This is a genomic window from Enterobacter sp. C3_dUdeg (assembly GCF_057536195.1).
The window spans coordinates 54,327-111,324 of sequence record NZ_BAAKFX010000004.1 but is presented as its reverse complement, the minus strand read 5'-3'; the positions used below and the strand labels follow the sequence as shown (position 1 = coordinate 111,324).

General features: G+C 55.2%; 54 protein-coding genes and 1 tRNA gene (2 of these 55 only partly in view). 24 read left to right on the top strand and 31 right to left on the bottom strand.

Features of this window, described 5'->3' with window-relative positions; translation table 11 throughout:
• The 3 genes from ldtD to AC27FC_RS12630 form a co-directional block, all read left to right on the top strand.
• Nucleotides 1-1,648, top strand: the 3' portion of a protein-coding gene (gene ldtD / locus AC27FC_RS12640; protein ID WP_196354651.1) for a L,D-transpeptidase. The gene continues 176 nt to the left of window position 1, outside the view; 1,648 of the gene's 1,824 nt are visible here — the last part of the coding sequence; its start codon lies beyond the left edge, outside the window; it ends in the stop codon at nt 1,646-1,648.
• Between the two features lie 174 nt (nt 1,649-1,822).
• Nucleotides 1,823-2,374 (top strand): peptidoglycan L,D-endopeptidase MepK, encoded by a 552-nt coding sequence (gene mepK / locus AC27FC_RS12635; RefSeq protein WP_033145104.1) that lies wholly within the window; start codon nt 1,823-1,825, stop codon nt 2,372-2,374.
• A 20-nt stretch (nt 2,375-2,394) separates the two neighbouring features.
• Complete coding sequence (locus AC27FC_RS12630) at nt 2,395-3,042, top strand: MBL fold metallo-hydrolase (RefSeq protein WP_033145105.1); 648 nt, start codon at nt 2,395-2,397, stop codon at nt 3,040-3,042.
• 48 nt (nt 3,043-3,090) lie between these two features.
• Here the strand turns inward: AC27FC_RS12630 and aspC are convergent, their stop codons facing one another.
• The 4 genes from aspC to pncB all read right to left on the bottom strand — a co-directional run bounded on the left by aspC (nt 3,091) and on the right by pncB (nt 8,945).
• Entirely contained in the window at nt 3,091-4,281 is a 1,191-nt protein-coding gene (gene aspC, locus AC27FC_RS12625; RefSeq protein ID WP_033145106.1) for an aspartate transaminase, read from the bottom strand.
• 184 nt (nt 4,282-4,465) lie between these two features.
• Nucleotides 4,466-5,569, bottom strand: coding sequence for a porin (locus AC27FC_RS12620; protein WP_047651295.1), 1,104 nt, complete (start codon nt 5,567-5,569; stop codon nt 4,466-4,468).
• A gap of 606 nt (nt 5,570-6,175) precedes the next feature.
• The gene (gene asnS, locus AC27FC_RS12615) at nt 6,176-7,576 is read right to left on the bottom strand and encodes an asparagine--tRNA ligase (protein ID WP_033145107.1); all 1,401 of its coding nucleotides are present in this window, start codon (nt 7,574-7,576) and stop codon (nt 6,176-6,178) included.
• Between the two features lie 166 nt (nt 7,577-7,742).
• Entirely contained in the window at nt 7,743-8,945 is a 1,203-nt protein-coding gene (pncB, locus tag AC27FC_RS12610) for a nicotinate phosphoribosyltransferase (RefSeq protein WP_196354649.1), read from the bottom strand.
• A gap of 255 nt (nt 8,946-9,200) precedes the next feature.
• Here pncB and pepN point away from each other — a divergent pair, with 255 nt between their 5' ends.
• The gene (pepN, locus tag AC27FC_RS12605; RefSeq protein ID WP_196354646.1) at nt 9,201-11,813 is read left to right on the top strand and encodes an aminopeptidase N; all 2,613 of its coding nucleotides are present in this window, start codon (nt 9,201-9,203) and stop codon (nt 11,811-11,813) included.
• Nucleotides 11,814-11,909: 96 nt separating this feature from the next.
• Here pepN and ssuB read toward each other — a convergent pair whose 3' ends face one another.
• From ssuB to ssuE, 5 genes are read right to left on the bottom strand one after another with little or no spacing between them, the layout of a single operon-like run.
• Nucleotides 11,910-12,680 (bottom strand): aliphatic sulfonates ABC transporter ATP-binding protein, encoded by a 771-nt coding sequence (ssuB, locus tag AC27FC_RS12600; RefSeq protein ID WP_032658179.1) that lies wholly within the window; start codon nt 12,678-12,680, stop codon nt 11,910-11,912.
• Nucleotides 12,677-13,468, bottom strand: coding sequence for an aliphatic sulfonate ABC transporter permease SsuC (gene ssuC, locus AC27FC_RS12595; protein WP_023311016.1), 792 nt, complete (start codon nt 13,466-13,468; stop codon nt 12,677-12,679). Before ssuC ends, ssuB begins: the two co-directional genes overlap by 4 nt.
• Nucleotides 13,469-13,477: 9 nt before the next feature.
• A complete protein-coding gene (ssuD, locus tag AC27FC_RS12590; protein ID WP_039261601.1) occupies nt 13,478-14,623 on the bottom strand; it encodes an FMNH2-dependent alkanesulfonate monooxygenase in 1,146 nt (381 codons plus the stop codon).
• Nucleotides 14,620-15,582 (bottom strand): sulfonate ABC transporter substrate-binding protein, encoded by a 963-nt coding sequence (locus AC27FC_RS12585; RefSeq protein ID WP_039261603.1) that lies wholly within the window; start codon nt 15,580-15,582, stop codon nt 14,620-14,622. The genes ssuD and AC27FC_RS12585 overlap by 4 nt, the downstream gene beginning before the upstream one ends.
• The gene (ssuE, locus tag AC27FC_RS12580; protein ID WP_023335146.1) at nt 15,575-16,150 is read right to left on the bottom strand and encodes an NADPH-dependent FMN reductase; all 576 of its coding nucleotides are present in this window, start codon (nt 16,148-16,150) and stop codon (nt 15,575-15,577) included. Before ssuE ends, AC27FC_RS12585 begins: the two co-directional genes overlap by 8 nt.
• Before the next feature lie 248 nt (nt 16,151-16,398).
• Between ssuE and pyrD the strand changes: the two genes are divergently transcribed.
• Nucleotides 16,399-17,409 (top strand): quinone-dependent dihydroorotate dehydrogenase, encoded by a 1,011-nt coding sequence (gene pyrD, locus AC27FC_RS12575; protein ID WP_023311019.1) that lies wholly within the window; start codon nt 16,399-16,401, stop codon nt 17,407-17,409.
• Between the two features lie 165 nt (nt 17,410-17,574).
• Nucleotides 17,575-18,117 (top strand): cell division protein ZapC, encoded by a 543-nt coding sequence (zapC, locus tag AC27FC_RS12570; protein WP_023311020.1) that lies wholly within the window; start codon nt 17,575-17,577, stop codon nt 18,115-18,117.
• Here zapC and AC27FC_RS12565 read toward each other — a convergent pair.
• Complete coding sequence (locus AC27FC_RS12565; protein ID WP_094934906.1) at nt 18,114-19,223, bottom strand: YcbX family protein; 1,110 nt, start codon at nt 19,221-19,223, stop codon at nt 18,114-18,116. The two genes, zapC and AC27FC_RS12565, sit on opposite strands and share 4 nt — an antisense overlap.
• A 98-nt stretch (nt 19,224-19,321) precedes the next feature.
• On the opposite strand from AC27FC_RS12565, the gene rlmKL reads away from it, so the two are divergent.
• The 6 genes from rlmKL to rmf all read left to right on the top strand — a co-directional run bounded on the left by rlmKL (nt 19,322) and on the right by rmf (nt 27,248).
• Entirely contained in the window at nt 19,322-21,430 is a 2,109-nt protein-coding gene (gene rlmKL / locus AC27FC_RS12560) for a bifunctional 23S rRNA (guanine(2069)-N(7))-methyltransferase RlmK/23S rRNA (guanine(2445)-N(2))-methyltransferase RlmL (RefSeq protein ID WP_094934907.1), read from the top strand.
• 12 nt (nt 21,431-21,442) lie between these two features.
• On the top strand, nt 21,443-23,350 hold the full coding sequence (locus AC27FC_RS12555; RefSeq protein WP_033145115.1) for an ABC transporter ATP-binding protein: 1,908 nt from the start codon (nt 21,443-21,445) through the stop codon (nt 23,348-23,350).
• A 13-nt stretch (nt 23,351-23,363) separates the two neighbouring features.
• Nucleotides 23,364-24,617, top strand: a complete 1,254-nt coding sequence (pqiA, locus tag AC27FC_RS12550) for a membrane integrity-associated transporter subunit PqiA (RefSeq protein WP_487160225.1) — start codon at nt 23,364-23,366, stop codon at nt 24,615-24,617.
• 4 nt (nt 24,618-24,621) lie between these two features.
• Nucleotides 24,622-26,262, top strand: coding sequence for an intermembrane transport protein PqiB (gene pqiB / locus AC27FC_RS12545; protein ID WP_033145117.1), 1,641 nt, complete (start codon nt 24,622-24,624; stop codon nt 26,260-26,262).
• Nucleotides 26,259-26,825 carry a membrane integrity-associated transporter subunit PqiC gene (gene pqiC / locus AC27FC_RS12540; protein WP_033145118.1) on the top strand — a complete coding sequence of 189 codons (567 nt, stop codon included), beginning with the start codon at nt 26,259-26,261 and terminating at the stop codon, nt 26,823-26,825. The genes pqiB and pqiC overlap by 4 nt, the downstream gene beginning before the upstream one ends.
• 255 nt (nt 26,826-27,080) lie before the next feature.
• Nucleotides 27,081-27,248 carry a ribosome modulation factor gene (rmf, locus tag AC27FC_RS12535; protein ID WP_013097261.1) on the top strand — a complete coding sequence of 56 codons (168 nt, stop codon included), beginning with the start codon at nt 27,081-27,083 and terminating at the stop codon, nt 27,246-27,248.
• A gap of 71 nt (nt 27,249-27,319) precedes the next feature.
• Here the strand turns inward: rmf and fabA are convergent, their stop codons facing one another.
• On the bottom strand, nt 27,320-27,838 hold the full coding sequence (fabA, locus tag AC27FC_RS12530; protein ID WP_008499931.1) for a 3-hydroxyacyl-[acyl-carrier-protein] dehydratase FabA: 519 nt from the start codon (nt 27,836-27,838) through the stop codon (nt 27,320-27,322).
• Nucleotides 27,839-27,906: 68 nt separating this feature from the next.
• Complete coding sequence (locus AC27FC_RS12525) at nt 27,907-29,667, bottom strand: AAA family ATPase (protein WP_094934908.1); 1,761 nt, start codon at nt 29,665-29,667, stop codon at nt 27,907-27,909.
• 186 nt (nt 29,668-29,853) lie between these two features.
• Between AC27FC_RS12525 and matP the strand changes: the two genes are divergently transcribed.
• Complete coding sequence (gene matP / locus AC27FC_RS12520) at nt 29,854-30,306, top strand: macrodomain Ter protein MatP (RefSeq protein ID WP_032658161.1); 453 nt, start codon at nt 29,854-29,856, stop codon at nt 30,304-30,306.
• 63 nt (nt 30,307-30,369) lie between these two features.
• Here matP and ompA read toward each other — a convergent pair whose 3' ends face one another.
• Together ompA and sulA are read right to left on the bottom strand one after the other, a co-directional pair.
• Complete coding sequence (gene ompA / locus AC27FC_RS12515) at nt 30,370-31,425, bottom strand: porin OmpA (RefSeq protein WP_023311028.1); 1,056 nt, start codon at nt 31,423-31,425, stop codon at nt 30,370-30,372.
• A 354-nt stretch (nt 31,426-31,779) separates the two neighbouring features.
• Nucleotides 31,780-32,289, bottom strand: a complete 510-nt coding sequence (gene sulA, locus AC27FC_RS12510) for an SOS-induced cell division inhibitor SulA (RefSeq protein WP_033145120.1) — start codon at nt 32,287-32,289, stop codon at nt 31,780-31,782.
• 217 nt (nt 32,290-32,506) lie between these two features.
• Between sulA and AC27FC_RS12505 the strand changes: the two genes are divergently transcribed.
• Nucleotides 32,507-33,133, top strand: coding sequence for a TfoX/Sxy family DNA transformation protein (locus tag AC27FC_RS12505; protein WP_033145121.1), 627 nt, complete (start codon nt 32,507-32,509; stop codon nt 33,131-33,133).
• On the opposite strand, the gene yccS is transcribed toward AC27FC_RS12505, so the two are convergent.
• Entirely contained in the window at nt 33,090-35,252 is a 2,163-nt protein-coding gene (gene yccS / locus AC27FC_RS12500; RefSeq protein ID WP_094934909.1) for a YccS family putative transporter, read from the bottom strand. The genes AC27FC_RS12505 and yccS overlap by 44 nt on opposite strands.
• Before the next feature lie 19 nt (nt 35,253-35,271).
• Nucleotides 35,272-35,718, bottom strand: coding sequence for a YccF domain-containing protein (locus AC27FC_RS12495; RefSeq protein ID WP_023311032.1), 447 nt, complete (start codon nt 35,716-35,718; stop codon nt 35,272-35,274).
• 123 nt (nt 35,719-35,841) lie between these two features.
• Between AC27FC_RS12495 and helD the strand changes: the two genes are divergently transcribed.
• Nucleotides 35,842-37,896, top strand: a complete 2,055-nt coding sequence (helD, locus tag AC27FC_RS12490; protein WP_094934910.1) for a DNA helicase IV — start codon at nt 35,842-35,844, stop codon at nt 37,894-37,896.
• Nucleotides 37,897-37,954: 58 nt separating this feature from the next.
• Here helD and mgsA read toward each other — a convergent pair whose 3' ends face one another.
• The gene (gene mgsA, locus AC27FC_RS12485; RefSeq protein WP_094934911.1) at nt 37,955-38,413 is read right to left on the bottom strand and encodes a methylglyoxal synthase; all 459 of its coding nucleotides are present in this window, start codon (nt 38,411-38,413) and stop codon (nt 37,955-37,957) included.
• An 80-nt stretch (nt 38,414-38,493) separates the two neighbouring features.
• Nucleotides 38,494-39,156 (bottom strand): curli synthesis inhibitor, encoded by a 663-nt coding sequence (gene csgI, locus AC27FC_RS12480; RefSeq protein WP_033145125.1) that lies wholly within the window; start codon nt 39,154-39,156, stop codon nt 38,494-38,496.
• Between the two features lie 173 nt (nt 39,157-39,329).
• On the opposite strand from csgI, the gene AC27FC_RS12475 reads away from it, so the two are divergent.
• Nucleotides 39,330-39,743 carry a CoA-binding protein gene (locus tag AC27FC_RS12475; RefSeq protein ID WP_023311036.1) on the top strand — a complete coding sequence of 138 codons (414 nt, stop codon included), beginning with the start codon at nt 39,330-39,332 and terminating at the stop codon, nt 39,741-39,743.
• Between the two features lie 36 nt (nt 39,744-39,779).
• Here the strand turns inward: AC27FC_RS12475 and hspQ are convergent, their stop codons facing one another.
• Nucleotides 39,780-40,097 carry a heat shock protein HspQ gene (hspQ, locus tag AC27FC_RS12470; protein ID WP_008499919.1) on the bottom strand — a complete coding sequence of 106 codons (318 nt, stop codon included), beginning with the start codon at nt 40,095-40,097 and terminating at the stop codon, nt 39,780-39,782.
• Nucleotides 40,098-40,157: 60 nt separating this feature from the next.
• Nucleotides 40,158-41,348, bottom strand: coding sequence for a 23S rRNA (cytosine(1962)-C(5))-methyltransferase RlmI (gene rlmI / locus AC27FC_RS12465; protein WP_094934913.1), 1,191 nt, complete (start codon nt 41,346-41,348; stop codon nt 40,158-40,160).
• A gap of 173 nt (nt 41,349-41,521) precedes the next feature.
• Between rlmI and AC27FC_RS12460 the strand changes: the two genes are divergently transcribed.
• Genes AC27FC_RS12460 through yccX form a run of 3 tightly spaced genes read left to right on the top strand, consistent with a single transcriptional unit; the run spans nt 41,522 to nt 43,171 of the window.
• Complete coding sequence (locus AC27FC_RS12460) at nt 41,522-42,079, top strand: kinase inhibitor (RefSeq protein WP_094934914.1); 558 nt, start codon at nt 41,522-41,524, stop codon at nt 42,077-42,079.
• A gap of 10 nt (nt 42,080-42,089) precedes the next feature.
• On the top strand, nt 42,090-42,878 hold the full coding sequence (locus AC27FC_RS12455) for an AraC family transcriptional regulator (RefSeq protein ID WP_094934915.1): 789 nt from the start codon (nt 42,090-42,092) through the stop codon (nt 42,876-42,878).
• Nucleotides 42,879-42,889: 11 nt separating this feature from the next.
• Nucleotides 42,890-43,171 carry an acylphosphatase gene (gene yccX, locus AC27FC_RS12450; RefSeq protein WP_032658146.1) on the top strand — a complete coding sequence of 94 codons (282 nt, stop codon included), beginning with the start codon at nt 42,890-42,892 and terminating at the stop codon, nt 43,169-43,171.
• Here yccX and tusE read toward each other — a convergent pair.
• The 6 genes from tusE to AC27FC_RS12420 all read right to left on the bottom strand — a co-directional run bounded on the left by tusE (nt 43,168) and on the right by AC27FC_RS12420 (nt 49,403).
• On the bottom strand, nt 43,168-43,497 hold the full coding sequence (gene tusE / locus AC27FC_RS12445; RefSeq protein WP_008499913.1) for a sulfurtransferase TusE: 330 nt from the start codon (nt 43,495-43,497) through the stop codon (nt 43,168-43,170). The two genes, yccX and tusE, sit on opposite strands and share 4 nt — an antisense overlap.
• 69 nt (nt 43,498-43,566) lie before the next feature.
• On the bottom strand, nt 43,567-44,118 hold the full coding sequence (locus tag AC27FC_RS12440) for a LuxR C-terminal-related transcriptional regulator (RefSeq protein WP_047061513.1): 552 nt from the start codon (nt 44,116-44,118) through the stop codon (nt 43,567-43,569).
• A 10-nt stretch (nt 44,119-44,128) separates the two neighbouring features.
• Nucleotides 44,129-45,286 carry a CblD like pilus biogenesis initiator family protein gene (locus AC27FC_RS12435; RefSeq protein ID WP_196354644.1) on the bottom strand — a complete coding sequence of 386 codons (1,158 nt, stop codon included), beginning with the start codon at nt 45,284-45,286 and terminating at the stop codon, nt 44,129-44,131.
• Between the two features lies 1 nt (nt 45,287).
• On the bottom strand, nt 45,288-48,005 hold the full coding sequence (locus AC27FC_RS12430) for a TcfC E-set like domain-containing protein (RefSeq protein ID WP_487160224.1): 2,718 nt from the start codon (nt 48,003-48,005) through the stop codon (nt 45,288-45,290).
• A gap of 72 nt (nt 48,006-48,077) precedes the next feature.
• A complete protein-coding gene (locus tag AC27FC_RS12425) occupies nt 48,078-48,584 on the bottom strand; it encodes a CS1 type fimbrial major subunit (RefSeq protein WP_021240847.1) in 507 nt (168 codons plus the stop codon).
• Between the two features lie 75 nt (nt 48,585-48,659).
• Nucleotides 48,660-49,403, bottom strand: coding sequence for a fimbrial protein (locus AC27FC_RS12420; protein ID WP_045142968.1), 744 nt, complete (start codon nt 49,401-49,403; stop codon nt 48,660-48,662).
• A 309-nt stretch (nt 49,404-49,712) separates the two neighbouring features.
• Here AC27FC_RS12420 and AC27FC_RS12415 point away from each other — a divergent pair, with 309 nt between their 5' ends.
• Nucleotides 49,713-50,468, top strand: coding sequence for a winged helix-turn-helix domain-containing protein (locus AC27FC_RS12415; RefSeq protein WP_182931776.1), 756 nt, complete (start codon nt 49,713-49,715; stop codon nt 50,466-50,468).
• Nucleotides 50,465-50,941 (top strand): hypothetical protein, encoded by a 477-nt coding sequence (locus AC27FC_RS12410; protein WP_033145135.1) that lies wholly within the window; start codon nt 50,465-50,467, stop codon nt 50,939-50,941. Before AC27FC_RS12415 ends, AC27FC_RS12410 begins: the two co-directional genes overlap by 4 nt.
• 54 nt (nt 50,942-50,995) lie before the next feature.
• Here the strand turns inward: AC27FC_RS12410 and yccA are convergent, their stop codons facing one another.
• Nucleotides 50,996-51,655, bottom strand: coding sequence for an FtsH protease modulator YccA (gene yccA / locus AC27FC_RS12405; RefSeq protein ID WP_023335168.1), 660 nt, complete (start codon nt 51,653-51,655; stop codon nt 50,996-50,998).
• 269 nt (nt 51,656-51,924) lie between these two features.
• On the opposite strand from yccA, the gene AC27FC_RS12400 reads away from it, so the two are divergent.
• Both AC27FC_RS12400 and AC27FC_RS12395 read left to right on the top strand, forming a co-directional pair.
• Nucleotides 51,925-53,553, top strand: a complete 1,629-nt coding sequence (locus AC27FC_RS12400) for an ABC transporter substrate-binding protein (RefSeq protein WP_196354640.1) — start codon at nt 51,925-51,927, stop codon at nt 53,551-53,553.
• Between the two features lie 130 nt (nt 53,554-53,683).
• Nucleotides 53,684-53,771, top strand: a tRNA-Ser gene (locus AC27FC_RS12395).
• Between the two features lie 64 nt (nt 53,772-53,835).
• Here AC27FC_RS12395 and AC27FC_RS12390 read toward each other — a convergent pair.
• Nucleotides 53,836-54,240 (bottom strand): GNAT family N-acetyltransferase, encoded by a 405-nt coding sequence (locus AC27FC_RS12390; protein WP_033146518.1) that lies wholly within the window; start codon nt 54,238-54,240, stop codon nt 53,836-53,838.
• Nucleotides 54,241-54,553: 313 nt separating this feature from the next.
• On the opposite strand from AC27FC_RS12390, the gene AC27FC_RS12385 reads away from it, so the two are divergent.
• Entirely contained in the window at nt 54,554-54,811 is a 258-nt protein-coding gene (locus AC27FC_RS12385) for a YjhX family toxin (protein WP_232959933.1), read from the top strand.
• A gap of 125 nt (nt 54,812-54,936) precedes the next feature.
• Here the strand turns inward: AC27FC_RS12385 and AC27FC_RS12380 are convergent, their stop codons facing one another.
• The 3 genes from AC27FC_RS12380 to AC27FC_RS12370 form a co-directional block, all read right to left on the bottom strand.
• Complete coding sequence (locus AC27FC_RS12380) at nt 54,937-55,773, bottom strand: alpha/beta fold hydrolase (RefSeq protein ID WP_032658141.1); 837 nt, start codon at nt 55,771-55,773, stop codon at nt 54,937-54,939.
• Between the two features lie 251 nt (nt 55,774-56,024).
• Nucleotides 56,025-56,243: an acyl carrier protein gene (locus AC27FC_RS12375; protein ID WP_047061519.1), complete on the bottom strand. Its 219-nt coding sequence runs from the start codon at nt 56,241-56,243 to the stop codon at nt 56,025-56,027.
• Nucleotides 56,244-56,260: 17 nt separating this feature from the next.
• Nucleotides 56,261-56,998: the 3' portion of an AMP-binding protein gene (locus AC27FC_RS12370; RefSeq protein WP_196354637.1), read on the bottom strand. The gene runs 696 nt beyond the window's last position; 738 of the gene's 1,434 nt are visible here — the last part of the coding sequence; its start codon lies beyond the right edge, outside the window — the gene reads right to left on this strand; its stop codon occupies nt 56,261-56,263.

Sequence of the window (56,998 nt, the reverse complement as noted above, 5' to 3'; positions counted from 1 at the left end):
GGCGACGGCTATCATGGCCGGTATTAAACCGCTGCCGGAAGGCATCGATGCAGAATCGCTCAGTCAGCAGCTGCAGTCGGGGCTGCCGTCAGGCTATACGCCTGTCTATATCAATCAGCTCACGCTCCTCTATACCGCCCGCGATATGAAACCGATGTGGGAAAACCGCGATGCCGTGCGCGCCTTCCAGCAGCAGCTGGCGGAAGTCGCGATTGCAGGGTTTCAGCCGCAGTTTACAAAGTGGGTTGAGCTGTTAACCGATCCTGCCGTCACCGGGCAGGCGCGTGATGTGGTGCTTTCCGATGCCATGATGGGCTACCTGCAGTTCGTGGCGGGTATTCCGGTCAACGGCAACCGCTGGCTATACAGCGATAAGCCGTACAAGCTGGCGACGCCGGCGCTGTCGGTGATTAACCAGTGGCAGCTCGCGCTGGACAATGGCGAACTGCCGCGCTTTATTGCCAGCCTGGCACCGGCGCATCCACACTATGCCACTCTGCACCAGTCGCTCCTCGCGCTGGTGGGGGACACGCGTCCATGGCCGCAAATGCGCGGTACCGCGACGCTGCGTCCGGGGCAGTGGAGCAGCGATGTTCCTGCCCTGCGCGAGATCCTGATGCGTTCCGGTATTCTGGAAGGAGGGCCAAAGATTGCTCTTCCGGGTGACGATCCACAAAGCGTCGCCGTCAGCCCGTCAGCTCCCGTGAAAGAGAAGAAAGCCGTTGTTCTGAGCAACAAACCCGCGGCTTACGATCGCGAGCTGGTAGCGGCCGTTAAGCAATTCCAGGCCGCTCAGGGGCTGGGGGCCGATGGCGTCATTGGCCAGACGACGCGCGACTGGCTGAACGTATCGCCTGCGCAGCGGGCAGGGGTGCTGGCGCTCAATATCCAGCGTTTGCGCTTGCTGCCGGGAACGCTCTCTACCGGGATTATGGTAAACATCCCGGCGTATTCCCTGGTCTATTATCAGGATGGTAGCGAAAAACTGGCGTCGCGCGTAATTGTCGGGCGTCCGGATCGTAAAACACCGATGATGAGCAGCGCGCTGAATAACGTGGTGGTTAACCCGCCGTGGAACGTACCGCCGACCCTGGCGCGAAAAGACATTCTGCCGAAAGTCTGGAACGATCCGGGTTATCTGGAACGTCATGGCTACACGGTGATGCGTGGATGGAACAGTAAAGAGGCCATCGATCCTTATATGGTCGACTGGTCGACGATCACAGCGTCGAATCTGCCGTTCCGCTTCCAGCAGGCTCCCGGAGCGCATAACTCTTTAGGGCGCTACAAATTCAACATGCCGAGTTCAGAAGCTATTTATCTGCACGATACGCCGAACCACAACCTGTTCCAGAAAGATACGCGCGCGCTGAGTTCTGGCTGCGTGCGCGTGAACAAAGCCTCGGAGCTGGCCAATATGCTGTTGCAGGATGCGGGCTGGAACGACACGCGTATCTCGGATGCCCTGAAGCAGGGGGATACGCGTTACGTGAATATTCGCCACAATATTCCGGTCAATCTTTACTATCTGACGGCATTTGTGGGTGAGGACGGGCGTACCCAGTATCGTACAGATATTTACAATTATGATCTCACCGCGCGATCCGGCGCACAAATATTGCCAAAAGCGGAACAATTAATCAGGTAAATGAAGCAGTTCGGGAAAAATGATTGTCGTAAGTTAGGGTGAATAGGGGGCAATATCGCTGTAAGCCGCGTATTCACTGGGGTTGGGCGCCTTGACGTACCTGGTTTTGCCAGTTAAGGTGCCCTTCGTGCGCTAAGCATATTACGATTTCTTTTACCTGTAGACCTGATTATCATGGACAAATTTGACGCTAATCGCCGTAAACTGCTGGCGTTAGGTGGTGTTGCGCTTGGCGCAGCGGCCATCCTGCCGACGCCAGCATTTGCCACCCTCTCGACACCTCGTCCGCGAGTTTTAACGCTCAACAACCTGCATACCGGTGAGTCGCTAAAAGCGGAGTTTTTCGATGGCAGAGGCTATATTCAGGATGAATTAGCAAGACTTAACCATTTTTTCCGTGATTTCCGCGCGAATAAAATAAAAGCCATCGATCCAGGACTGTTTGATCAGATTTTCCGCCTTCAGGGCCTGCTGGGCACCAGCAGGCCAGTGCAGCTCATATCTGGCTATCGCTCGATTGATACCAATAATGAACTGCGCGCCCACAGTCGCGGGGTAGCCAAAAAAAGCTATCACACGAAGGGACAGGCAATGGATTTCCATATTGAAGGCGTTTCGTTAGCCAATATTCGCAAAGCCGCGTTATCTATGCGCGCAGGTGGTGTAGGATATTACCCCAGCAGCAACTTTGTGCATATTGATACCGGTCCGGTTCGGCACTGGTAATAACGAAACACAGGAGCAGTATGAACTATCGTATTATTCCGGTTACCGCGTTCTCCCAGAATTGTTCATTGATCTGGTGCGAACAGACTAAACTGGCCGCGCTTGTCGATCCCGGCGGTGACGCTGAGAAAATCAAGCAGGAAGTCGCCGACAGCGGCGTGACGCTCATGCAGATTTTACTGACGCACGGTCACCTCGACCATGTGGGTGCAGCGGCTGAACTCGCTAAACACTACGGTGTGCCGATCGTCGGTCCGGAAAAAGAAGATGAGTTCTGGCTGCAGGGGTTACCCGCCCAAAGCCGCATGTTTGGCCTTGATGAGTGTCAGCCCCTGACGCCCGATCGCTGGCTGAACGAAGGAGAGCGCGTTAACGTAGGGAATGTGACTTTACAGGTGTTGCATTGTCCTGGGCATACGCCAGGCCATATCGTCTTCTTTGATGACCAGTCCCGTCTGCTGATTTCCGGCGATGTGATCTTCAAAGGTGGCGTAGGACGCAGCGATTTTCCGCGCGGCGATCACGGGCAGCTGATTCAGTCGATTAAACAAAAGTTATTGCCGCTGGGTGATGACGTTACGTTTATCCCTGGACACGGTCCGATGTCGACGCTGGGCTACGAACGGCTCCATAATCCGTTCCTTCAGGATGAGATGCCTGTCTGGTAACCAGAATAAAAAAAGCCTGCATAACGCAGGCTTTTTTATGGACGCAAATTACAGTACGGCGACAATCGCTTCGCACAGTGGCGCCATGTTGTCAGGCGTCATGCCAGCAACGTTCACGCGGCCAGAGGCCACGGCGTACACGCCAAACTCTTCACGCAGACGCAGAACCTGCTCTTTGGTCAGGCCGCTGAACGAGAACATGCCGTTCTGTTTGATGATAAAGCTGAAGTCGCGGTCCGCGCCTTTCTCAGCCAGGGTGTTCACAAACAGCAGACGCATGCGCTGAATACGCTGACGCATATCGTTCAGCTCTTGTTCCCAGATAGCGCGCAGCGCATCGTTGCTCAGGATAGTGGCAACAACAGACGCACCGTGCGCCGGTGGGTTAGAGTAGTTCGCGCGGATAACAGATTTCATCTGGCTGAACGCACGATCGACGGTCTCTTCGTTAGCGGCAACCAGCGTACAGGCACCCACGCGCTCATTGTACAGACCGAAGTTCTTGGAATACGAGCTTGCGACAATCAGCTCCTGGTGAACGGCTGCGAACGCGCGCAGGCCTTCGGCATCTTCTTCCAGACCACGGGCGAAGCCCTGGTAGGCAAAGTCAAACAGCGGCAGCCAGCCTTTTTCAACGGACAGTTTCGCCAGGTGTTGCCACTGCTCAAGCGTCGGATCGATACCGGTTGGGTTGTGGCAGCAGCCGTGGAACAGAACCACGTCACCTGCCTGCGCTTCGCTCAGGCTCGCCAGCAGGCCGTCAAAGTCGAGAGAGTGGTTTGCCGCGTCGTAGTATGCATATTCACGCACTTCCAGACCCGCAGAGTTAAACACGCTCTTGTGGTTCGGCCAGCTTGGGTTGCTCACCCATACGCGCTTAACAGAGGTGTTTTTCGCAAGGAAATCCGCCGCTACGCGCAGCGCACCGGTACCGCCTGGGGTCTGTGCTGTACGGGCACGTTTGTCACTCACAATTGCGCTGCCTTTACCGAACAGCAGCTCCTGGGTGCAGCGACCAAACTCAGGGATACCATCAATACCGAGGTAGTTTTTGGTGGTTTCGTTTTCCAGCAGATACTGCTCAGCTTTCTTAACGCTGGTCAGTACCGGAGTTTTGCCGGTTTCATCTTTATATACACCAATACCCAGGTTGATTTTGCCAGGGCGGTCGTCGGCACGAAACAGATCGGCCAGGCCCAGAATAGGGTCGGCAGGAGCGGCGGTAATGTTCTCAAACATGACGAAGTTCCATTGTGATTACAGAAGTGAAATCCGCTATCAGGTTAACGGTAGATTTACAAAATGCCAACCGTTTGCGACGAAAAGCGTGCGGCTTTTCAAAAGTCGCCATTATTTTCTGTCACGCATAAAAAAACAGGGCCGAAGCCCTGTTCATTAAGCATATAACAAAGTGGTGTACTGATTAGAACTGGTAGGTTACGCCAACGGTAGCCTGGTTGTCAGAGCCAACCCAGCTGGTGGACGCATCTTTGTCGTCCAGCAGGTTGAAGCGGTAGTCACCGTACACGTTGAAGTTCTTGTTGAAGTAGTAAGTCGCACCAGTGGTGATGTATTTCGCCAGGTCACGGTCGCCGATGCCGTTCAGGTCTTTACCTTTGGACTGAACGTAAGAAACGGAAGGACGCAGGCCGAAGTCGAACTGGTACTGAGCGATAACTTCAAAGTTCTGGGTCTTGTTAGCAATGTTATAAACATTACCATCATCATTCGGAACATAGTTTTCGCCGCTGTTACCCAGGCGGCTCATGTTGCGAGTCTCTGCATAAACGGTCGCCAGGTAGATGTTGTTCGCGTCGTATTTCGCGCCAACAGCCCAGGATTCAGCTTTATCGCCTTTACCATCTTTTTTCTGCTCAAGCGTACGGTTAGCGGTGCTGTAGGCACCGATCAGACCGAAGCCTTCACCGAACTCGTAGCCCAGGGACAGGCCAACACCGTCGCCGTTTGCTTCATTCAGGTTTTTACGATCGTTTTTACCCTGGTATTGAACGCCAAAGTTCAGACCATCAACCAGACCGAAGAAGTTGTTGTTACGGTAGGTCAGCAGGCCAGTAGAACGGCTGGTCATGTAGTTATCAACATAGCCGCCACCCCAGGTTTCGCCAGAGAAGGACGGAGCCATATCGGTGTAGGATTCTACGTCATACACGATACCGTAGTTACGACCGTAGTCCAGAGAACCCGCGTCAGCGATTTTCAGGCCAGCGAAAGCCAGACGAGTTACGTTAGTCTGATCACCTTCAGCTGCACCGGCGCGTGCACGGTATTCCCACTGACCGTAACCGGTCAGCTGGTCGTTGATCTGAGTTTCGCCTTTGAAGCCGATCTGGCCGTAAGAGGAGTCAGCGTTTTTGTGTACGCCAGAAGTGGTGAAGCCGTGTTCGCCCACAACTTTACCGTAGAAGTCCAGTTTGTTGCCGTTCTTGTTATAGATTTCTGCAGCGTTAGCTGCACCGGCTACCAGCAGGGCAGGGATTACCACTGCCAGAATATTGCGCTTCATCATTATTTATTACCCTCATTGGTTTTTTTATGACACTCGCCACTGCCGTCAATAAATTCTGTCAATAAATATTTCCGGAACTATTGATGAGAGTTTGGTGTCTTTATGTATCTGACAGGCATCTTTCCATTCGGCGAAGCGTTTCGCTAGCCTGAAAGTGCTACAATTCTCAAGATTAAGTAACCGAAAGAAAATATGTGTAACCAAATATGTATTTTTCGGAACTTTGTGAACCATCTCAAACTTCAGAACTCCCTGGCGAATTAAACAGCAAGCACTATCCTATATATATGAATTCCTTATGATTAATTGAGATAAAGGCGATTCGTATAAACAGACCTTAAACGGCACGTTTTTTCTTATGACTGCAAAAGGCCTTCCGGATGGCTGTAAGATTGGTTGAAATTTGTGCTATCGCTTGAGGGGGTAATAATCGCAATAAGAATGGGGTTTATTTTTTGTGGCTGGATATTTCGCGGAAACAAAACGTAACAGGTAGTGGTTGTGACGGGGGGAAGGTTTAAAGACGCTGACTTTGCGCTGACGAAAACTGACAATACAGAATAAAATAATGGCCAGCATCTGCTGGCCATTTCAGTCTTTTACCGATTAGAAGCTGGCGTTACGTGGAGTACGTGGGAACGGGATCACGTCGCGTACGTTCTGAACACCGGTAACGTAGGCAATCAGACGCTCGAAGCCCAGACCAAAACCGGCGTGCGGAACGGTACCGTAACGGCGCAGATCGCGGTACCAGCTGTAGTCAGCGGGGTTGAGGCCCATCTCTTCCATACGGGCGTCCAGCACGTCAAGACGCTCTTCACGCTGAGAGCCACCGATGATTTCACCAATGCCCGGCGCCAGTACGTCCATCGCTGCCACGGTTTTACCGTCTTCGTTAAGGCGCATATAGAAGGCCTTAATGTCTTTCGGGTAGTTTTTAACGACAACCGGCGCTTTGAAATGCTTCTCGGCCAGATAGCGTTCGTGCTCAGACGCCAGGTCAACGCCCCAGTAAACCGGGTTCTCGAACGTCTCACCGCATTTCTCGAGGATCGCCACCGCGTCGGTATAGTCCACCTGCGCAAAGTCGGCAGAGACGAAACGCTCCAGACGCGCTACAGCATCGCTGTCTACGCGTTCTGCGAAGAATTTCATGTCGTCAGGACGCTCTTCCAGCACCGCTTTGAACACATACTTCAGCATGGCTTCTGCCAGGCCAGCGACATCGTCGAGGTTGGCGAACGCCACTTCAGGCTCCAGCATCCAGAATTCCGCCAGGTGACGACTGGTGTTGGAGTTTTCGGCGCGGAAGGTTGGGCCAAAGGTGTAGATCTTAGACAGCGCGCAGGCGTACGTTTCGCCGTTGAGCTGACCAGATACCGTCAGGAAAGCTTCTTTACCAAAGAAGTCTTTGTCATAGTCCACTTTACCTTCAGGCGTGCGCGGCAGGTTTTCCATGTCCAGCGTCGAAACGCGGAACATCTCACCGGCACCTTCCGTATCGGACGCGGTGATCAGCGGGGTAGACACCCAGAAGTAACCCTGCTCATCGAAGAAACGATGCAGCGCCTGCGCCAGCGTATGACGCACGCGCGCCACCGCACCAATCAGGTTGGTACGCGGACGCAGGTGGGCGACTTCACGCAGATATTCGATGCTGTGGCGTTTTGCCGCCATCGGATAGGTGTCCGGATCTTCAACCCAGCCGGTGACTTCAATCGCAGTGGCCTGAATTTCGAAGCTCTGGCCCTGACCTGGTGAAGCCACAACCACGCCGGTAACAATGACGGAGCAACCCGTTGTCAGTCGCAGAACGTCATCATTGTAATTGGGCAGAGAATTATTAATGACGGCCTGTACAGGATCAAAGCAGGAACCGTCATAGACGGCGAGGAAGGAGATGCCAGCTTTAGAATCTCGGCGGGTACGCACCCATCCGCGCACGGTGACTTCCTGGTCAACGGCGACACGGCCCTGGAGTACGTCGGCTACAGGCACAACGCTCATAATATTCTCTCTGTTAATAGTCGGAAAAAATAAACACTTGTCCACCCTTATGGGGGGATATCTATGTTACCTGCCATCCGCTATCAGACAAGTAAATTTCGCAGTCAAAAGAGAAGAATTGAGAAATAAATAAGAAGAAGGGAGCCATAAAGGCTCCCGTAAGCGCTTAACTGGCTTTTTTGATCAAGGGGAGATCGAACGCTTTGCGCAATGCGCGGACAAACGCTTTGTCATGGCAGATGGTTTTACCCGGGCTGTCGGAGAGTTTCGCCACCGGCTTGCCGTTACATTCCACCAGTTTGATGACGATATTCAGAGGTTTTACCTGAGGAATATCGCAGGTCAAACGGGTACCAATCCCGAAGCTCAGGTTCACCCGGGTGTTGAAATGGCGATAGAGGCCGACCGCTTTCGCCAGGTCGAGATTATCCGAGAAGACCAGCACCTTGCTCATCGGGTCAATGCCGAGTTTTTCGTAATGGGCAATGGCTTTCTCGCCCCATTCAACCGGATCCCCGGAGTCGTGGCGTAACCCCTGGTAACGTTCAGCGAACTCGGGACCAAAGTCGCGCAGGAAAGCATCCATCGTAATACAGTCGGTGAGGGCAATTCCGAGCTGATTCGGGTACTCTTCAAGCCATGCGGCCAGCGCCGCGCGCTGGCTGTTAGCCAGATCGGGGCTGATCTGCTGATGCGCCTGGAACCACTCGTGTGCCTGGGTGCCCATTGGCGTCAGGCTGAGGCGGCGTGCCAGATCGTAGTTGCTGGTGCCCACGAACCACGGCTCCTGCTGCAGACGTTTAACGATGGCCTCCTGAACGTCACGCGAGAAACGGCGACGCGTGCCAAAGTCCATCAGGCGGAAGCGGGACAAGTCCATCCCTTCGGTCAGCGTGGAGAAGGCTGCGAGTTTATTTTCCAGCGCGGCGACCGCCTGCTCGACGCCTTTTTCCGGCGAACGGTAGCGGTGAGCCAGTTCACTGATCACCGCCAGAAGCGGCACTTCCCACATGATCACTTCCCGCCACGGACCTTCAAGGCGAATATCCAGCTTGCCATTATCGTTAACCACGCTGACCTGCTCCGGCTTATAGCGGAAATCGCGCAGCCAGTTCAGGTAGTCGGCTTTGAAGAAAGGCAGGCCAGAAAGCCACTGATATTCCTCGTCCTGCAGCGTCAGATGCTGCATAGCATCGACCTGTTCACGAATGGCGTCTGCGTAGATACCGAGCAAGTCGTCGCCACGACAGCGGAATTCCGCCGCGACGTGAACGTCATAGTAGTGGTGGAAAACGGCTTGCTGCATATGCAGTTTATACGCGTCGGTATCCAGCAACGTATGCAGAACTGGAGAAGCGAATTGAGTCATAGGTGCGCAGTAGCATCCTCTCACAGGAGCGTTTAGTACAATAAACAACTCCGGAGTATACCTTGTTTAGTGATTTATTGAACCCCGATCACAACATAAGCGCGTTTTATGGTCGAGGGCATTTTGTGCCCCGTGTTATACAAATGTAGCAAAAAAAAGGTTTTGACCCTGAAAAGATGAACATTCTGCATAGCGCGATTTGCGCAACAGGAATATATTGAAACGTTACTCGACAAACGATGCATAAGGTTTTCTATGACACAACAGCCACAAGCCAAATACCGCCACGACTACCGTGCGCCGGATTACCTGATTAGCGAAATCGATCTGACTTTTGACCTGGATGCAACAAAAACCGTTGTCACGGCGGTGAGCCAGGTGACGCGCCATAGCGCAACTGCGGTGCCGCTGCGTCTGGATGGTGAAGACCTGACGCTGGTCTCCCTGCATATTAATGATGAAGCCTGGTCAGACTATAAAGAAGAAAACAACCAGCTGGTCATCGACAACCTGCCGGAACAGTTTACGCTGCGCATCGTGAATGAAATCAGCCCGGCCGCCAACACCGCGCTGGAAGGGCTTTACCAGTCGGGCGTGGCGCTGTGTACCCAGTGTGAAGCGGAAGGGTTCCGCCACATAACCTGGTATCTCGACCGTCCGGACGTCCTGGCGCGCTTCACCACCAAAATCATCGCCGATAAAACCCTGTATCCTTTCCTGCTCTCCAACGGTAACCGCGTAGGCGAAGGCGAGCTGGAGAATGGTCGTCACTGGGTGCAGTGGCAGGATCCCTTCCCGAAACCGTGCTACCTGTTTGCGCTGGTGGCGGGGGACTTCGATGTGCTGCGCGACACCTTCAAAACGCGCTCAGGCCGCGAGGTGGCGCTGGAGCTGTTTGTTGACCGCGGCAACCTTGACCGCGCGCCGTGGGCGATGACCTCCCTCATCAACTCCATGAAGTGGGACGAAGAGCGCTTTGGCCTCGAATATGACCTCGACATCTATATGATCGTCGCCGTCGATTTCTTCAACATGGGCGCAATGGAGAACAAAGGCCTTAACGTCTTTAACTCCAAATACGTGCTGGCGCGTACCGATACCGCAACGGACAAAGACTACCTTGATATCGAACGCGTTATCGGCCACGAATATTTCCACAACTGGACCGGTAACCGCGTCACCTGCCGCGACTGGTTCCAGCTGAGCCTGAAAGAAGGCCTGACCGTCTTCCGCGATCAGGAGTTCAGCTCCGACCTGGGTTCACGCGCGGTGAACCGCATCAACAACGTGCGTACCATGCGTGGTCTGCAGTTTGCGGAAGATGCCAGCCCAATGGCGCACCCGATCCGCCCGGATAAAGTCATCGAGATGAACAACTTCTACACCCTGACGGTGTACGAGAAGGGTGCTGAAATTATCCGCATGATCCACACCCTGCTGGGCGAGGAGAACTTCCAGAAAGGGATGCAGCTGTACTTCGAGCGTCATGACGGCAGCGCGGCCACCTGCGACGATTTTGTGCAGGCGATGGAAGATGCCTCTAATGTCGATCTCTCTCACTTCCGCCGCTGGTACAGCCAGGCCGGTACGCCAATTGTCACCGTCAAAGACGATTACAATCCGGAAACCGAGCAGTACACCCTGACCATCAGCCAGCGCACGCCGCCGACGGCGGAGCAGGAAGAGAAATATCCGCTGCATATTCCGTTCAGCATTGAGCTGTACGATAACGAAGGCAAAGTCATCCCGCTCCAGAAGGGCGGTCACCCGGTACATCACGTGCTGAACGTGACCCAGGCCGAGCAGACCTTTATCTTCGATAACGTCTACTTCCAGCCGGTGCCTGCGCTGCTGTGCGAATTCTCCGCGCCAGTGAAGCTGGAGTATAAGTGGAGCGATCAGCAGCTGACGTTCCTGATGCGTCACGCGCGTAACGACTTCTCCCGCTGGGACGCGGCGCAAAGCCTGCTGGCGACCTACATTAAGCTCAACGTAAACCGTCATCAGCAGGGCCAGCCGCTGTCGCTGCCTGTCCATGTGGCTGACGCGTTCCGCGCGATCCTGCTGGATGAGAAGATTGACCCGGCCCTGGCCGCTGAAATTCTGACCCTGCCGTCAGCGACTGAAATCGCCGAGCTGTTTGACATCATCGACCCGATTGCCATCGTGGCGGTGCGTGAAGCGCTGACCCGTACGCTGGCTGCTGAGCTGGCCGATGAGTTCCTGGCTATATATAACGCCAACAAGCTTGACGCTTATCGCGTTGAGCACGCGGACATTGGCAAACGTTCTCTGCGCAATACCTGCCTGCGCTATCTGGCGTTTGGTGAAACCGAGCTGGCGAACACTCTGGTGAGCAAGCAGTACCACGAAGCGGATAACATGACCGACGCCCTGGCCGCGCTGGGTGCAAGCGTTGCCGCTGAACTGCCGTGCCGTGATGCGTTAATGCAGGAGTACGACGACAAGTGGCATCAGGATGGCCTGGTGATGGACAAATGGTTCATCCTGCAGGCGACCAGCCCGGCGGCCGATGCGCTCAGCAACGTGCGCAGCCTGCTGAAGCATCGCTCCTTTACCCTGAGCAACCCAAACCGCGTGCGTTCTCTGATTGGCGCGTTTGCCAGCAGCAACCCGGCCGCGTTCCACGCCGAAGACGGCAGCGGGTATCAGTTCATGGTGGAAATGCTGACCGAGCTGAACAGCCGTAACCCGCAGGTGGCGTCGCGCCTGATTGAGCCGCTGATCCGTTTGAAACGCTACGATGCGAAGCGTCAGGCGAAGATGCGTGCCGCGCTTGAGCAGCTGAAAGGGCTGGAGAACCTGTCTGGTGATTTGTACGAGAAGATTGCTAAAGCCTTAGCGTAATAAGAAATTGCCCTGTGGGCAGGTAAAAGCAGAACGGCAACCTCGGTTGCCGTTTTTTGTGTTTTCTCCCCGTGGGAGAGGGCCGGGGTGAGGGCATCAGGCATTAGCCTTGGCTCGCTGTAACTCCGTCCCCCCGCGCTTCATCACCCGATCCAATACCTCAGCTTCCAGCTCCGCCAGCCTTGCCGAGCCCACGCGGCGAGGCCGCGGAAGATCCACCGTCAGATCCAGACCTATTTTCCCGTCCTCAATTAGCAGCACCCGGTCAGCCATCGCGACGGCCTCGCTCACGTCATGCGTCACCAGCAGTACCGTAAAGCCGTGCGCCTGCCACAGAGATCCAATCAAATCCTGCATTTCGATCCGCGTCAGGGCGTCGAGCGCGCCGAGCGGTTCATCAAGCAACAGCAGGCCCGGACGGTGAATCAACGCCCGCGCCAGCGCCACGCGCTGCTTCTGCCCGCCCGAGAGGGCGGCAGGCCATTCACCCGCACGATTTTCCAGCCCAACGGCGGCAAGCGCCTGGCGGGCTTCATCCCGCCAGCTGCCCTTAAGACCGAGCCCGACATTGTCGATAACCGTTTTCCACGGCAGCAGGCGTGCATCCTGAAACATCATGCGGGTATCGTCCTGAATATTCGAAAGCGGCGTCGTTCCTGCCAGAATGTCACCGCCGTTGGGGGCTTCCAGCCCGGCCAGAAGTCGTAGCAGGGTACTCTTGCCGCCGCCGCTGCGCCCGACAACGGCCACAAATTGTCCGGCGGGAATATGCAGATCCAGCCCGTTAAGAATGGTGTTTTCGCCGTAGCGTTTGGTCACGCCGTTCAGCAGTAACGGCGTTCCCTGGTTCAGTCGTGCAGTATTCATGCTTTCGCCTCCTGAAGGGTATAGGCCGGGTTCCAGCGCAGCCAGCTGCGCTCCAGCCACTGGGCGCTGACGTCGGCGAGCTTGCCGAGCAGGGCATACAGAATGATGGCAACCACCACCACGTCCGTTTGCAGGAATTCGCGGGCGTTCATCGCCAGATAGCCAATACCTGAGTTGGCCGAGATGGTCTCCGCCACAATCAGCGTCAGCCACATCAGGCCGAGCGCAAAACGCACCCCGACCATAATGGAGGGCAGGGCGCCCGGCAGAATCACGTGAATAAAGAGGGAAAAACCCGATAAGCCATAGCTGCGCGCCATCTCCACCAGACCGCGATCGATATTGCGGATGCCGTGCCAGGTGTTGATGTAAATCGGGAACAGTGTGCCCAGCGCCACGAGGAAGATCTTGGCGCTCTCATCAATACCAAACCACAGGATAACCAGCGGGATCAGCGCCAGATGCGGCACGTTGCGCAGCATCTGAATAGAGGTATCCAGCAGCCGCTCGCCCCAGCGGGAAAGGCCGCTGATCAGGCCCAGAACCAGACCGATGCTGCCGCCGATGGAAAACCCAATCACGGCGCGCCAGGAGCTGATCGCCAGATGCTGCCACAGCTCACCGCTGACGCTCAGCGACCAGAACGCTTCTACGACGCCCTCCGGAGAGGGCAGAATGCGGCTCGACAGCCAGCCGGTGGACGACGCGAGCTGCCAGAGAGCCACAATGCCGACGGGTAAAAACCACGGCGCGGCGCGCAGCAGCCATTTTTGGGAGGTGGCAGACATGATCACTCCTTAGCTCTGTGCGGCTTTGCGTGGAATAAACTCGTTCGCCACGGCTTCGCCCTGAAGCTGAAGCCGCTGCGGCTGCGGAATCTCCGGGATGGCGACATCCAGATGCGGGAATAACAGCTCGCCCACCTTGTACGCCTCTTCGAGATGCGGATAACCGGAGAGAATAAAGCTGTCGATACCCAGGTCTGCGTATTCATTAATCCGGGCGGCTACGGTCGGTCCGTCGCCGACCAGCGCCGTGCCCGCCCCGCCGCGCACCAGGCCAACGCCCGCCCACAGGTTCGGGCTAATCTCCAGGTTCTCGCGCTTGCCGTTGTGCAGGGACGCCATTCGGTGCTGTCCGACGGAGTCGGTTTTCGCAAACGCGGCCTGCGCCCTGGCGATGGTCTCATCGTCCAGGTGGGAGATCAGGCGGTCGGCGGCCTGCCAGGCTTCTTCATTGGTTTCCCGCACAATTACGTGCAGACGAATGCCGAAGCGCACCTTGCGCCCATGGGCGGCCGCTTTAGCGCGTACCTGGGCAATTTTTTCTTTCACCAGCTCAGGCGGTTCGCCCCAGGTCAGATAGAGATCGACCTGTTCTGCCGCCAGATCCTGGGCCACATCCGACGATCCGCCAAAATAGAGCGGCGGTCGCGGCTGCTGCACCGGTGGGAAGTAGAGCTTCGCGTCACGAACGTGAATATGCTTGCCTTCAAAGGTGACGGTTTCACCTTCCAGCAGACGTCGCCAGACGCGGGTGAACTCGGCGGAAGCTTCGTAGCGCTCGGTATGGTCGAGGAACACCCCATCGCCCGCCAGCTCCTGCGGATCGCTGCCCGTCACCAGGTTAAACAGGGCGCGGCCGTTGGACAGCCTGTCCAGCGTTGCCGCCTGACGCGCCGCCACGGTGGGGGAGACAACGCTCGGGCGTAAGGCAACCAGGAACTTCAGACGCTGGGTGACCGGGATCATCGACGCGGCGACCAGCCAGGCATCTTCACATGAACGTCCGGTCGGGATCAGCACCCCGGTGAAACCGATTCGGTCCGCCGCCTGCGCAATCTGCTGCAGGTAGCCGTGGTCAACCGGGCGCGAGCCCTCTTCTGTACCAAGATAGTGTCCATCACCGTGGGTGGGTAAAAACCAGAAAAGATTCAGACTCATGATTTAGCTCCTTCTTTGCCCGCGGGCTGCCAGATGCGTTCGCGAATAGTGACCTGTTTTGGCACCAGGTGGTTTTGATAGAAAAGGTCAGCCGTTTGTTGCTGAAGCGCGGCGACGTGCGCGTCCACGGGCGTAATGGTGGTCGGCGGACGGTGGTTGAGATAGCTCGCGATCACCGGCTCAGGTAAGCCCATGGTTTTCGCCAGCAGTGCAATGCTCTCCTGACGCTGGGTCTGGGTCAGCGCATCGGCCTGGGTAAAGGTATCCAGTACGCCCTGAATAAATGCGCCGTTCTTTTCCGCATAAGGACGCGCGGCCAGATAGAACGAGCCGGTCTGCTTCAGCGTGGTACCGTCTTTCAGCACGCGAACGCCGCCCTGCAGCAATGCGGCGGAGTAGTACGGATCCCAGATGGCCCAGGCATCAACGTTCTTCTGCTGGAACGCGGCGCGCGCGTCGGCAGGCGTCAGGTAAACGGGCTGAATGTCAGTGAACTTCAGCCCGGCTTCCTGCAGGGCACGCAGCAGCAGGTTGTGCGAGCTGGAACCTTTCTGGAAAGCCACTTTATGCCCTTTAAGATCGGCGACGCTTTTAATGTCGCTGTTTTCAGGCACCAGGATCACTTCGGCCTTCGGTTTGGGCGGCTCAACGCCAACATAGACGAGGTCCGCTCCCGCCGCCTGGGCGAATATCGGCGGAATATCACCCGTGCTGCCGAGATCGATACTGCCGACGTTCAGGGCCTCCAGCATCTGCGGGCCAGCCGGGAATTCCACCCACGAGAATTTGGTGTCCGGGAAGCGTTTTTCCAGAAGCTGGTGGCTTTTCGCCAGCACCATGCTGACGCTGCCTTTCTGATAGCCAATGCGCAAACTTTCCGGAGCCGCTTCTGCGGCATGGGCCAGCGAGGTAAGCGCCATCAGACCTGCCAGGCCGATGCGGGTTAACGTTTTAAACATGTGCGACTCCTTGAGGCTGACCAAACGCCGGGGCCTGGATATCCCGGCGGTGCAGGGCATGCCAGAAGGTTTCCAGGGCAGTATCGAGGCGGGTTTGCAGGTTCGGCGTAAAATGAGGTTTATGTTGATAATCGATAACCTGGGAGTCATCTGCGAAAACGCCGTGGAGGATCTCCTGCGCTTTCAGCGCGTTCAGCACCGGCTTCAGGGCATAATCCACGGCCAGTAAATGGGCAACCGTACCGCCCGTTGCCAGCGGCAGCACGACTTTGCCGTCCAGGGCGCGTTCCGGAAGCAGATCGAGCAGGGTTTTCAGCGCCCCGGAAAAAGAGGCTTTATAAATAGGTGTTGCCACAATTAAGCCGTCAGCGCCGTTAAGCTGCTCGATGAGCGTTTTCAGCGCTGGGCTGTCGAAGCGGGCGTAGAGCAGATCTTCAGGTTCGAAGTTATGCAGGTTCCAGTGGCACACTTCCACATCCAGGGCATTGAGTTTTTCGCGGGCATATTCCAGCAGGGCGCTGGAGCGCGAAGGGAATCGTGGACTTCCGGCCAGGGTAATGACGCGCATACTTCCTCCTTATAACCAATTGTTTGCTTTTATCTAACATTCATAACAATTTTCAGGAGTGTGACACCGCGCGGTTATTCCACTAAATGATTTATCTGCAATTAAAATGCGAAAAAGTGCATAAGAAATAGACGGGGAGGTAAACGATTGCGTTTTACGCTGATTTTTTGCCGCAGGTCAATTCCCTTTCGCGCGTGGATCGCCCATAATCCCCTCCCGGTTTGCACACCGGGAATCCAGGAGAGTTCATGTACTACCCCTTCGTTCGTAAAGCCCTTTTCCAGCTCGACCCTGAGCGCGCTCATGAATTTACATTCCAGCAATTACGTCGTATTACCGGAACGCCGCTGGCCGCTCTGGTGCGTCAGAATGTGCCGGAAAAACCTGTGCAGTGCATGGGTCTGACCTTTAAGAATCCGCTGGGTCTGGCGGCCGGTCTGGACAAAAATGGCGAGTGCATTGATGCCCTGGGCGCGATGGGCTTTGGCTCCATTGAAATCGGTACCGTCACGCCGCGCCCGCAGCCGGGAAATGACAAGCCGCGCCTGTTCCGCCTGGTTGAAGCCGAAGGGCTGATCAACCGCATGGGCTTTAATAACCTCGGTGTTGATCACCTGGTTGAGAACGTAAAAAAAGCCCATTTTGACGGAATATTAGGCATCAATATCGGTAAAAATAAAGACACGCCGGTAGAGCAGGGTAAAGATGACTATCTGATTTGTATGGAAAAAGTCTACGCCTATGCCGGTTATATTGCGGTGAATATTTCTTCACCCAATACTCCGGGTCTGCGTTCCTTACAATATGGCGAAGCGCTGGACGATCTTCTGAGTGCCATTAAAAATAAACAAAATGAACTCCAGACGATCCACCATAAATATGTTCCGGTCGCGGTTAAGATCGCCCCGGATCTTTCTCCTGAAGAATTGATCCAGGTTGCCGACAGTTTGGTTCGCCATAATATTGATGGTGTTATTGCGACCAATACCACTCTCGATCGTTCCCTCGTGCAGGGAATGAAAAACTGTGACGAAGCGGGTGGGTTAAGTGGACGTCCGGTGCAATTAAAAAGCACCGAAATTATTCGCGCCCTGTCTGCAGAATTAAAAGGACGTCTGCCGATTATTGGTGTCGGCGGCATTGACTCAGTGATTGCTGCGCGCGAGAAGATGGCGGCAGGTGCGTCACTGGTGCAAATCTATTCCGGCTTTATTTTTAAAGGACCGCCGCTGATTAAAGAAATCGTTACTCATATCTAATCTTTTCTCTTAATCAGACAACCAGGGCTTTATTTCCAGCCCTGGTTGTTTTATATTCCGTCACTGTTGCTTATTTAGTCATTATAGTCTTTTATTAATGGTGTTATAAACGAGGCGGCAAACAGGACATTTTTAGTACAGGACGTTTGGGGACGGGAGAGACACATGCGAATTAAACCTGACGATAACTGGCGCTGGTATTTTTGCGACGAGCATGACCGAATGATGCTCGATTTAGCCAATGGCATGTTGTTTCGTTCTCGTTTTGCCCGCCGAATGTTAACCCCGGATGCATTTTCCCCGTCGGGCTTTTGCGTTGACGATGCGGCGCTTTATTTCTCCTTTGAAGAAAAATGCCGCGATCTGGTGCTCTCTAAAGAGCAGCGTGCCGAGCTGGTATTAAATGCGCTGGTGGCTATCCGCTTCCTGAAACCGCAAATGCCAAAAAGCTGGCATTTTCTTGCGCATGGTATGAGCTGGACCCCGGCAACGGGTGACGCGGCCAGCGTCAATCTGAGCGATACCGCAGAAGAGGTGAGCCTGCTGGTGGTTGAGCCTGGTGAAAATGCTGCGCTCTGCCTGCTGGCACAGCCCGGCGTAACCATTGCCGGGCGGACGATGCAGCTTGGCGATGCCATTAAAGTGATGAATGACCGGCTGAAGCCGCAGCTGCGCGTAGATTCCTTCAGCCTTGAACAGGCGGTTTAAGCTTCCAGCTGTACGGACGTTTTCGGTATGCAGCTACAGCACAGAATTGTGCCGTCATTTCCAATTGCCGATTTTTTCAGCGCACTAACCTCTCCATCCACCAGCCTGATGCGGCAGCATCCGCAAATGCCTGCGCGACAGGAATAGGGTACGCGAATACCTGCCTGCTCCAGTTGCTCAAGCAATACCTGCTGGTTGTTGCCACGGATGACGTTGCCCTGCCAGTGAATATCTACCGCAGAGGCGACATTTGTCACAACGTCGACCATTTCTTCTTCCTGACCCGAGCCGTACGCTTTTGCAAGCCCTCTGGCAAGAATTTCTACCTCATCACCGACGCGGATTGCACCGCTGGAGCGAGGGATCAGGTTCTGGCCGAAATCCACATCGCCGTTGTCCTGCGCGGTGCGGAAAGACTGCAGCGTCTTCAGCGGTTCGCCGGAAGGGTGCTTCTGGCCTTTCTCAGGGCTCACCGTGGTGAAAATGCAGCGGCTGCAGGGTTTTACGACATCAAAGATGACGCTGCCGATGCGGATCACTTTCCAGGTGTCTTCTTCCCAGGCGTCGGCGCCCGTGACCACCAGGTTCGGACGGAACTGTTCCATCTGAACGCTGGCCTTGCAGCGGACTTGTAAATCACGCAGCGAGGCTTCGTTAGTCAGCAGGAACGGGAAACCATCGGCGAAGGAGAGGGGAACGGCGTCGTGGCGCTTCACGCGACGCGTCGGTTCAGGACCTACCCAGCGCAGCTGCACGTCGCGGGAGAAGAAACCGCTCAGCCAGCGGTTAATTTCATCCGGGGCGATTCGCGCGGTAAAATGATTGCCCCACACTTCCGTTGGCGCATCGACAGGCGCAAAATCAGCAAAGCGAATGACCGCGCTGGAACCGTCCGGCGCGGTAAGGTGCAAACCGTCATGAAGCGGGGAAGGGGTAAAGCGAACCATCTGCGGGAACTGGCGTGCGGTGATGAACGTGCCGTCAGGCTCGGTGACCATAAAAATACGATCGAAGGCGAATCCGCTCATGTCGGCCAGCGCGTGAGAGACGCCGATGCCGCGCATGGATTTCACCGGATGAATAAAAAGCCTGGATAACGTCGCCACTGCACACTCCCACAAATGAAAATAAGCCTTCAACTTTATGACATACACGCCATATTAGCTATAATGCGCGACAATTTTCTAAGAGTAAAAGTGACGATATGAATTCTCTGTTTGCCAGTACGGCCCGTGGGCTGGAAGAGCTGTTAAAAACTGAACTGGAAAGCCTGGGCGCGCAAGAGTGCCAGGTGGTTCAGGGTGGTGTCCATTTTGAGGGCGACACGCGGCTTATTTACCAGAGCCTGATGTGGAGCCGTCTGGCGTCGCGCATCATGCTGCCGATGAAGGAGTGCAAGGTCTATAGCGACCTGGACCTCTATACCGGCGTACAGATGATCGACTGGACAGAGATCTTCACGCCTAATGCCACCTTTGCGGTGCATTTCAACGGCGTGAACGACGAGATCCGCAACAGCCAGTACGGTGCCCTGCGCGTCAAAGACGCCATTGTGGACTGCTTCACGCGTAAAAATAAGGAACGTCCGAACGTCGATCGCGAAAATCCGGATCTGCGTATTAACGTCTGGCTCAACGGCGACACGGCGAGTATTTCTCTCGATCTGAGCGGCGCGGGCCTGCACCTGCGCGGCTACCGCGATCGTACCGGTATGGCGCCAATTAAAGAAACCCTGGCTGCCGCTATTGTGATGCGCTCCGGCTGGCAGCCGGGCACGCCGCTGCTCGATCCGATGTGCGGTTCCGGTACGTTGCTGATTGAAGCGGCCATGCTGGCAACCGACCGCGCGCCGGGCCTGCATCGCGGTCACTGGGGCTTTAAAGGCTGGGCCCAGCACGACGAAGCGCTCTGGAAAGAGGTCAAAGACGACGCGCAGACCCGCGCGCGTAAAGGTCTGGCGGAGTATACCTCCCACTTCTACGGTTCGGACAGTGACCCGCGCGTAATCGAACGCGCGCGCAGCAACGCCCGTCGCGCCGGTATCGGCGAGCTGGTCACCTTCGAGGTGAAAGACGTGGCGAACCTGACCAACCCGCTGCCAAAAGGCCCGTACGGTACCGTGATCAGCAACCCGCCATACGGCGAGCGTCTGGACAGCGAGCCGGCGCTGATTGCCCTGCACAGCCTGCTGGGGCGCAATATGAAGGACTACTTCGGCGGCTGGAACCTGTCGCTGTTTAGCGCCTCGCCGGAGCTGCTGAGCTGCCTGCAGCTGCGTGCCGATCGCCAGTTTAAGGCGAAAAACGGCCCGCTGGACTGCGTGCAGAAAAACTACCATCTGGCGGAGAAAGCGGCGGACAGTAAGCCTTCCGGCGTGGCGGAGGATTACGCCAACCGCCTGCGCAAGAACCTGAAAAAATATGAAAAGTGGGCGAAGCAGGAAGGGATTGAATGCTACCGCCTGTACGACGCCGACCTGCCGGAGTACAACGTGGCGGTTGACCGCTACGCGGACTGGGTGGTGATTCAGGAATATGCGCCACCGAAAACCATTGATGCGCAAAAAGCGCGTCAGCGCATGCTGGACGTTATCGCGGCCACCATCGCCGTGCTCGGCATTGCGCCGAACAAGCTGGTGCTGAAAACCCGCGAGCGTCAGAAAGGAAAAAATCAGTATCAGAAGATGGGCGAGAAGGGTGATTTTATCGAAGTGGGCGAATACAACGCTCGCCTGTGGGTCAACCTGACCGACTATCTGGATACCGGCCTGTTCCTCGACCACCGTATCGCGCGTCGCATGCTGGGCCATATGAGCAAGGGCAAAGATTTCCTCAACCTGTTCTCCTATACCGGCAGCGCGAGCGTGCATGCGGGTCTGGGCGGTGCGCGGAGCACCACCACGGTGGATATGTCCCGCACCTATCTGGAGTGGGCGGAGCGCAACCTGCGTCTTAACGGGCTGACCGGACGTCAGCACCGACTGATGCAGGCCGACGTGCTGGGCTGGCTGCGTGATACTGACGAGCAGTTCGACCTGATCTTTATCGATCCGCCGACCTTCTCCAACTCCAAGCGCATGGAGGATAGCTTTGACGTTCAACGTGATCACCTGCGCCTGATGACCGACCTGAAGCGCCTGCTGCGTAAGGGCGGTACCATTATGTTCTCGAACAACAAACGCGGCTTCCGTATGGATCATGACGGCTTAGCAGCCCTGGGACTGAAAGCACAAGAAATCAGCCAAAAAACGCTGTCTCAGGACTTTGCCCGTAACCGTCAAATTCATAACTGCTGGTTGATTACCGCGGCCTGAAAGGAAAAATAAATGTCTTTAATTAGTATGCACGGCGCGTGGCTCTCTTTCAGCGACTCGCCGCTTCTCGATAATGCAGAGCTGCATATCGAAGATAACGAGCGCGTCTGTCTGGTGGGCCGTAACGGCGCGGGTAAATCCACGCTGATGAAAATCCTCAACCGCGAACAGGGGCTGGATGACGGTCGCATCGTTTACGAGCAGGATCTGATCGTCTCCCGTCTCCAGCAGGACCCGCCGCGTCACGTGACCGGCAGCGTTTACGATTTCGTGGCGGAAGGCATTTCTGAGCAGGCCGAATACCTGAAGCGCTATCACGAGATTTCGCATCTGGTGATGACCGACCCGAGCGACAAGAACCTCAACGAACTGGCGAAAGTGCAGGAGATGCTCGATCACCACGGTCTGTGGCAGCTTGAAAACCGCATTAACGAGGTTCTGGCCCAGCTTGGTCTGGAAGCGGACATGGAGCTGTCGGCGCTCTCCGGCGGCTGGCTGCGTAAAGCGGCCCTGGGCCGCGCGCTGGTCAGCGGGCCGAAGGTGCTGCTGCTGGACGAACCGACGAACCACCTGGATATCGAAGCGATTGACTGGCTGGAAGGCTTCCTGAAAACCTTCAGCGGCACCATCATCTTTATCTCGCACGACCGTTCGTTTATTCGCAACATGGCGACGCGTATTGTCGATCTCGACCGCGGCAAGCTGGTCACCTATCCTGGCGATTACGACACCTATCTGCTGGAGAAAGAAGAAAACCTGCGCGTGGAAGAGCTGCAGAATGCGGAGTTCGACCGCAAGCTGGCGCAGGAAGAGGTGTGGATCCGCCAGGGCATCAAGGCCCGCCGTACCCGTAACGAAGGCCGCGTGCGCGCTCTGAAGGCAATGCGCCGTGAGCGCAGCGAACGCCGTGAAGTGATGGGCAGCGCCAAAATGCAGGTGGAAGAAGCGTCCCGTTCCGGCAAGATTGTCTTCGAAATGGAAAACGTCAACTATCAGGTTGATGGCAAAGTGCTGGTGAAAGATTTCTCCGCCCAGGTGCAGCGCGGCGACAAAATTGCGCTTATCGGCCCGAACGGCTGCGGTAAAACCACGCTGCTGAAGCTGATGCTGGGCCAGCTGCAGGCCGACAGCGGCCGCATTCACTGTGGGACTAAGCTGGAAGTGGCCTACTTCGACCAGCACCGCGCGGAGCTGGATCCGGACCGCACGGTGATGGATAACCTCGCCGAAGGCAAGCAAGAGGTAATGGTAAACGGCAAACCGCGCCACGTACTGGGCTATCTGCAGGACTTCCTGTTCCATCCGAAACGTGCGATGACCCCAGTGCGTGCGTTATCTGGCGGAGAGCGTAATCGTCTGCTGCTGGCGCGTTTGTTCCTGAAACCAAGTAACCTGTTGATTCTCGATGAACCAACGAACGACCTGGATGTCGAAACGCTGGAATTGCTTGAAGAATTGATTGACGGTTATCAGGGGACCGTAATGCTGGTCAGCCACGATCGTCAGTTCGTGGATAACACCGTAACCGAGTGCTGGATCTTCGAAGGTGAAGGGCGAATTGGACAATACGTAGGTGGTTATCACGATGCAAAAGGGCAGCAATCGCAGTCTCTGGCGCAGAAACAGTCAAAGTCCAAAATAAGTTCAGAACCTGCTGTAACAAAAGCAGAAACTGTCAAGAAAACCTCGGCTAAACTAAGCTATAACCTGCAGCGCGAACTGGAGGGGCTACCGCAGCGTCTTGAAGAGCTGGAGGCCGCGCTTGAGGATCTGCAAAAACAGGTCGCTGATGCGTCATTCTTTACCCAATCGCATGACTATACTCAGAAAGTACTGGCTGAACTGTCCGCGGCTGAAAAAGCCCTGGAAGAAGCATTTGAGCGCTGGGAGTACCTTGAGTCTCTGAAAAACGGCGCATAGACAGGGATAACATATGTGTGACCAGCACCATGCCGACAGGCATATTTTATGCTCGCAATGCGATATGCTCGTGGCGTTGCCAGAGCTTGGTCACGGACATAAAGCCCTGTGTCCACGTTGCGGCGCAACGTTGACAACCGAGTGGGACGCGCCGCGGCAGCGTCCCACTGCTTACGCTCTGGCAGCATTGTTCATGCTGCTGCTCTCCAATCTCTTCCCTTTCATCTATATGAAGGTGGGAGGGATAACCAGCCAGGTGGATCTGCTTGAAATCCCGGGCGTGATGTTCTCGGAAGATTACGCCAGCCTCGGCACCTTTTTTCTCCTGTTTGTCCAGATAGTCCCGGCTTTTTGCCTGGTCGTTATCCTTTTGCTGGTCAACCACGTCAGGATGCCCTCATCATTGAAAATCCGGCTCGCGCGTATCCTTTTTCAGCTTAAAAGCTGGGGCATGGCCGAGATCTTTCTGGCGGGCATTCTGGTCAGTTTCGTGAAGCTCATGGCGTACGGCGACGTGGGGATCGGCAGCAGCTTTGTTCCGTGGTGCCTGTACTGTGTCCTGCAGCTGCGTGCCTTCCAGTGCGTGGACAGACGCTGGGCGTGGGATGATATCGCCCCGGCACCGACGCTTGCGCAGACGGTAAAAGTCGGCGTGCCCGGCATTCGTCAGGGGCTGCGTTCCTGCCCATGCTGCACCGCCGTGCTGCCCGCCGATCTCGACGTTTGTCCGCGCTGCGAAACGAAGGGTCACGTACGCCGTAAAAATAGCCTTCAGTGGACGATGGCCCTGCTGGTCACCTCCATCATGCTGTATCTGCCTGCCAATATTCTACCGATCATGATCACCGATTTGCTCGGCGATAAAATGCCCTCGACGATCCTCGCCGGGGTGATCCTGCTGTGGGGCGAAGGTTCCTATCCTGTCGCCGGCGTGATCTTTATCGCCAGTATTATGGTGCCAACCTTAAAAATGATCGCCATCGCCTGGCTCTGTTGGGATGCGAAGGGTCATGGAAAACGCGACAGCGAACGCATGCACCTGATTTATGAAGTGGTCGAGTTTGTCGGACGCTGGTCAATGATTGACGTGTTTGTCATCGCCGTTCTCTCTGCACTGGTGCGGATGGGCGGTTTGATGAGTATTTATCCCGCGATGGGGGCTTTAATGTTTGCACTGGTCGTGATTATGACCATGTTTGCGGCCATGACCTTCGACCCTCGTTTATCGTGGGATCGTGAGCCTGAATCAAGCCATGAGGAAGAGTAAGAGCATGGAAAATAAGAGTGGAGAGGCGAAAGTGCAGAAGGTCAAAAACTGGTCGCCGGTGTGGATTTTCCCCATCGTGACCGCGCTGATCGGTGCATGGATCCTGTTTTATCATTACAGCCATCAGGGACCGGAAGTCACGCTGATAACCACCAATGCCGAGGGGATTGAGGGCGGTAAAACGACCATCAAAAGCCGTAGCGTGGATGTGGGCGTGGTCGAAAGCGCAACCCTGACCGACGATTTAACCCATGTGGAGATTAAGGCGCGCCTTAATGCCGGCATGGAAAAACTGCTGCATGGCGATTCCGTTTTCTGGGTGGTTAAACCGCAGGTGGGGCGCGAAGGGATCAGCGGCTTAGGGACGCTGCTCTCCGGGGCCTATATTGAACTGCAGCCCGGCACGAAGGGCAGCCAGCCTGGGCAATATCAGCTTCTCGACTCACCGCCGCTTGCGCCGCCTGATGCCAAGGGTATCCGCGTGATCCTCGACAGCAAAAAAGCAGGCCAGCTTACGGCGGGTGACCCGGTACTGTTCCGCGGCTACCGCGTCGGTTCCGTTGAAACCAGCACCTTCGATGCGCAAAAGCGTACCATCAGCTATCAGCTTTTCATCAATGCGCCAAACGATCGTCTGGTGACCAGCAACGTTCGCTTCTGGAAGGACAGCGGGATCGCGGTCGATCTTACGTCGGCGGGGATGCGCGTAGAAATGGGTTCCTTAACCACGCTGTTTGGCGGTGGGGTGAGCTTTGATGTGCCGGAAGGGCAGGATCTGGGGCAGCCGGTTGCCGAGAAAACGGCGTTCAGACTCTTTGACGATCAGCGAAGCATTCAGGACGCGCTTTATACCGATCACATCGACTTCCTGATGTTCTTCAAAGATTCCGTCCGCGGCCTGCAGCCGGGCGCGCCCGTTGAGTTCCGTGGTATTCGTCTTGGTACGGTTGGGCAAGTTCCGTTCTTTGTTCCGGGCCTGAGCCAGATGCTGGACGATGATTATCGTATTCCGGTGCTGATCCGCATCGAGCCGGAACGTCTGCTTAACCAGATTGGCGAGAATCAGGATATTGCCACCCATATCAGTCAACTGATGGACCGCGGTCTGCGTGGATCCTTGAAGACGGGTAATCTGGTGACCGGTGCGCTGTATGTGGATATGGACTTCTACCCGAAAGCACCGCCGATTACCGGTATTCGTGAATTTGGTGGCTACAAGATCATCCCAACGGTGAGCAGCGGTCTGGCTCAGATCCAGCAGCGTCTGATGGAAACGCTGGATAAGATCAACAATCTGCCACTGAATCCGATGATTGAAGCGGCGACGAACTCGCTGAGCGAAAGCCAGGCAACGATGCGTCGCCTGCAAACCACGCTGGATAACATCAACAAGATCACTGCGAGCCAGAGCATGCAGCAGCTGCCGCAGGATATGCAGAAAACGCTACGTGAGCTGAACCGCAGTATGCAGGGCTTCCAGCCGGGTTCAGCGGCGTACAACAAGATGGTGGCAGATATGCAGCGTCTTGATCAGGTCTTGCGTGAACTGCAGCCGGTGCTGAAAACGCTCAACGAGAAGAGCAATGCGCTGGTGTTCGAAGCGAAAGATAAAAAGGATCCTGAGCCGAAGAGGGCAAAAGAATGAAAAAGTGGCTATTGATGGTTGGCGCTCTGCTGTTAACGGCGTGCAGTTCAGGGGTAGATAATAAAAGCTACTATCAGCTGCCTGTGTCTACCCACAGCGGTGGACAAAGCACGGCCAGCCAGGGAAACCGCCAGCTGTGGGTTGAGCAGGTTGCCGTGCCGGATTATCTGGCAGGAAACGGCGTGGTCTATCAGACCAGCGACGTTAAATACGTGATTGCGACGAACAACCTGTGGGCCAGCCCGCTGGATCAGCAGCTGCGTAACACGCTGGTGGCCAATCTGGGCAGCCAGCTTCCGGGCTGGGTTGTCGCGTCGCAGCCGCTGGGTAACGACCAGGATACGCTTAACGTCACGGTCACGGGCTTCCACGGCCGCTATGACGGTGCGGTGGTGATCAGCGGGGAGTGGTTGCTGAACCATCAGGGGCAGCTGATTAAGCGTCCTTTCCATCTGGAGCTGAAGCAGCAGAAAGATGGCTATGACGAAATGGTGAAAGTCCTGGCTCAGGGTTGGGCACAGGAGTCGGCCAGCATCGCGAGAGAAATTTCCCGTCTGCCATAAGTAAAATTCATCATCAAAAACCGCAGTTGGCCTGTCGCTGATTGCGGTTTTTTTTCGTTTTCACTTCAGATTGTTACTTGTGCCACGTCACAATTTTTGTACAAATGAACTTCCGGCTAGCTCACAAATATGACACCCGTATGAATTTTGAACATTGACGATGCGACTAATTCGGGGTATTCGTTATCTGTGCCTGTGCATTGAGTGCAGACACTGTTTTCTTTCCACCAGACAAAAGAATGAGGGAAACGAGGCATGAAGAGACAGAAACGAGATCGCCTGGAACGGGCTCATCAACGTGGTTATCAGGCCGGCATCGCTGGACGTTCTAAAGAAATGTGTCCTTATCAGACGATAAATCAAAGGTCACAATGGCTTGGAGGCTGGCGAGAAGCCATCGGCGACAGGGCACTCATAGCCTGATAACGTCTCTTTCAAAAAAGAAACCTCCGCAATGCGGAGGTTTCGCCTTTTTGGGGGTGCCAAAAGCACGATCAGAAAGCTGAAGTATCCTGGAACAGGCCAACTTTCAGGTCGCTTGCGCTATAGATCAGGCGACCGTCGACCAGCACTTCGCCATCTGCCAGGCCCATAATCAGGCGGCGGTTAACGATGCGCTTGAAGTGAATACGATAGGTCACTTTCTTCGCCGTAGGCAGAACCTGGCCAGTGAATTTTACTTCGCCCACGCCCAGCGCGCGGCCTTTACCTTCGCCGCCCAGCCAGCCCAGATAGAAGCCAACCAGCTGCCACATGGCATCCAGGCCCAGACAGCCAGGCATTACCGGATCGCCAATAAAGTGGCAACCGAAGAACCACAGGTCCGGGTTGATATCGAGTTCTGCTTCTACGTAACCCTTATCGAAGTTGCCGCCGGTTTCGGTCATTTTCACGACACGGTCCATCATCAGCATGTTCGGGGCCGGTAACTGTGGGCCTTTAGCGCCAAACAGTTCACCGCGACCAGAGGCAAGAAGATCTTCTTTTGTATAGGATTCGCGTTTATCTACCATGTTCTCAGTAAGCCTTATTTTAGTGAAGGACGCAGGATAGCTAACACGTGTACGCTGAACAAGTCCGATCAGTTCGAACTAAACCAGCCCAGCCAGCGTAACGGCCATGGATAACGATGACGAGAATCCTGCTGTGTCGCCTGAGCTATGCGCTCCTGGATAGTCTGCATCAGGGTGGTTTGCCCTTCGCCATCCCAAACCAGATTTGTCAGTAAGGGTAGCGCATCCTCAATCCCTTCGATGGCCCAGATGGTGAATTGCTCTTGCTCAACCGCATCCAGAATATCCTGGCTGAGGCTCAAATGGCGTGCGTTGGGAGCAGGAATAATCACACCCTGTTTGCCGTTTAAACCGCGCTGCTGACAGATAGAGAAGAAGCCTTCAATTTTTTCGTTGAGGCCTCCCACTGGCTGTGCACGACCGAACTGGTCCACCGAACCGGTGATCGCGATGTTCTGATTGATGGGCACTTCCGCCAGGGCGCTGATTAAGGCGCACAGCTCGGCCATAGAGGCGCTATCGCCATCCACTTCGCTGTAGGACTGCTCAAACGTCAGCGAGGCGGAGAAGGGGATCTGTTGCTCAAGCTGCAGCTCTGACATCAAAAACGCCTGCATGATCATCATGCCTTTCGCGTGAATGTTGCCGCCCAGCTCGGCTTTTCGTTCAATATCGGTGAACTCGCCATCGCCAATGTGCACAACGCAGCTGATACGGGACGGCTCCCCGAATGCGCGCGGATGGCCAGGAAATTCAATCACCGACAGGGCGTTGATCTGCCCGACGCGTTCGCCTTCGGTTTCCACCAGAATTTGTTCCAGCAGAATTTCATCCTGCATACGGTCGGCAAGATAGCCTTCTCGCCACTCACGCTGAGCCAGCATCTGAGTGAGCTGTTCTCCGCTGAACGCCCCGTTACCGCTAATCACACCCACTTCACGCAGCTGTTTGCCGATCCAGAGCGGGCAAAGCGGCAGCGTTTCCTGGTCACCGGTGTAGCGTACCGCTTCGCGGATTAAGCCCGGCCACGCGTCAGCCGCAGGGGTTGGCAGCGCAAAACGCTCAGCAACGGCCATCACCCACTGGCACCACTGCGCCATATCGTCGGCATCGGCAATCTGGATATTGTCTTCGTATTCGCTATACACCGCCTGCTCAGCCAGTTCCGGCTCCATTTCCTGGAAGTCCGCCAGCGATTCGCGGTCGCCCGTCAGCACGACGGTCAGCGACAGCGGCATAGACGGAACAGAGACAGGCAGAGGACGAGACTCATCGTAGCCGACCCAGTCGAAACGCTTCTGGTTGACGATAGTTTTCAGACGCATCCACAGCAGCGGCTGCGAGAGCAGGGTACGCAGTGAGATGATGAGAACACCGCCATTTGCGCGATGAACCAGCCCCGGCTGCAGCGAAAGTTCGCCGTTAAACTGGCGCAGACAACCAAAGAGTTGTTCCGCCTCGACCCAGTTAGCGGTAATCACTTCGCCCTTAGCGGCAAAACGGCCATCGGCCTGCGCCGTTGGTTCGAAAGTGACATCATGTCCCGCAATACGATACTGGCCGCCAAAAACTGCGTTCGCTTCCGGCTTCAGCTGGCGCACGGCATCACCGAGCAGCGTCAGGTATTCCGCTTCTTCCGGGGCCTTGAGCAGCATGAAGGGCGCTGTTGCCCATGGGCTTAACACCTGCTCCAGCGCATAATGCAAACGAGGCTGCGTATCGCTAAGGATGAATTCGTGTTCTTTTGCGAGTTCGGGCTGTGCAAACAGTTCCTGGTAACTTTCGGTATCCGGAACAAGGTCACGCCATGCAAGTTTCGTAATGGTCAAAGTTGATGTTTTTTAGTCAGATGTAAAAGCGTGGAGTATACCGTAAGCGGGGGGCTGTACCCAAGCAGGATTGGGGATTTCGACAGGGCGATTGGCTGCATTCACTCACAGGATATGATTTCTTTTCAGCAGATTGCTAAAAAACTGATATTCTGAACAGAGTTACGTGGTAACACTGAGATCGCAATGAAATATCAACAACTGGAAAATCTCGAAAGCGGCTGGAAATGGAAGTACCTGGTCAAAAAGCACCGTGAAGGGGAGCTGATCACCTGCTACGTCGAAGCCAGCGCTGCGCAAGAAGCCGTGGATATTTTGCTGACCCTCGAAAATGAACCGGTACAGGTTAACGGCTGGATCGAGAAACACATCAATCCCGCGTTGTTAAACCGGATGAAGCAAACTATCCGCGCGCGACGCAAACGGCATTTTAATGCTGAGCATCAGCACACTCGCAAAAAATCAATCGACCTGGAGTTCGTTGTCTGGCAACGCCTGGCTGGGCTGGCACAACGACGGGGCAAAACGCTGTCGGAAACCATCGTGCAGCTGATTGAGGATGCCGAACATAAAGAGAAGTACGCCAACCAGATGTCGACGCTGAAGAACGACCTTCAGGCTCTGTTGGGTAAAAAATAGATTTTTCTTTTCTTCAGACAATAAAAAACCCCGCATGGCGGGGTTTTTTTATAAGACGATAACTTATGCCGCTGGCTGAGTTACAACGTCTTTGATGCCTTTAACTTCGATCTCTACGCGACGATCTGGAGCCAGGCAGTCGATCAGTGCAGCGCGAGCTTTCACGTTGTCACAGGTGTTGCCAGTAACTGGGTTAGATTCGCCCATACCACGTGGGGAGATCTTGTTAGCTGGGATACCTTTAGAGATCAGGTAATCAACAACAGACTGAGCACGTTTCTCAGACAGTTTCTGGTTGTAAGCGTCAGAACCGATACGGTCGGTGAAGCCCAGAACCACTACGGAACCGTCTTTAGGATCCAGGTTGCTCAGCTGGGTGTACAGCTGATCCAGTGCCTGCTGGCCTTCTGGTTTCAGAGTCGCTTTGTTGAAGTTGAACAGAACGTCAGACTTCAGAGTGAAGTGCTTGGTCTGTACTTCTGGAGCTGGAGCCGGCGCTGGAGCAACAACTGGAGCTGCTTCTTCCTGCTGGCCGAAACGGTAGGAAACACCTACGCTCAGCATGCCGTTGTCTGGACGAACACCAACGGTGTTGCCGTCGCCGATGTTGTTAACCCACTGGTATTCCAGACGGGTAGCGATGTCACGGGTCATAGCCCACTCAACGCCACCAGCGAATACTGGGGAAACACCGGTGTCATGGTTGTCACCAGAGATGTTGTTGCTGGAATCTGCGCGCCATACCATGCCGCCCAGACGGGTGTACACGTCCAGATCGTCAGTGATTGGGTAGCCCAGTTTAGCGGTCAGCTGAACGCCCTGTGCTTTGAAAGCGCCGTTAATGGTGTCGCCTTTGTATGGCATACGACCTAACCAGTCGTAACCCATTTCAAAACCAACATACGGGTTAACCTGATAGCCACCGAACGCACCTGCACCAAGCTGGCTCTCGTGAGTTGGGCCATCATTGTTCAGGCTGCTGTTGTACCAGCCAGTGTCGTGGAACTGAGACCAGCCCAGTTTACCACCTGCATACCAGGTATTATCTTTCGGAGCGGCCTGCGCTACGGTAGCGAAGCCAGCCAGTGCCACTGCAATCGCGATAGCTGTCTTTTTCATTTTTTGCGCCTCGTTATCATCCAAAATTCGCCATGAAAGTCTCAGGAGAGAATCACGGTTAAATCCTTCACCGGGGGGCGTGGTCAAATATAAATCTACCGATATCTTCGGCTTAGGCCGAGCACCCCTGGCGATGTAAAGTCTACAACGTAGCTGAAAACTTACAAGTGTGAAGTCCGTCAGGCATATGAAAAAAAAAGTTCCGTATACCGATTATTTAACATTTTTCGAACGAATTTTGTGCAATAAAATTAAGGAGAACCGCACCAGACAAGCCTTGCCGCAATTTTCAGGCCGGGAACTTTAATGCCATCTTGTGGTCAAAAAAAATTCCAGGAAAAATCTTAATTTCACTCAATGATACAAATTTGAGTGAATTTTTAGCCCAGAAAGTTGTCCTCTGCGGTAAGAATCCGATCGAACCGGACGCATAATGAACCCGATCGCATTCCCTTCTTCGGCTGCTTCAGTCAGACGGAAATGTTCCTCTTCCGTCAATTCTTCCGGTAACCATCCAATCACCACGCTGTAATTTCCGGTGCGTAACGCGCGGATCATCGACTCAACGGTGTCGCACGGCGGGAGCTGATTAATTTGCATGACCTTAGTAAGCGGAAGGCCTGCGGACTGAACCCACTCACGGCTCAGTTTTTGCTGAGGCGTGAGCCAAAGCTGCCAGCGCGATTGCTGACCAAGCTGTTGTAATAACGGCAACAACAGAAGTTGCGTCAACAGGGGCTGGTCTTCACGATAAACCACTTCACTGATAAGCCCCGTGGAAACACGCTCGACGGAATTCTGCGCGACATTGCCTGCGGTAGAAGAGAGAGAGGTTGAGCGATTTGCATAGCCTGAAGTGTGCATATTCATTCCAGCCCTGTAGTTACTGTATGGATATACAGTAACCCCTGTATGCATAAAGATCAACCTCATTTTCGGAAAGCGACTCGCAAAATTCATTCAATGTTGATGTCCCTCGAAAAATCATCTTGCTCATCGGCAATAAGTTGCCTATTTTCCTGCTAACGGATCCGCTAGTAAGAAATTTCGTTGTTACTTTATGATTTTGAAGGGAAATATCATGAAAAAGATATCTTATGAACGGATTTATAAATCCCAGGAATACCTCTCCCCGTTGGGCGAGATTCATCATCGCGCGCTGTTTGGAGGCTATACCCTGGCGGTGGATGATGCGGTTTTTGCCATGGTGTCAGACGGAGAGCTTTATCTCCGCGCCTGTGAGGAGAGTGCGAAATACTGTGTAAAAAATGCCTCCTCTTTTTTGACGTTGATGAAGCGAGGCCGCCCGGTGCTGCTCAACTATTATCGTGTGGATGACGGATTATGGCAGGACAGGGAGCGGTTGCTTCAGCTCTCCTCGTTTGCGCTCAGTGCGGCAAGAAAAGAGCGCTATCAGCGCCATCAACGAAACCGACTCAAGGATCTGCCAAACCTGACCTTTCAGCTTGAAGTCTTGCTCTTTGAAGCTGGCATTACCAATGAGGAAACGCTGCGGGCGCTGGGTGCCAGAGCGAGCTGGCTGAAGATGCGGGCAAAAAACAAAGCGCTCGGTATTAAGGTTCTCTTCGCACTGGAAGGGGCTATCGAGGGGCTGCATGAGGCGGCACTCCCGGCAGGCATTCGCCGGGAGCTGACGGAGTGGTTTAATGCGCTGCCTGAGCCACAGGAGAATCACTCCTCCAGGTAGCGATTTGCTGTTGCAGCCGGCAAATTTCAGGCAGCAGAGCGATAAGCAGGCCTATTTGCTGAAGCACCAGCGGCGCTTTGCTGTCGTTTTCTGGGTCAAGATGCGCAATGCGTTGAGCCAGTTCATCCAGCGCCTGTTGAACGCGCGGCTCATCGGCCGGTCGGTGATGAAGTGCGTCATCAACGTAGCAGACGGCGTCATCGAGCAGGTTGAGAATGCCCGGGTTGGTGAGTTTCTCACGGTGGGCACCCAGCGTCGAAATATAGCTGGTGAACGTATGGTTCAGACAGAGCAGGCGGAACGCAGTCTCACGAATCTCCGCCGTGGCGCGAGGCTCCGTTGACATGTTAGAGACAACGGAGGCCAGTTCTGCATCACTGTTGTGCGCGTCGCGACGGGCTATCCGGTAAGCCAGGCGGTTATCGCGCCCCTGGTGGTACTGCTCCAGGATTGCGTCAAGGTATCGACAGTTGGCGTTCATTGCCCTGTCTACCACGCGCGGCAAATTGCGGAAACGCCAGTCCGGCCAGATAAAGCTGACCGCAGCCCAGGCAATCGCACAGCCAATCAGGGTATCGATCACGCGGGGCAGGGCAACTTCAAACCCTTCACCCAGCAGGTTAAAGCAGAGCAGCACCAGCAGCGTGATGAACATGGTGGCGTGGGCGTACTGCACGTTGCGAAACGCGAAGAACAGCACGCCGGTGATCACAATCAGAATCAGTTGACCTTCAACGGAGGGCACGAAATAGAGTACCGGAAGGCCGATCGCGACGCCGACCAGCGTGCCGATAATACGCAGCGCAAGACGGTGTCGGGTGGCGTTATAGTTCGGCTGGCAGACGAACAGGCTGGTCAGCAGGATCCAGTAGCCGTGGTGCAGCCCGGTTATCTGGATAAAGGCATACCCCACGCACAGCACCAGCGACATTCTCACCGCGTGGCGAAAGAGTGCCGACTCCGGCGTAAAGTTACGGCTCAGACGCAGCCACATATCGCTAACGCTGTGCACGCTGTCATCAGCAAGCTGATTTTCCACCTCACTGCCCGGCAGCGCCATCGCCTGTTCGGACTCAATGGTCGCCAGCTGAGCATCAATCGCCCGCAGGTTGTTCAGCAGAAAGCCCAGCGCTTTGATGTGCTCCGGTGACGTTCCGCTGGCCTGAACGCGGTCGAGCGCCGCATCAAGATGGCTGAATACGCGTTCAAAGCGGGGGTCATGCTGATAGGGCGTACGCAGCAGAATGGAGCGCGAGAGCTGCTGACACGCCTGAGACTGCATGGACAGCAGGCGCTGGAAGCGGAACATCACGTCGCTGTAGCGGAACTTCTCGCGCAGGGCCGCGTATTGAACGTGCGAGGAGCTGGCACGTTCGTGAATGTCCTGGGCGGCAAAATAGTAGTGTAAGGTCCTTCGCGTTCCGCGCTGACCGCGATCGCCGCGCAGACGGGTAAGCAGAGAGGCTTTTGTCTGGTTAAGGGTGGCGACCAGCTGGCCATTTGCCAGCGCCAGATCGTAGAGCGGAGCCTGGCTTTCTTCCTCGATATCCGGGTCGAACAGCCGGGATTTCAGTTCCAGATAGTGGGCTAACTGCTCAAAGCTGCGGGCAAGGTTATCCTGCAGCGGGCGAACCGGGAAGATCAGATGACCGGTTAGCGTCAGCAGGTTATACCAGATGGCGCCCAGCAGCAGGAGAACCGGCTGCTGGTACCACTGGTCATAGAGGGAAACGCCCAGCATGGTGTAGATAGCGATCAGCAATGCACCAAACGCGATGGTGGCATAGCGCTGCCCGAGGCCGCCCAGCAAAATAAACCCGCTGGTTGAGAGCGTAAGGCCCAGGGCAAACAGCCAGGGCCACGGGAAAAGCAGCTCAACGGACGCTGACGCAATGAAAAAGCAGACGAGCGTAATGACCAGGTTACGTAAACGTCCGGCCAGACGATCGTCCAGGTCCGCCAGCGCCCCGGCCACCACTCCCAGCGTAAGCGGAATGGTGAGCTTGACATCATTCAGCCACCAGGGCAGGGCAACCGTGCCGCAAAGGGCGATAAATATCCTGACGTTGTATAGCCAGGTGCTGTTCCAGGTATAACGGCGAAGCAATGGGCTTAGCATAAACGCGGCCGGTCCTTATTTACTGAAAACGACGACGCGCGTTTGCTTCACGCGCCGCCTGGGCCACTTCTACCGGAACAACCCTGCGACCGACGGGCCAAAGGGCGATAGCGGCGATCTTAAAGTTCGCTATCCCCACCGGAATACCAATAATCGTGATGCACTGTGCAATACCGGCAAAAATATGCATGATGCACAGCCACCAGCCGAAGAAAATCAGCCACAGTATGTTCAGCAGGGTTCCGCCCGTATTCATCAGGGCGTTTTTGCTCTCCGGATTGAGCTCGTCAACGTGGATAGCTTCATTCCCGTAGGGGATTAAGGAGAGTTTTGTGATTTCCCAGCAGGAACGGGTCAGGGGAAGCGTGAAAATCAGGACGATGCTCACCAGCGTGGCAAAAAGCCAGGAAAGGGTGGTGGCAAAACCGCCCAGCACAAAATTCAACACATTCAGAACGGTACGCATAAACCCTCACTTCCTTTCGATAAAATTAACGCCCAATGATTGTAACGTTTTTTTAGGCTGGAGCACCTTAAAACTGGCAGTTAAACTGTCAGGTAAATTATCTCTTCGTGGATTTGGCGGAACATGGAACTGAAAGCAACGTCGTTAGGCAAACGCCTGGCGCAACACCCTTACGACAGGGTGGTTCTCCTTAATGCCGGGGTGAAAGTCTCCGGGGAACGCCACGAATACCTTATTCCGTTTAATCAGCTTCTGGCTATCCACTGTAAACGCGGGCTGGTGTGGGGCGAGCTGGAGTTCGTTCTGCCTGACGATAAAGTCGTGCGTCTTCACGGCACCGAGTGGGCGGAAACCCAGCGTTTCCATCATCACCTGAACGCACTGTGGCAGCAGTGGAGCCAGGATATGAGCGTAATTGCCGCCCAGGTGCTGCAGCAGGTGCTGGACGATATCGCGAAGAGCAACGCACAGCACGCGTGGCTGACCCGTCAGCAGACCGCCGGGCTGCAGCAAAAGATCCGACAGGCACTCTCGGCGCTGCCGCTCTCCGTGACGCGTCTCGACGAGTTTGACAACTGTCGCGACGCCTGGCGCCAGTGTCAGGCCTGGCTGAATGATAAGGATAAAAGCCGTCTCGCCCATAACCAGGCCTGGATGGACGCTATGCTCACCCAATACGCCGACTTTTTCAGTACGGTGGAATCTTCACCGCTCAATCCGGCCCAGGCGCGCGCGGTGGTCAACGGCGAGCAGTCGCTGCTGGTGCTGGCGGGGGCCGGTAGCGGTAAAACGTCGGTACTGGTGGCGCGTGCCGGCTGGCTGCTGACGACCGGAGAAGCGGTAGCCGATCAAATACTGCTTCTGGCCTTTGGCCGCAAGGCTGCTCAGGAGATGGACGAACGCATCCAGGAACGTCTGCACACGCGGGATATCACGGCCAGAACCTTCCATGCCCTTGCGCTGCATATTATTCAGCAGGGCAGTAAAAAAGTGCCTTCCATCAGTAAGCTAGAAAACGACGCGCAGGCGCGTCAGGCGCTGTTCATCAAAACGTGGCGCCAGCAGTGCAGTGAGAAAAAGGCGCAGGCGAAAGGGTGGCGTCAGTGGCTGGAGGAGGAGCTCGGCTGGGAGGTGCCAGAGGGCAGCTTCTGGCAGGATGACAAACTGGCGCGTCGGCTGGGTTCGCGACTTGACCGCTGGGTCAGCCTGATGCGAATGCACGGTGGAACGCAGGCAGAGATGATTGAAAGCGCGCCGGAGGCGATCCGCGATCTGTTCTCGAAACGGGTCAAGCTGATGGCTCCGCTGCTGAAAGCCTGGAAAAACGCGCTGAAAGAGGAAAATGCCGTCGATTTCTCCGGTTTAATCCATCAGGCCATCATCATTCTTGAGAAGGGACGTTTTGTCAGCCCGTGGAAACACATTCTGGTGGATGAGTTCCAGGATATCTCTCCGCAGCGTGCTGCACTGCTCTCGGCGCTAAGGGCGCAAAATAAACATACGTCGCTGTTTGCGGTGGGTGACGACTGGCAGGCCATCTATCGCTTCAGCGGGGCGCAGCTCTCCCTGACGACCGCGTTCCACCACTATTTTGGCGAAGGGGATCGCAGCGATCTGGACACCACCTACCGCTTCAATTCACGCATTGGTGAGATCGCCAACCGCTTTATCCAGCAAAACCCGCATCAGCTGGCCAAGCCGCTCAATAGCCTGCGCCCAGGGGATAAAAAAGCGGTCACCCTGCTGGCAGATGACCAGCTGGAGCCGCTGCTGGACAAACTCAGCGGCTACGCGAAGCCCGATGAACGTATTCTGGTGCTGGCGCGCTACCATCACCTTAAGCCCGCAGCGCTGGAAAAAGCCGCCACCCGCTGGCCGAAACTGCAGCTTGAATTTATGACAATTCACGCCAGCAAAGGGCAGCAGGCTGACTATGTGATTGTGCTGGGGCTGAAAGAGGGCAGCGACGGTTTCCCGGCCCCGGCCCGCGAGTCGGTGATGGAAGAGGCCCTGCTGCCGGTGCCGGAAGATTTCACGGATGCCGAAGAGCGGCGTTTGCTGTATGTGGCCATCACCCGCGCGCGGCATCGCGTGTGGCTGCTGTTCAATAAAGAGGAGCCATCCGTGTTTGTCGATATCCTGAAGAGTATTGATGTGCCGGTGGCGCGTAAGCCATAACGATGTCAGGAAAGATTTTCCAGGCCGGGTAAGGCGTAGCCGCCACCCGGCAAAAAAGCTACTTCAGTCTCTCGGAAAGATAACGCTGATAGTCCGGAATAAGGATATCAACCGGCGAGTTAAACTGCGGCGATTCGATGATGAAATCCGCCGTCGACAGGTTCGTCGCCACCGGAATATTCCACACCGTCGCCAGGCGCAGCAGCGCTTTAACATCCGGATCGTGCGGAACCGCGTTCAGCGGGTCCCAGAAGAAGATCAGCACATCAATTTTCCCTTCGGAAATCTGCGCGCCGACCTGCTGATCGCCGCCCATCGGCCCGCTCAGCATGGCATTCACCTGCAGACCCGTTTCGCGCTGGATCAGGTTACCGGTTGTGCCGGTCGCCGACAGGGCGTGCTTTTCCAGCGAAGGCTGATGGCGGCGAACCCAGTTAAGCAGCATTTGTTTACAGTGATCGTGCGCCACAAGAGCAATGTGTTTGCGCTCAGGCAGCGTGCGTGTTGTCAGTTCCATAATCATATCCATCAGGTTAACTGACTACACGATGACGGGAACCGTCTGACGCTGCAAGAGAAAGGCGTAAAAAATGTGGCTTATGATGAAGGTTGTTGTTTTGCCCACTGTAAAAACCGGGCCCGCGTGTCGGGATCGGCCTGCTGGAACCAGAATTTAAGGCGCTGTTCCGTCAGGGTCTGGGACTGGGGAGGAATAACGTCCAGTTCAGAGACGCCGGATAAAAGCGTACTGTCATCCGCCATCATGGTGGCAAACTGCGGAAGCGATGCGCGTTTTCCCGCTTTGTTATAGGTCTGGGTCGCGGCCTCGTAATCCGGGCCTTTCGGCGAGGTCGTTAACGCCAGAATATCCAGCTTCACCGGAATCGGCATCGCATTCCCGTCCAGCAGTTCAACGCGGGGTGAAGCGTCGAAGGCCGCAGATTCCTTCTCCGTTTCAAGGCGAGGCAGGGTGATGTTCACCTGACTGATTTGCCGGGTATTAAAGCTGACGATCAGCGGCGGGGAAATGTACATCCGTTGCTCGTGATTAGCCAGACCGATCGACTTTTCTACCCGAAAGACCAGCTGATGCGGCCCGTTATCTAACTCGATGCTGTCTGCACCGCGCAATAACGAGCTGGAGACCTTTTTTCCGTCCAGTACAAGAAGATCAATGTCGGTAGAGAGCCGGAGCGTGGTAGCAAAAACGCAGACCGGCATCACTAACGCAATCAGGGCAGTGGCAATACCGGTTTTCATAGAAGGCTCCCGTCAGAAATCCTGTCGCCGCATTAATGTATCTAAATTTTTCGATAATCACGTTTACTAACATATAGACATATTTCGCCGTTTTGCCCTCATGCATCTGTATGGGATGGATGGTTGAGATGTGCGGTTTGGCGTACACTTTTAAAAAAGCCAGGAGAAAAACCATGAAAGAGAACGATATTGCCGAGATTCTGACATCCACGCGTACCATTGCGCTGGTGGGCGCGAGCGATAAACCCGATCGTCCCAGCTATCGGGTGATGAAATACCTTCTCGATCAGGGCTATCACGTTATCCCGGTCTCGCCAAAAGTGGCGGGGAAAACATTGCTGGGCCAGCAGGGTTACGCCACGCTCGCGGAGGTGCCGGAAAAAATTGATATGGTCGATGTCTTCCGTAATTCCGAGGCGGCGTGGGAAGTGGCGCAGGACGCTATCGCCGTAGGGGCGAAAACGCTGTGGATGCAGCTGGGCGTGATTAACGAGCAGGCCGCCGTGCTGGCGCGGGATGCGGGGTTGAAGGTCGTCATGGATCGCTGTCCGGCGATCGACATCCCCCGTCTGGGGCTGGCGAAGTAATAAAAAAAAGCCCGTTATCGGGCTTTTTTTACACGCTTAGTTCCGCAGGCGCGGAGCCTGTAACTGTTTGCGGATAGTCTGAGCAAGTTCATCCATTGTGGGTTGCTCCGGATGCTCTTCCTGCAGCTCGCTACTCAGCTGCGCTTCGGCCAGATAGGTGTGAACGGGTTGTCCATCATCACCTTCCATTACCACGTGGTACCAGGGCGCGGCGCGAAGCTCTGCGTTCACCGCCAGCTCGTCTGCTGACGGTTCATCAAGGGAATACTCCGGGTCGATATCCACGACCACACCCAAATACCCTAGCAAAGTGTGGCGGACCTGCTGGCCGATACCGAATTTGCTGGCAATCATAGTCACCTCCCGGGAAATACGACTTACACGTTATGTGCGGGCAATATTTCTCTTTTCAAGTTACATGACGCGACAGGCAAACCCTTTCAGATACAGTCCTTCCGGGTAGGTAGCAATCACGGGGTGATCGGCTGCCTGACGGAACTGCTCTATAAATTGTACATCACGACCAGCATCTATTGCGGCATCGGCGATGATTTTCTGAAATAAATCTGTGGTCATCAGGCCGGAGCAGGAGAAGGTGAGCAGAACCCCGCCCGGGTTCAGCAGCTGGATAGCCAGCATGTTGATATCTTTATACCCGCGGCACGCGCCCATCAGCTGGCTTTTGTTTTCCACAAACTTCGGCGGATCCATCACGATGACGTCGAACTTCTCGCCCTGATCGCGATATTTACGCAGCAGCTTGAACACGTCATCGCGGACAAACTCCGCTTTGCTCAAGTCCAGCTTGTTGAGCTCGACGTTCTGTTTTGCCACGTCCAGCGCTTCCTGCGAGGTGTCCACGCTCACCACCTGAGCACAGCCGCCCATCAGCGCCGAAACGGCAAAACCGCCGGTATAGGAGAAGCAGTTCAGCACGCGTTTGTCGGCAACGTACTGACGCGTAGCCAGACGGCTATCGCGCTGGTCGAGGTAGTAACCCGTTTTGTGCCCGCCCTGAATATCCACCAGCAGCTTCATGCCGTGCTCTTCAATCGGCAGCAGGGCCGGTGGCAGTTCGCCCGTTACGGGCCCCTGAGTCAGCTCCATGCCTTCTTTTTTGCGCACCGCCACATCGCTGCGGTCGTAAATGGCGCATTCCGGGAACAGCATTTGCAGCGCGCTGATCAGCGCTGCACGCTGGTATTCCGCTCCGGCGCTCAGAAGCTGCAGCACCAGGAAGTTACCGAAGCGATCGATGGTCACGCCCGGCAGGCCGTCGGACTCACCGGCAATCAGGCGGTAGCTGTCCAGCCCGTCGCGTTTTGCCAGCCAGTCGCGCCACTGCTGCGCCTGCTGCAGGCGGCGAACGAAGAAGTCGATGTCGATGATTTCATCTTTATCAAACGTCCAGACGCGAGCGCGGATCTGGGACGCTGGCGAGTAGGCGCCTCGCGCTAACCATTTCCCCTGATGGTCAACGATATCAATGGTTTCACCGAGGCTGGCTTTGCCTTCCATACGGGCAACCGCGCCGGAAAAGACCCAGGGATGACGGCGCAGTAATGATTTCTCGCGCCCTTTGGCTAACACTAAACGTACACTCATAATTTGCTGTTCTGTCGATTTCAGGAAATGGCGCGTAGATTACCACATTCAGCAAGGCGCAATCATCTGCGGATACCGTTGAGCGTTTCGGCACAAAATCAAATCGCTTAGGCACATTACGATATTGCCGCTGGGTTTAGAGTGGGGCTTCCGGTACAGCAGAGGGAGCACCCATGAAAAAGCGCAGTGTGATAGCAATAGCCGCTCTGGCGGCGATGAGTTTTCAGGTTTTAGCAACAACGCCTTTCGGCATCACCAGCCAGGATATTTCCGGCGAAAGGCGGCTGGCGCAACAGCAGGTATTTGAGGGGTTTGGCTGCCACGGTGGGAATATCTCACCGCAGCTGGCATGGAAAAATCCGCCTGCCGGTACGAAAAGTTTTGCCGTCACGGTATATGACCCGGATGCGCCTACCGGCAGCGGCTGGTGGCACTGGACCGTAGCCAATATTCCGGCGAAGACAATGACGCTGCCCGCTGACGCCGGTAACCCGAACGGCGAGAAATTACCTGCCGGCGTTGTGCAGGGGCGTAATGATTTCGGCTATTCTGGATTCGGCGGCGCATGTCCACCCGAAGGGGACAAGCCTCACCGCTATCGGATTACCGTCTGGGCCCTGGACGTGGATAAACTGCCCGTCGACAACAATGCCAGCGGCGCGCTGGTCGGTTTTATGCTCAATAGTCACGTTCTGGCAAAGGCTCAGTTAACAGCAACCTACAGCAGATAAGGATGGCAGGGTGCAGGAGTTTCATTTTCGACATAACCATCTTACCGCGGGTGAAGTGACTGCCAGCAAAATGCATCGCCTGCACCAGGTTAAGCTCTTTTTTCCGGCTATTTGTCATATCACTCGCGGCACTAAGGTGATAGTTCAGGATGATAACCGCCTGGAGGCGACACGGGATGAGCTCATTATTATCCCGGCCAATACGGCGATGGAGATTATCAATCAGCCTGTAAACGGTCTGTTTCACTCGGATTTGCTGATGTTATCCCCGGAGATCGTCGCCGAGTTTAAGGCGCATTACCTGAAATCCTGGCCGCGCACGACGCTGCATTCGCTCTGCGCCCCGCTGAGCGAGGGGTTGGCGTTTATGTGGGACAATCTGCTGCACGCCGTGCGTCAGGATTTACCGGAGGCGCTACAAAAGCATCAGGCTTTCGGCCTTTTGCTGGCCCTGCTGCACGATGGCGTGGCGGGTCCGCTGCTTGTTGAGCGAAACAGTAACCTGACCGAGCAGGTGCGGCAGTTCATTATGCTGTCGCCCGCCAGAGACTGGACCGCGCAGGACGTTGCCAGCCGTCTGGCCTTAAGCGTGCCGACGCTGCGCAGACGCTTGCGTGAAGAATCGCAGAGTTTTCGCCAGATCGTGGAGGAGGTGAGGATGGCCGTTGCTTTGTCACAGCTCCAGTCAACCCGATTACCGATTGGTGAAATCGCATTACAATGTGGGTATCTTTCCAGCTCTCGTTTCACCGCCCGTTTCCGGCAGCACTATGGCTGTTTGCCGAAAACGCTACGTTAAGGAGAAGAAAAATGTCCAAAGTCTGCATTATTGCCTGGGTTCACGGCGTTGTTCAGGGCGTGGGGTTCCGCTACAGCACCCAGCGCGAAGCGGTTGAGCTTGGGCTCACGGGATACGCGCGAAATAGGGACGACGGCAGCGTTGAGGTGGTCGCCTGCGGCGAAGCGGAGCAGGTCGACAAGCTGGTGGCGTGGCTGAAAGCGGGCGGGCCGCGCAGCGCACGGGTTGATAAGGTGTTAACGGAACCGCATCAACCCGGGCGCGAATACGTAAACTTCGGGATTCGGTATTAAATACACTTCACCGGCTTAGGCAGGCCGGCAATTTTGGTGGCCTGTTTTGCCGGGCCTTTCGGGAACAGACGATACAGATAGCGGCTGTTGCCTTTCTCTTCTCCGAACTTATTGGCCATGGCTTTGACCAGCATGCGGATCGCCGGAGAGGTGTTGAATTCAAGATAGAACTCGCGAACAAAACGCACCACTTCCCAGTGTTCGGGGGAGAGGGTAATCCCTTCGTTTTCCGCAATTTTCTCCGCCAGCGGCTCGCTCCAGAGCGTCGTATCTTTCAGATAGCCTTCGCTATCGGTCTCAATTTCCTGGCCTGCAAAAATGAACATAATCTTCTGTCGTCTGTGAAAAAAACGGCGACAGTGTAGCAAAAAAGCCGCCGAAGGATAAGCCGTGCCCTACAGGAGCAGTTGCAGCAGATTGTTGGCATTAAGCTTTTTCAGCGCGTTGCATTTATGGGTCGAAACCTGCTTCTCAGACATACGCGTCACGATGGCAATGTGGCGTACCGGCAAGCCGGTAAGCATCAGATCGAGCACGTTGAATTCAAGGCCGGTAAGACAGCAGTCAAGACTTCGGACGCGGCGAGGCTCTTTTGCCAGCAAATATGCCGCATCAGCGACGGCGATCCGGTCATCGATGATATAAAGGGTCAACGTACTGAAACGCTTGCGTAAATGCGTCGCCAGCGCCCACCCCTTTTCATTGCAGACCAGATACAGGCTGCCTTGCCAGCGGGCGGCTTCCAGTCTGAGCAAAATGTTAATCAGTGCCTGATGCGTACCCGCCACGGAAAAACGACAGCGTACGACAACCACGCGGCGGGTAAGCAGCGCTGGCTGCCATTGCACGGTGTCGCTTTGGACCTCTGGCTGAACGCCCCGACGCAGCAGCGCGTAGCGCAACCCTTCAGCGTAAAATCGATTATTGTCGAGAATAGCGTAACTCACGGTGACCTCGTTATAACGTGCTGGGCGTATAGATAACGCGCAGCGTGCCGGTATAGTCGCCCGCGTTTTTGCTGCTGGCGGCAAACGCGGGGGTTTTCAGGATAATAGGGGCAGGAATGCACAATACGCTCTCGCGTCCGCCGGGCAGCACGACCTGACGCAGATGCTGCGGATCGTTCGTGCCTTGCCAGACCAGGGTTTTACCGTTCGCGACGGCTTCGGTTGCGCCTGTTATTGGATTGGTGACTGAGACCCGATAATCGAGACGATCCCGCGCATCGGTCTGGCTACCGCCGCGTCGCCTGATTGAAAACGCGCCTTCGGCACGATCCGCTGAGGGGAGTCCGTCATCCTCAAAGCGAAGATAGGCGCGGGTGCTGGTACTGTTTTTGCCGTCGTACAGGCACATATCCAGCGAGTTTTCACCCTGGATCTCACTACCTCCCGGCCGCCCCGGGAAGTTGGTCAGGTTGAGGTTAACGATGGGCGTTGAGTGCGGAAATGCCGGCAGATAAATCTGCTGATTACCCGGATCGACCACCTCAATGCGAATGTTTGCCTGCCACCTGGCGATGGTGAGGTAGCCAGGGCATCCGACGTTTACGTCATTGAAGTTTCCGCCACAGTCGGCGCTCCCCCATTGACGCAGGTTCTGCTTCAGCGTTGCGGTCCAGATCCCCGGCAGGGCGAGCTTATCCAGTTCGCTTTTCACAATATAGAAATCGAAATAGGGCTCTCTGTTCCAGGCGCTGAGATCGCCCGTTCCCCCTGTGACAAAACTGGCGAAGGTAAAGACTTTATTGTTGATAAACATGTAGTGATCGCCATATACCTTGATATCCACCGTCTTGCTGGTGAGGGCATGCGTGAAACGTAAATTGATGGCATAGGGCGAGGCCGGGTTAGCTGAGAACCAGACCGGCGAGTTCATGCAGGCCCCGTTCGTGGTATCAGTCCGGGACTCACAGGTCAGGGTATTACGTCCCCACTTTTGCGGGTCGGCGAGGTCATAGCCGCCCGATTCATGAAACCAGATATCGAAACGCGCAGGCGGTGCCGTACGATCGAAGCTGATCCCAACGCTGGTGTTTCGTCCCGCAGGGGCGCCCGCCAGCGCCTGGCCTGTCCACAGGCTTAAGAACAGTAAAATAAAGAAGCACTTAATCACATCATTTCCCTTTAGTGAGGTTGTCGGCGTTCATGGCAGTTGGACCGGCAGGTACCGATCGTCCGGCGAGCATCAGCTGCGCCTGCTGCTGGACGGCATCCGGCAGGGCGGAGAAGGTTAACTCCCGGCAAGGAATTGAGCCGACATAGCGCACCACGTCGCGCATACTTTTCACGTTGAGTTCGCACTGATAAAACTGCTGCTGGCGCACCAGGTAGAGGTTATGCAGCAGGGCATCGCTCTGGGCGCTGAATCCGCCGTTGCCGAGATCGCTCCAGCCGTTAACGTTCAGCGGCACGCCACCGATAAACGGCGAATGACGCTCGTCGGTTAACTGGCCGAGCCAGGTGTAGCTTGCGGTGGTTTGTACATCCCGACGCAGCAGTTTGCCAGGCACCATAAACAGCGTTCTGCTGCCTGAACCTTGCGTGATCTCACTGCTGGCTCCCCGGGATACGTCCAGCGATTCGTTAATCGTCAACGTTGTCTGCTGGTAGCCCGGCACTGCGAAGAGGGCGCGGCTATTGCCCGGAATGTCTGCGCTCCCGCTGTTATCCAGCGACACGGCAACGCTAGGAGCCTGGGTATCTTCCGGTGTAGCAACGTTAACCGCGACGGCGGAAGCAGGACGACCGTCGCTCCAGCGGCCGAGCCACAGGCCAGAACGCGACAGCGCAAGGGTCGAGCTGTAGTTGCCGCTGCTGCTCAGCGTATGGCGCCTGTCCTGACGATCCCAGGCGTCGCTGACGGTCAGACTGCCGTTGCCGTATCGCCCGCCCTGGCGCGTATAGGCTGAGGTATTCAGCGAGTCGCTGTTAATGCCCGACGCGCTCAGACCATACTCGTTTTCACCGCGTGCATCGGCGTACCAGTTATGCGCCACGTTGTAGCTCAGCTGATTTTTTTCACGCTGCTGGTGCTGCCAGGTCGCGCCCATAGAGGTATAGCTCGAGGCATCACCCTGACGGTTATGCGCCATGGACAGGCTCACGCTCAGGTAGCCGCCTTTGTCCCTGCCGTCGTGGGCGTCATCGTGACGCATGAACAGGTTAATGCTGCTGTTAATGTTGAGGCCTCGGGTGCTAAAGGCATTGCTCAGCCCTCCCTGCCAGGCGCGCGAGCGCGAGCGGGTCATATAGACCGATTCCCACGGCAAACCCGCATCGTGGCGGTCGTCGCTGTCCGGGAGCTCCCGACGTGAAACGTACCGTCCTTCGTTGCGGTTATCCGAATATCCGAGGCTCGCATACCAGGCGCCGACAGGGACGGAAAACATCACCGAGAGGGTGCGATAACAGCCGTTCACGGCGTCAAACCCCGCGCTTCGGGTGTTGCAGTTTTCCGCTGATAGCGCGTTACGATAGAGGCTCAGTGAAAAACCGTCGTTGTAGCTGATTTGCTGAATATTGCCGCGCTGGCCTTCGCTGCCGTAAAGGTAGCTAAACCGGGTACTGAGCACGCCGTCGATCGGGCCCGCGTTGAAGCCCCGGCTCCAGTCGAGCGCATTTTCCAGGAAACGCTGGTTTTTCTTTATCGTTGCTCCGCTGGTCAGCGCCAGGGTCGGGGTGACGGGCAGGCGCACACCCGCCTGCGCAACCGCGCTGCGTTCTTCGTTCCGATCGCTATTGTCGGTTTCACCCGCCTGCAGGAACCACTCGACGCGGTCAAATGGCGTAATGCCGGTTCGGGTAAACGGCACCTGCTCGGTACGCGTCAGCCGGTTATTTTCATAGACCGACAGCGTGACGGTGTAGCTCCCGTCCGGAAACGATCGCGTGTCGAGGGTTTGCGCCCCGGCATTCAGATAAAAGCTGGCCAGCAGCTGATTGCCACGGCGGGCGTCGATACGCGCGTCATGGGAAAGCAGTACGGTGACAGGAGTTCCCTTTGACTGCTGAACCGGATTCATCCACGCCCGTGTTGAACCCGTGCGCAGACCGCGAATTTTGCCCAGCGGCAGCTGGCTGAGGTTGATATTCCCGCCGGCATTACTGAACAGATCGCGGGTATCCATCTCGCCCAGCTGGACATAGTACTGACGCAGGATATCCTGGCGGAACCAGGCGTTGTTGACGGTGATTTCCTGTTGCTGCTGGCGCCTTGAACGCTGTCCCAGCCAGGTCCAGTCGAGGTTAACATAGCCGTCCTGCGTGAGCGCCAGCGCGCCATTGCCCTGTACGGTGGCTGACTGATAATCCCTGTCGGCAACAAAATTAATATTCTGCTGATGGATCAGCGCATTTTCGGTGTCCTGCGTGGGCTGATACCACTGATTTTCCGCGGTGGCTTTAGGCAGAAATTTCTTGTCCAAAAACAGGCTAATACGGGCGTTATTCTCGTCATAGATAATGGCCGCGCGGTCGGTATCAATGTAATCGCAGCCCGCTGCGGAGCCGTTGCTGCTGCAGGCCTGGTTGCCGTTACGGGCAAGCGGAACGGCCAGCGCGGCAGACACGGTGCCAACGAGAGCAGGGTCGTCGTTAAACCGGCGTTTGATGGCCGCCACAACGGTTTCAGGTGCGACAAAACTGACCGTTTCAAGCGTGATATCCGTTTCAAAAAGTCCAAGCGACTCGCCGTAGAGGTTGACCTCTGTCCACAGGCGCTGCGTTTTCGCCAGATCTTCAAAACCTGCCGGGACGGCCATCCCGGCGCAGGCGAGTTGGATGGATGCGGGTAACAAAGCAACAAAGAGGAGAGTATTTCTGTGAAACGCCATGAACGAGCCTCGACATCATCCTGACGTCAGAGGGTGGGCACCCTCTGACGTTATTCCTTAGGTGCTGTGGTGTTACGCACCGCCTTCCGTGGTAGTCGCCTGCGTCAGCATCAGGCTGACAACGCCGCTGTACTGACCGGTTTTCAGAATGCCTTTGGTGGTCTGAGAAATGGTCAGCGGCAGTACCGCTGAACCGTTTTCAATGCTTCCCGGGAACAGTTCGGTACCGGTATATTCCACATCGGCGGTAGAGAGGGTTTTGTCGCCCAGCTTCACCGTCATTGGGATGGTCTCAGCACCGTCGGCATTTGCCAGCTTCGCGGCGCTTACCAGACGGACTTTCACGTTGCTGGTGGCGGAGTTAGACCACACCTTGGTATTCAGGCGATAGCTTTCCAGACCGCGGCCAGGCAGATACTGCATATCGATGCTTGCCGGCAGCGGCGTGTTATCGGCCTGGGTCATGTCCAGCTGTGAATCAACGCTGGCGTTGACGGTAATATCTTTTTGGATCGCCAGCGCGCTAACGGACGTGGTCATCGCGGCAACAATCATCAGAGGTTTAAAGTACTTACGCATTGATATCTCCATATTTACAAATGAGCACCCTGGCTCTTTAAACAAACCCTTTGGGGTCTTTACGGTAACGTCGTGTTATTGCACGACGGGTAAATCAGCTTCTTCAGCGGTTTTATTCACCCAGTTGAAGTAGCGGAATTTATATTTCTGGCCTTGTGTATTTGTGAGCGTTTTTAATTTCCGTTCGGTATCCGGATAAATCGTCGCGTCTTCTTTAACCCATTTACACGACGAATCTGCGTCACAAATACCGATCTCTCTCAGCGGCACGCGCAGCGTACCGTTGTTTTTTAACGTGCCCCTGCGAGGGTCTATCGAGAGTGAAACCACACTTTTTTCCGGGGCGAGGTGGATCAGGGCGCCCCAGATCACATTGACGCCCAATGTCGCCGTCGCAGCCGGGCTTTCTGCCTTGCCGGGAATAATGCTGTCAGGCTGCTTTACCCCTTCAAAATAGACGCGCCAGGTGGTCTCTTTTTCCGGTGGCGTAAGCGATACCAGACGAACGACGCGCATGGCGCCTGCCGCGAGGGCAAATTTTTCGGGCGTGACAACAACGCCGCCTTCTTTCCACGAGGCCACATCAATCTCTTTTTCCTGGGCCGTGCCGGGATTAAGAATTTTCTTTTGCCTCACCCGAATGAACTGAATATCATCCGTTTTCGACGCTACCTTAATTTGCGCCGCACCGGACCTGTCCACATTCAGTTCCATGGGGTACACGCTCATATTGGCCATTGCCATTTCTGAGAAAAATGGCAATGACAGCGCGGCGACATAAAAGGCGGTTGTCATGTTCACTCTATTTTTCTGTTTCACATTCAGTCTGCCTGCTCTGAGTTCATCGGCGGCGCGTTAACACCAGGACACCGTCTGCTTTCGTATTGCTTCAGGGCAGGGAAACTTTAACCAGAACAGCGGTTTGTGAAAATTTGTATTAATTAACTCGTTAAATACAGGTTTTTATCCTGCTTTTCTGTCTTTAAGGTTGTATAGTTAAGCGAAAATACCGCGGCCAGGGATAGGAAGAAAATTCCTTCTGATGAAAAAATAAGCAGGTCAGGAGGCGGTTTTCATGTCGATGTACCAGGGATTAAAAAAGCATGCGGTAACAGCCGAGAATAAAAGATGTTTTTTATATGCAATAATTCGTTGTTATTCGATCCTGAAGCACATGCAATAAGTCTTGTTGGACAACCAGAATCTGTATTAACGCTTTCGGCGCCAGCCGTGCGGCTTTTGCAGGAATTTATAAAACACAAAGGGCACGACCTGAGTCGGGAGGAATTGATCACTCGCGTTTGGGAGGAATTTGGCTTTACGCCATCGGGAAATAATCTCAATAAAGCGGTAAGCGAATTACGTAAAAGCTTCCAGTCTCTGGGAGAGGGGCACGAATTTATTGTGACCGTACCCCGTTACGGATTTCGCTTTGATGCTGAGGTGATTTTTCAGCCTGGAGAGAATATTCCATCCGTCGATCCGCAGCCCTCGGTCGCACCGCAAGAAGTAAAGCCTCAACGCGCCTCCATTAAAAAATGGGCGATTGTGGCCGTATTGATCGTCGCTGCGCTGGGGACGAGTCTCTACTTTAGCCGACAGCAGGGGATTTTCATTCCGGCGAAACTCAAGCCGGTTAAGGAAAAAATCGCCAGTTGCAGCATCTGGATTATCAACGATCACGGACGACCGCTGGTGCTATCGAAATTAGCGGAGCGGCTGGAGGCTAATAACGTGGCGTGCGGACGGGAGGAGTACGACATTTATTATTTCAGCGCCCGTTTTACTATTTCCGCTGCAGATGAGGTGTTTATTGGTGCCTGTCCGGTCAGCAAAACCAGCCTGTGTAAAACCATACGTTATAAAAGCGGGGCACAAAAATGAAAATAAAACTTCTTTTTGGCGTGGGCGGTGTACTGGTTGGTTGTTCGCTGGCATTTTTTTACTATTCCGGCAGCGTGGGTAAAAAGGATGTGCTGGCCTGCAGCACTGAATTTAATTTCACGCGCAATGAGGGAAAAGCCAGTGAAGTGAAGGTCAATACCGTTGCCCAGTTCTATTTTCATCGGGACGGTACCGGGTTGACCACCTATAAAGGCGCGGCAAGGGCTGGCGGGCAATGTTTGATCGTTGACAGGGATGTGGATTTTACCTGGCAGCAGCGGGACGATGATAACGTCATCGTATTGAGCTACACCAAAACCTGGCGTCGGCACAATGACAATACGCCTGATGCTCAGTGGGGTAGCTTCGCCAATCCGACCGCACGCTACTACCTGACGATCTCTGAACTCTCGCCTTCCGTGTGGCTGATTCAGGACCGGCGCTATCCCACCTATATTTGCCGGGGTGAGTAGGGCATAAAAAAAGGAGAATGCCACAGGCATTCTCCTTTTTCGTATCCGTTGTGCTTAATCGCGGCTGGCGAAGCCCAGGATGCTCAGCAGGCTGACGAAGATGTTGTACAGCGACACATACAGGCTCACGGTGGCGCGGATATAGTTCGTTTCGCCGCCGCGAATGATGTTGCTGGTTTCAAACAGGATCGCGCCTGAAGAAATCAGAATAAACACGGCGCTGATTGCCAGATGCAGGGCAGGCAGCTGCAGGAAGATGTTTGCCACCATGCCCACCAGCACTACCACAACACCCGCCATCAGCATACCGCCGAGGAAGGACATGTCCTTACGCGTGGTCAGCACGTAGGCCGAGCAGCAGAAGAACACCAGCGCGGTGCCGCCCAGCGCCATGCCGATAAGGTCACCCATACCGGCAGACAGATACGCATTCAGCATCGGCCCCAGGATGTAGCCCAGGAAGCCGGTGAAAGCAAACGCGGACAGGATGCCGACGGGCTTGTCAGCGGTTTTGTAGGTCAGGAACATCAGACCATACATACCCACCAGCGTCAGGATCAGCCCCGGAGACGGCAGCATCAGCACGGTGCTGGCGGTGGCGGTGATCGCTGAGAAAGCCAGCGTCAGGCTGAGCATGAAATAGGTATTGCGCAGCACCTTGTGGGTGCTGAGTAGCGATGTGCGGTCGCGTGAAGAAGTAATTATACGATCCATGAGTCACTCTCTTATGACAGATGTAATTAGTGGAAAGAATAGGAAACGGCACGCCAGTCTCAAAGTGGTTTTACCCATCTTTACTCAGCACGTTAGCGCTGGAGTCGGTTATTTCTTCTGCAGAAATCCGTTTCGCCAGTATGAACAACGGTTTGCGACAATTTACCAGATCAAGCTCTTATAGGTTACTGAAAAATATTGCGTTATTACCATTCGAACGCTAAGAGTTATTTCCGGATCGTCATAAAACAGACTATAAGGCGAAGGAAATGAAACCACAAACACGCACTCACTTTACGCTCTCTTTGTTAACCGCAGGGATCCTGTGCGCCAGCACGGCAGCCTGGGCGGCTAACGTGCCGGCAGGAACCGCGCTGGCCGACAAACAGGAACTGGTCAGAAACAACGGCAGTGAACCGGCTTCGCTCGACCCGCATAAAGTCGAAAGCGATGTCGAATTCAATATTATCAGTGATTTATTCGAAGGGCTGGTGGGCGTCTCCCCGGCAGGAGAAGTCCAACCGCGACTGGCGGAAAAATGGGAGAACAAGGACAACACCGTCTGGACGTTCCATTTGCGCCCGGGCATCACCTGGAGTGACGGCACGGCGATTACCGCTGAGGATGTGGTCTGGAGCTGGCAGCGCCTGATCGATCCGAAAACGGCTTCGCCGTATGCCAGCTATCCGGGCAACATGCATATCGTCAACGCGGCCGATATTGCTCAGGGGAAAAAAGCGCCCGATACGCTGGGCGTAAAAGCGATTAACGACACCACGCTGGAAGTGACGCTCACGCAGCCAAACGCGGCCTTCCTCGCGATGCTGGCGCACCCGTCGCTGGTGCCGGTGGATAAAGTGCTGATTGGCCGCTTCGGGGATAAGTGGACCAAGCCGGAGCATTTCGTGAGCAGCGGGGCGTATAAGCTGTCGCAGTGGGTGGTCAACGAACGCATCGTGGCAGAGCGCAACCCGCGCTACTGGGATAACGCGCATACCGTGATTAACAAAGTCACCTACCTGCCCATCACGTCCGAGGCCTCGGATGTGAACCGCTATAAGGCGGGCGAAATTGACATCGTGTACACGGTGCCGATTAACCAGTTTGCCCAGCTCAAGAAAACCCTCGGCAGCGAGCTGGACGTTTCACCTCAGCTTGCGACCTATTATTACGAATTCAATACCACCCGGCCGCCGTTTAACGACGCGCGCGTGCGTAAGGCGCTCAACATGGCGCTGGATAAAGACATCATTGCCGGAAAAGTATTAGGGCAGGGGCAGCGCCCGGCGTGGCTCATCAGCCAGCCGGATATCGGCGGCGTGAAGCTACAGAACCCGGATTACGCCAGCTGGCCGCTGGACAAGCGCATCGCGGAGGCGAAAAAGCTGCTGAACGAGGCCGGATATAACGCCAGCCATCCTCTGAGCTTCAACCTGCTCTACAACACCTCTGAATCGCACCAGCGCATCGCGATTGCGGCCAGCTCCATGTGGAAGAAAAACCTTGGCGTGGAGGCAAAGCTGCAAAACCAGGAGTGGAAAACCATGCTGGATACCATGCACACCCACAACTTTGACGCGGTGCGGTACGCGTGGATTGCCGATTACGACGATGCGGCGACCTTCCTGAACAACTTCCGCACGGGAGACAGCGAAAACACCAGCCAGTACAGCAATCCGGAATACGATCGCGCGCTGCTCAATGCCGCAAAAGCCAAATCAGCGGAAGAGCGGGGTAAGTTCTACCAGCAGGCGGAAGATCTGCTGGGGCGTGATGTGCCAGCTATTCCGGTTTATCACTACGTCCGCACGCACCTGGTGAAACCGTGGGTAGGCGGATTTACGCCGGATAAGCTGGGGTACTATTTCACGAAAGACATGTACATCAAAAAACACTAGGCCTGTGCTGATAAAATCGTCGATGTGTCGTCAGTTCAACCGATTAAACACGTTTTGACTATTTTTACAGCGAACGAGTGCAGCCACTCTTTACAGCTCGCGGTGAGGTGTTTATAGTTCGCCTCACTTAGGAAGTGTGGCCGAGCGGTTGAAGGCACCGGTCTTGAAAACCGGCGACCCGAAAGGGTTCCAGAGTTCGAATCTCTGCGCTTCCGCCAGATATAAACCCCAGGTTACTCGTTAACCTGGGGTTTTTCTTTTGCCTTAACGCGAGTTTGTCTGTCACCAGATTCTGGCCATTCCTTCGCTTTCCGGGCGAACGAGCGTAAAACCAAATTTTGCATAAAGCTCAGGCACATCCGCCATTAAACAAACGTAGGCCCCTTTACAGGCATGGGTATCCAGCCAGGCTACAAGCGTTTCCATAATGACTCTGCCAAGCCCTTTCCCCTGATAAAGGGGATCAACGGCGACATCGACAATATCGAAATTCAACGCACCGTCCCCCACGATTCGCCCCATACCCACTGGTTTACCCTCATAAAGAATATGCATGCCGTAACAGCTGCCAGGCAGTGCTTTCCGGGCTGCCTCCAGAGGACGAGGGCTGAGGCCCGAGATTTCGCGCAGCCGACAAAACGCTTCTGCAGTGGGGACGGTCTCAACAACGGTATAGTTATCAGGCATAAAAAAGCTCCAGTCAGTGTCCATCAGGGGATCCCAGTCTGGCAGTAAAACTGACTAAACACGATTTTTAGGATCGATCCGCCTCACACTTTTAAGACTCTGCTATTTCCCTGTAAAAAACAGGCGTTATCATTCATCCCGTAAATATATTGCTATCTCTTACCGAGGCTTTGATGCTGGAGAATGTTTTCATCAGATAATCAGTTTCCCGCCCTTTTCAGGACGGACTGGTTATCGCTGCGCTTAAACCTTACGCGCGCACCTGCGGGTGTGGGCTCGTTTTTACGCATGATGATTACACAGGTTTTCCAGTATGAATTTATCCCGTCAGGAACAACGCACCTTACACGTTCTCGCTAAAGGTGGACGTATTGTGCACGTCCGCGACAGCTCTGGCCGCGTCATTTCCGTTGAGTGCTACACCCGTGAAGGGCTGGTGCTGAGCGACTGCACGCTTAGCGTCTTTAAAAAACTCCGCACCAAAAAGCTGATCCGTTCCGTGAACGGGCAGCCTTACCGCATCAACACTACCGGGCTTAACAACGTTCGCGCCCAGCTGGATAATCGCTAAGCGGAATAAACAACGCCACCCGCGGGTGGCGTTCATGCATTGAACTGGGCAATTCAGGGATATCGTTGCGGATGCAGGAATGTTGGCCGGGTAAGCGCAGCGCCACCCGGCAATAAAGGCGACGTTTAAGAGCGGATAAAGGCCAGAATGTCCGCGTTGATGGTATCCGCGTGCGTGGTATGCATCCCGTGCGGGAAGCCCGGATAAATTTTCAGTACGCTGTTCGCCAGCAGCTTGTCCTGCAGCAGGGCTGCATTCTTATACGGCACGACCTGATCGTCATCGCCCTGCAACACCAGAACGGGAACCGTGATGGTTTTTAGATCCTCCGTCTGGTCGGTCTCTGAAAATGCCTTAATCCCCTCGTAGTGGGCCTTGGCGCTGCCGATCATTCCCTGACGCCACCAGTTTTGAATCGTGCCCTGTGAAACGTCCGCGCCATCCCGATTAAAGCCGTAGAAAGGGCCGCTGGCGACGTCGAGGTAAAACTGGGCGCGATTAGCCGCCAGCGCTTTGCGGAAGCCGTCGAAAACCTCGATGGGCGTTCCGCCGGGGTTACTGTCCGTTTTGACCATCAGCGGCGGCACGGCGCTGACGAGCACCGCTTTGGCGACGCGCCCCTGCGGTTGCCCGTACTGCGCAACATAGCGGGCGACCTGTCCGCCGCCGGTGGAGTGACCGACGTGCACGGCATTGCGCAGGTCCAGGCTTTCAACCACGGCTGACGCGTCGGCCGCGTAATGATCCATATCGTGGCCTTCACTTACCTGGTCCGAACGCCCGTGACCACGACGATCGATAGCGATAACGCGATAGCCTTCTGCGAGGAAGAAGAGCATCTGGTTATCCCAGTCATCGGCACTTAGCGGCCAGCCGTGGTGGAAAACGATGGGTTGAGCCTCTTTTGGGCCCCAGTCTTTGTAGTAAATATTGACGCCGTCTTTCGTTGTTACGAATGCCATACCGCAGACTCCTCTGTTAAAGGCAAAACGTTCCCCGGCTGAGCGCACAGCGAATCATTAATGCCTTAATTAAGTTGGCTTTTTTCTCTTTCCCGTACCGACAGTACTCCTAAAGTGTAGGAGAAATAGTAAAAGCAGTCGGTTTCATTCCTGTGAAAAGGAGCAGAACAGCGTTCAGGGGGAGGGGGAACGAATGAAGGCTCTGGAGAGATCCTCCTGAGCCTTCAGGGCAGCATTAACAGCAGGGGCGTTTAGCGGTTTTCTTCAATATAGCGGGCCAGGTCCGCCGGAGTTTTTAGCACCGTCGCCACGTCAGTTGGTGGGATCATGCAGCCGTAAATGTCCTGCACTTCCAGCACCATATCGACCGCCAGGATGGAGTCGAGAATGTCGGATTCAATCAGTTCATCGTGAAAGCCCACCTTACGGGATAACACTTTTTCGAACAGGGCGAGAATTTCTTGTTCCATAATTTTTCCTGGAGTCATTAATTTGTGCGGGCGTAAGCGTCCAGCAGCTTGCGGTCAATTTTGCCGTTAGGATTCAGCGGCAAAGCGTCTTTTACGATAATTTGTGAAGGCACCATATAGTGCGGAACGACCTTCGACAGCGACGTTTTGATGGTGTCCGGCGCCATATCCGTCACGCAGAACGCGGCAATGCGCAGCACGCTGCCGCAGGATTTCATCAGCGGCAGGACCACCGCTTCGTTGATGCCGGACATGGCCAGCAGGCGGTTCTCGATCTCGTTGATTTCAATACGGTAGCCGTTCAGTTTGACCTGGCTGTCGTTGCGGCCCTGACAGTAGATCAGCCCCGCCTCATAGCCCAGATCGCCGGTCCGGTAGCCGCGAAACGCTTCATCTTCCCGACGGAGTAATTTCGCCGCGTTCTCCTGCGGCAGGCCGAGATAGCCGCGCATGACGTTTTTACCCCAGATAATCAGCTCGCCGTCGGCGGAAATTTCCATTTTGCTCTCAGGCATCATGACCCCCACCGGCAGCACGGCGCTGTCGCTGTTCAGGATCGCATCCGTGATTTCAACCACGGTCGTCGCAATCGTCGCTTCCGTAGGGCCATACGAGTTAATGATTTTGGCCTGCGGGAAGCGGCGGCGAAGCTGTTTAACCAGCGCTTTATTGAGCACTTCACCAATGAAGATAAAGACGTTGAGCGCGGGCAAATACTCGCTGTTGAACTGCGGGGAAAGCAGCTGCTGGTATGC

Bases quoted from the DNA above. Each gene is read 5' to 3' on its own strand.
- mepK (WP_033145104.1), top strand. From the start codon at position 1,823: ATGGACAAATTTGACGCTAATCGCCGTAAACTGCTGGCGTTAGGTGGT.
- AC27FC_RS12630 (WP_033145105.1), top strand. From the start codon at position 2,395: ATGAACTATCGTATTATTCCGGTTACCGCGTTCTCCCAGAATTGTTCA.
- aspC (WP_033145106.1), bottom strand. From the start codon at position 4,281: ATGTTTGAGAACATTACCGCCGCTCCTGCCGACCCTATTCTGGGCCTG.
- AC27FC_RS12620 (WP_047651295.1), bottom strand. From the start codon at position 5,569: ATGATGAAGCGCAATATTCTGGCAGTGGTAATCCCTGCCCTGCTGGTA.
- asnS (WP_033145107.1), bottom strand. From the start codon at position 7,576: ATGAGCGTTGTGCCTGTAGCCGACGTACTCCAGGGCCGTGTCGCCGTT.
- pncB (WP_196354649.1), bottom strand. From the start codon at position 8,945: ATGACTCAATTCGCTTCTCCAGTTCTGCATACGTTGCTGGATACCGAC.
- pepN (WP_196354646.1), top strand. From the start codon at position 9,201: ATGACACAACAGCCACAAGCCAAATACCGCCACGACTACCGTGCGCCG.
- ssuB (WP_032658179.1), bottom strand. From the start codon at position 12,680: ATGAATACTGCACGACTGAACCAGGGAACGCCGTTACTGCTGAACGGC.
- ssuC (WP_023311016.1), bottom strand. From the start codon at position 13,468: ATGTCTGCCACCTCCCAAAAATGGCTGCTGCGCGCCGCGCCGTGGTTT.
- ssuD (WP_039261601.1), bottom strand. From the start codon at position 14,623: ATGAGTCTGAATCTTTTCTGGTTTTTACCCACCCACGGTGATGGACAC.
- AC27FC_RS12585 (WP_039261603.1), bottom strand. From the start codon at position 15,582: ATGTTTAAAACGTTAACCCGCATCGGCCTGGCAGGTCTGATGGCGCTT.
- ssuE (WP_023335146.1), bottom strand. From the start codon at position 16,150: ATGCGCGTCATTACCCTGGCCGGAAGTCCACGATTCCCTTCGCGCTCC.
- pyrD (WP_023311019.1), top strand. From the start codon at position 16,399: ATGTACTACCCCTTCGTTCGTAAAGCCCTTTTCCAGCTCGACCCTGAG.
- zapC (WP_023311020.1), top strand. From the start codon at position 17,575: ATGCGAATTAAACCTGACGATAACTGGCGCTGGTATTTTTGCGACGAG.
- rlmKL (WP_094934907.1), top strand. From the start codon at position 19,322: ATGAATTCTCTGTTTGCCAGTACGGCCCGTGGGCTGGAAGAGCTGTTA.
- AC27FC_RS12555 (WP_033145115.1), top strand. From the start codon at position 21,443: ATGTCTTTAATTAGTATGCACGGCGCGTGGCTCTCTTTCAGCGACTCG.
- pqiA (WP_487160225.1), top strand. From the start codon at position 23,364: ATGTGTGACCAGCACCATGCCGACAGGCATATTTTATGCTCGCAATGC.
- pqiB (WP_033145117.1), top strand. From the start codon at position 24,622: ATGGAAAATAAGAGTGGAGAGGCGAAAGTGCAGAAGGTCAAAAACTGG.
- pqiC (WP_033145118.1), top strand. From the start codon at position 26,259: ATGAAAAAGTGGCTATTGATGGTTGGCGCTCTGCTGTTAACGGCGTGC.
- rmf (WP_013097261.1), top strand. From the start codon at position 27,081: ATGAAGAGACAGAAACGAGATCGCCTGGAACGGGCTCATCAACGTGGT.
- fabA (WP_008499931.1), bottom strand. From the start codon at position 27,838: ATGGTAGATAAACGCGAATCCTATACAAAAGAAGATCTTCTTGCCTCT.
- matP (WP_032658161.1), top strand. From the start codon at position 29,854: ATGAAATATCAACAACTGGAAAATCTCGAAAGCGGCTGGAAATGGAAG.
- ompA (WP_023311028.1), bottom strand. From the start codon at position 31,425: ATGAAAAAGACAGCTATCGCGATTGCAGTGGCACTGGCTGGCTTCGCT.
- sulA (WP_033145120.1), bottom strand. From the start codon at position 32,289: ATGCACACTTCAGGCTATGCAAATCGCTCAACCTCTCTCTCTTCTACC.
- AC27FC_RS12505 (WP_033145121.1), top strand. From the start codon at position 32,507: ATGAAAAAGATATCTTATGAACGGATTTATAAATCCCAGGAATACCTC.
- yccS (WP_094934909.1), bottom strand. From the start codon at position 35,252: ATGCTAAGCCCATTGCTTCGCCGTTATACCTGGAACAGCACCTGGCTA.
- AC27FC_RS12495 (WP_023311032.1), bottom strand. From the start codon at position 35,718: ATGCGTACCGTTCTGAATGTGTTGAATTTTGTGCTGGGCGGTTTTGCC.
- helD (WP_094934910.1), top strand. From the start codon at position 35,842: ATGGAACTGAAAGCAACGTCGTTAGGCAAACGCCTGGCGCAACACCCT.
- mgsA (WP_094934911.1), bottom strand. From the start codon at position 38,413: ATGGAACTGACAACACGCACGCTGCCTGAGCGCAAACACATTGCTCTT.
- csgI (WP_033145125.1), bottom strand. From the start codon at position 39,156: ATGAAAACCGGTATTGCCACTGCCCTGATTGCGTTAGTGATGCCGGTC.
- AC27FC_RS12475 (WP_023311036.1), top strand. From the start codon at position 39,330: ATGAAAGAGAACGATATTGCCGAGATTCTGACATCCACGCGTACCATT.
- hspQ (WP_008499919.1), bottom strand. From the start codon at position 40,097: ATGATTGCCAGCAAATTCGGTATCGGCCAGCAGGTCCGCCACACTTTG.
- rlmI (WP_094934913.1), bottom strand. From the start codon at position 41,348: ATGAGTGTACGTTTAGTGTTAGCCAAAGGGCGCGAGAAATCATTACTG.
- AC27FC_RS12460 (WP_094934914.1), top strand. From the start codon at position 41,522: ATGAAAAAGCGCAGTGTGATAGCAATAGCCGCTCTGGCGGCGATGAGT.
- yccX (WP_032658146.1), top strand. From the start codon at position 42,890: ATGTCCAAAGTCTGCATTATTGCCTGGGTTCACGGCGTTGTTCAGGGC.
- tusE (WP_008499913.1), bottom strand. From the start codon at position 43,497: ATGTTCATTTTTGCAGGCCAGGAAATTGAGACCGATAGCGAAGGCTAT.
- AC27FC_RS12430 (WP_487160224.1), bottom strand. From the start codon at position 48,005: ATGGCGTTTCACAGAAATACTCTCCTCTTTGTTGCTTTGTTACCCGCA.
- AC27FC_RS12425 (WP_021240847.1), bottom strand. From the start codon at position 48,584: ATGCGTAAGTACTTTAAACCTCTGATGATTGTTGCCGCGATGACCACG.
- AC27FC_RS12415 (WP_182931776.1), top strand. From the start codon at position 49,713: ATGTTTTTTATATGCAATAATTCGTTGTTATTCGATCCTGAAGCACAT.
- AC27FC_RS12410 (WP_033145135.1), top strand. From the start codon at position 50,465: ATGAAAATAAAACTTCTTTTTGGCGTGGGCGGTGTACTGGTTGGTTGT.
- yccA (WP_023335168.1), bottom strand. From the start codon at position 51,655: ATGGATCGTATAATTACTTCTTCACGCGACCGCACATCGCTACTCAGC.
- AC27FC_RS12400 (WP_196354640.1), top strand. From the start codon at position 51,925: ATGAAACCACAAACACGCACTCACTTTACGCTCTCTTTGTTAACCGCA.
- AC27FC_RS12390 (WP_033146518.1), bottom strand. From the start codon at position 54,240: ATGCCTGATAACTATACCGTTGTTGAGACCGTCCCCACTGCAGAAGCG.
- AC27FC_RS12385 (WP_232959933.1), top strand. From the start codon at position 54,554: ATGAATTTATCCCGTCAGGAACAACGCACCTTACACGTTCTCGCTAAA.
- AC27FC_RS12380 (WP_032658141.1), bottom strand. From the start codon at position 55,773: ATGGCATTCGTAACAACGAAAGACGGCGTCAATATTTACTACAAAGAC.
- AC27FC_RS12375 (WP_047061519.1), bottom strand. From the start codon at position 56,243: ATGGAACAAGAAATTCTCGCCCTGTTCGAAAAAGTGTTATCCCGTAAG.